This is a genomic window from Bradyrhizobium sp. in8p8 (assembly GCF_000426845.1).
In the GTDB taxonomy this organism is placed as follows: domain Bacteria; phylum Pseudomonadota; class Alphaproteobacteria; order Rhizobiales; family Xanthobacteraceae; genus Bradyrhizobium; species Bradyrhizobium japonicum_C.
This window is the reverse complement of sequence record NZ_AUGD01000031.1, coordinates 1-45,819: the sequence shown is the minus strand read 5'-3', so window position 1 is coordinate 45,819 and position 45,819 is coordinate 1. Positions and strand designations below refer to the sequence as shown.

Genomic DNA, 45,819 nt, shown 5'->3' with positions numbered 1-45,819 from the left:
CCGTCGTTGCTACGGTCAAGCGTTGGCGAATGCGGCAGTCGCGTCAACCGGCGCGGCGCCGGTGAATTTCGCTGGGGCGAGGGAGGCCAGAAGGAACTCGGCTCCCGGGAGAGCGCGGCATAAGCCGTCCGACCATTGCGCAGGGAAGGCCGTGTGTTGGGCTTCACCTGTATGCTGCTGTGCGGTTTCCTGCGTGCACCTTTTTGCGCAGCAGACCGCGGGTGCCGCCGGCACCCGGCCTTCCCTGCGCCCTCTTGGACGAGAGGGCGGAGAGATCAAGCAAAGCTCGGGCGAAACACGCCGCGAGATCGGGCAGGCGTGTCTTGCCATCTCACGTTCGCTGTCATCGCCCGCGAAGACGGGCGATCCAGTATTCCGGAGGTCCGAGTGATTGGCCGAGCAGCCGCGGCGTACTGCATTCTCCGCCTTCGCGGGGAATGATGGCGACGATTGGAGCATTGGGAAAACGGGAGCGCCCGTGGACTTGCCACTCGCAATCCGGTTCAATGGGTCATCGAGCTTTCCGGCGAGCGGGCATGCCGGATCGCAAGCCGGCCGATGCCCAGGACATGCGAGACGCTGCCGCGCCACTTGCGCGAAACTGTCGGGAATGCTTTTTGCTTGGAAGTGAGCCGTGGGGCCGCTGGCCCTGATCCAGAGAGATGAGATGAGCAAACTCGTTATCCGTGCCGGCGACTTCACCTTCGATGCCCGCTTCGAGGAGGAGCTGGCGCCCAAAACCGTCGCCGCTTTCCGCAACGCGCTGCCGTTCGAAAGCCACATCATCCATGTGCGCTGGAGCGGCGAGGGCGTATGGATGCCGCTCGGCGACCTGGATTTCGGGGTCGGCTATGAGAACCACACCAGCTACCCCGCGCCCGGTCAGATCATCCTCTACCCCGGCGGTATCAGCGAGACCGAGATCCTGCTCGCCTATGGCGGCGTTCATTTCGCGAGCAAGATGGGCCAGCTCGCGGGTAACCACTTCATCACCCTGACCTCCGGGCTCGAGAATCTGGCGACGCTGGGCAAGAGCGTGCTGTGGAAGGGCGCGCAGCCGATTCGCTTCGAGGAAGTCTGAGTGACTGAGCCCCGCTACCCGCGCGATCTCCGCGGTTATGGCCGCAACCCGCCGCATCCGCAGTGGCCCGGCAACGCGCGGGTCGCAGTGCAGTTCGTCGTCAATTTCGAGGAGGGCGGCGAGAACAACATTTTGCATGGGGACCGAGCCTCGGAAGCCTTTTTGTCCGACGTCCTCGGCGCGCAGCCCTGGCCGGGCCAGCGCCACGCCAATATCGAATCGATGTTCGAATATGGCTCGCGCGCCGGCTTCTGGCGGTTGTGGCGGATGTTCAACGAGCGGAAGTGGCCGACGACCGTGTTCGGCGTCGCCACCGCGCTCAAGCGCAATCCCGAGATCGTCGCAGCGATGAAGGAATCGGGCTGGGACATCGCGAGCCACAGCCTGAAATGGATCGAGCACAAGGACATGACCGAGGCGCAGGAGCGCGCCGAGATTACGGAGGCGATCCGCGTCCACACCGAGGCAACAGGATCGCGGCCGCTCGGCTGGTACACGGGGCGCTCCTCGATCAACACCAACCGGCTGCTGATGGAGGAAGGCGGCTTCCTCTATCTCTGCGACTCCTATGCCGATGATCTGCCCTATTGGGTAAGGGGACCGGGCGGCAAGCAGCTCTTCATTCCCTACACGTTAGATGCCAACGACATGCGCTTCATCAACCCGCAAGGGTTTGCCGAAGGCGAACAGTTCTTCACCTACCTGAAGGACGCATTCGACGTGCTTTATGCGGAAGGGCAGACCGCACCGAAGATGATGTCGGTCGGCCTGCACTGCCGCCTCGCCGGCCGGCCCGGCCGCGCGGCGGGCCTGATCCGCTTCCTGGACTATATCGGCAAGCACGAGCGCGTCTGGGTGCCGACCCGATTGCAGATCGCGCAGCACTGGCACGACAAGCACGCCCATCTGGCCGCCGACGCATTCGAGATCGGGTGAGATGTCACAGATCTCGCTCGCCGATCTCAATGGCGCCAGCAGGGACGACTTCGTTGCGGCGCTTGCCGGCGTCGTCGAATGTTCGCCGTGGCTCGCCGGGCAGCTTGCGGCAAAGCGGCCCTTCACAGGCATCAATCAACTCCACGCCGCGCTGATTGCGGCGATCCAGAGCGCCGAGCCCGACGTTCAGCTGTCGTTGATCCGCGCCCATCCCGATCTCGCGAGCAAGACGCAACCTGCCGCCGGCCTTACGGCGGAAACGGCCGACGAGCAGAACAGAGCCGGGCTCGACCGGCTGTCGGAGCCCGAATACGCGGCGTTCGGGCGCGCCAACAACGCTTACCGCGTGAAGTTCGGCTTTCCCTATATCGTCTGCTTGCGCCGTCACACCAGGGATTCGGTGCTGCGCGACTGCGAGACGCGGCTGCTCAATATCGCGAAGACCGAGACGCGACGTGCCATCGAGGAAATCGGCCGCATCGCGGCGCTGCGCCTGGATCAGCTCGTCATTGCGGACGACAAGCTGAAGGTGCACGGCCGGCTCTCGACGCTTGTGCTGGACAATCAGATTGGCAAGCCGGCACCGGGCATCCCGGTTGAGCTCGTCGAGCTCGCGACCCTCGGCGAGAACCGCGTCATCGCGCGCGCGGTGACAAATGCCGACGGCCGCACCGACCAGCCGCTGATCGGCGGCCGTCCGCTGCCGATCGGCCGTTACGAACTCCGCTTCAGCGTCGCCAGATATTACGCCGAGCGAAACGTGCCACAGTCCGATCCGCCGTTCCTCGATGAGATCCCGCTGCGCTTTGCCGTCAGCGAGCCGGAAGGCCAGTATCACGTGCCGCTGCTGGTCACGCCGTGGAGCTATTCGACCTATCGCGGCAGCTAGAAAAATAGGCTCGTCGGCACGACGCCGTCGGTGGGATCGAGCGCAGCTTCAGTTCCGCCGCGCGCCATGCGGGCGGGGTAAGCCAGGCAAAAGTGGAAAGAGGGGGCAGCCACAAGTGCCGGGTGCTTCTGGCCACCCCCTCCGAACCTCCTCCGGGAGGAGCAGGTGATCCGGGAAATGCAAGAAGCGTGCTAGTTGCCCCGGAAGCCTGTCTTCGATGTCTTTCACATGGAAATTCATCCCGAGTATCTGGCCGTCATGAGGTGATCGCCGCCCCCGCAATCAATCGGCTGCGGTTCTGCCTAGGGATCGGGCACTTCCCGGCGGCTCCCGGGCGCATCCGCGCGAGGTCGCATGGCGTGTGGTCACATTCATGCTAATCACGCCTTGGTTGGGGCAAGCGCCGGGCGTGATTTGCTGCAGGGAACCCGGTCCGATTGTCGCCAGGACAGCGGCGGCGGTCAGAGAAGAGAAGGCTTGTTGAGATGGGGGCCGTCAGTGCCGTTCAAAGTGCATCGCTCGGCGAGGTGATCGTTCGCCGGATCAACGATCTGGCCGCAATCTCGGAGGAGGGCGGCAGCCTCACCCGCATCTACCTCACCACGGAGCTGCGCGAGGCAGCGGACCTCATCCTGAGCTGGATGCGCGAAGCAGGCATGAGCGCGCGCCTCGATGCGATCGGCAACGTCTGTGGCCGCTACGAAGGCGACCAGCCGGGTGCGCCATGCCTGATGCTCGGCTCGCACTACGATACCGTGCGCGATGCGGGCAAATGGGATGGGCCGCTGGGTGTGATCACGGCGATCTCTTGCGTCGCCGACCTCAACCGCCGCGGCAAGCGCCTGCCGTTTGCGATCGAGGTGGTCGGGTTTGCCGACGAGGAGGGGGTGCGTTTCGCCTCGACCTTGCTCGGAAGCCGTGCGGTGGCCGGGACCTTCGACGAGAATGTGCTGAACACGCGCGACCGCGATGGCGTTTCAATGCGCGATGCGCTCGTGCAGTTCGGGCTCGATCCCGACCGTATCGGCGCAGCGGCACGGACGCGGGGCGAGCTGCTGGCCTATATCGAGTTGCACATCGAGCAGGGGCCGGTGCTGGAAGCACAGAACCTGCCCGTTGGCGTGGTTACAGCGATTGCCGGCGCCACGCGCCTTGCCGCGCGGCTGACCGGGATGGCCGGTCACGCCGGCACCGTCCCAATGCCGCTGCGCCGAGACGCGCTCGCCGGTGCGGCCGAATGCATCGGCGCGATCGAGCAGTTTTGCCGCACCGACGAGGGCGGCCTTGTCGGCACCGTCGGCCACATCCAGGCGAAGCCCGGTGCGACCAACGTCATTCCGGGCCAGGTGTCGTTCACCATAGACATGCGGGCGCCGACCGACGGGCATCGTAAGCGCGCGGTCACCGAAATCGTCCGCCAGATCGAGGCTATCGCCAAGCGCCGGCGGCTGGCGCTTCAGCTCGATGTCACTCACGAGAACCGCACTGCACCGTGCGCGCCTTGGCTCCAGCAGCAGATCGCGCAGGCGATCGAGGCCGAAGGCTTTTCCGTCTTCGAGCTGCCGAGCGGAGCAGGGCACGACGGCATGGCGATGATCGACATTGCCGATGTCGGCATGATCTTCGTCCGCTGCCGCGGCGGCATCAGCCATCACCCGGATGAACATGTCGAACTCGCCGATGCCGACGCGGGCGCGCGGGTGCTGTTGCGGGTGATCGAGAATTTCAGGCCGCGGGAAGGGTCGACGGCAGGCTGAAGAAGCCCCAGCCGAAGCAGCCAGGTCATCGTGAAGAAATACGAATCAGGCAGGCTTTGGATGGTGCCCGCACCATCGGAGTTGACCCGGCCAGGATATGAATAGCGATACCCCGTTGCCCTCAAACCGCAGAAGCCGATTCTACCAGGGTGCGGCTGCGACCGTTCTCGCCAACGCCCTCCAGGCGGTCAATTTTCTCGGTGATCGGTTCCTGAGAAGATCGGATCATTCGTTCACTGCCATCGCGGACCTCTATCGGCACTCGATGGAGAGCGCCTTTTCGCTGACCGAGGCTTTCCTCGTTACGGGCGCACCACACGCCTCCGCCTATTATCCCCGCGACTTCGCGTGGTTCTATCCTGATGTCCTCGATCCCGAAACCATTTTGGATGCGCAGGATGCCGTCCGGCGCGCTCGGCTGCTCGACAAGAGCGTCCGCTTGTTGCTGGACGCGGTTCGTGCCGGCGTCGTCACGACGACCATCGTCCCCGCAGGACGCGGCCGGTATCTCGGGGTGAATTATTTCTCGCGCCCGTCCGACACGCTGCTCGGCATTCTCGCCGGCCTCCAGCAGATGATCTCTGCCGAGGAGAGGAAGCCGTCCTATCTCGCGATGTCGCAATGCGCGCATGCCGGCCGCTTGTTGCTGGCGGAGTATGGCGCCGACCTGAAGCGAGCAATTCTGCAGCTCGCAAGCGAGCTCGAACCGTTCGATGATGGCGGAACCAGGTCCTTGCTTTGCGATGTCAACGCACCCCGTTCCGCTGCGACAGACACCCGCGCCGAGCGCAAGCGCTTCGTAACCAATGCTTCTGTCTACACGACCTTCGTGTGGGGCGTGCAGCTCGGGATCGTCGGTGAGAACGAGCTAAAGCGGCTGCTCGGGCGAGACCTTGTGCAGTACAAGAGGGACCTGCTCCGCCTGTTTGGCAAGGACGGCTACATCAGGCATTCCCTGGAAGACCGGACGACCTCGCCGGCGTCATCAGTCGCACTGGATTTCGTCGGTGTGCATCGCGGATTCTGGACCATGAGCGATGCGAGCGAGCGGGCGCTGTTCGCGGCCACGGCGGATCTGATCATCGCGGAACCGCGGTTTCGTATCCCCAGCACGTTTCATTTCCTGGTGTCGGCCGACAATCCCAGGAACAAGATGATCCACAAGATTGCCGCACCTGCCTATCAGGGGCGCTCCTCCTGGCCGACGTTCAACGTCGAGTTCGCAGATCGCATGCTGGATTATGACGAGTTCACGGGGCGCGATACCTACCGCGCCTGCGCACAAGGAATATTGAAGGACATTCGGACTGCGACCGAGGTCCACGGGGGCTATCAGGAGCTGATTTCCGAACAGGGGCTGAAGTACCGCACCTGGGCCTATAAGGGCGCCGTGGCCCATTCCTGGTTCCCGCGCTTTCTGTCGGTCTGGAGGCGGGCGTACGGGACGCCGCTCCTCCGGTGGGATTGAGCGATCCGGTCCTGTTGCGCGCCGCTATGCCGCGAGATCCAGCAGCCGGCATGACCCGCGCACGAGCACCTTGCGTCCCGTCGGCGTCATCGACGGTACGCCGTCATTGACGTCCACGAGACCAAGCTTCACGAGGCTTTCGATCAGGTAGGCCTTCGAGAGGCGACCACTCGAGGTGGCGTTGCGGAGCGTGCGCAGAGCGTCCCATTGGTCCGGGGTAAGATCGAAATCGACGTCGTTGCTCATTGTGCCTCAAACGATAGCCCAGTCGCGCGCCCCTGTTAGCGGAGCTGCATGAAGACCATGCGACGACAATGAGTCCGGAATTCGGTGAACTGTTTAGAACGTCTCTTCACTAATTGCGGCAGTCCGTTGCTGTCCAAGCGTTGCATGAGCAGATCGTCGAAAGCGCCAATCAAAATATCGATGATCGAAGCTTGATGTTGCGGTGCGAATTGCCGCAGTGCACGGGAAGCATCGCTGTCCCTTCGCCGCGATATGCATAGAAATGACGCGGCGAGCCGTGCAGGACTCTGTTACACTCATTTGGAGGCGATTGGCTTCACAGGAGGAGTGGAGTGCATGAACAAGCTGGTTGAAATTCGCAGTCAGGAATTTCTATGCCGTGAGCGCGCGGCGCTCGACTCCGAACGTCGTGTATTCTGGCTCGCACAGGCCCAGGAATGGGAGCAGCGCGCGCTCGATGAAATCGCCTATCACTTCCGGGAGTGCAATCTCGCGCAGGCCGAGCGGAACGCGGCCTGACACCGCTGGTTATTTTGCTTACTGATACGTCGCTACGATATCGGACACGGCGCGCTCGAGCTGCTGTGCGGTGGCGCATTGGCGCACGACGCTGCAAAAGGTCGCGTAGCGCGGCATCTCGGAATCGCCAAAGCCCCAGGCGAGCCGCCCCTCGGGATTGAGCCAGACCAGCCGCTTGGAGCGCTCGGAGATGCGGCGCAAAATGTCGGCGCGCGGGTCGAGATTGTTGCTGCGGGCGTCGCCGAGCACGATCACGGTGGTCCGAGGCGTCAGCGTGCTCATGAACTCCTTCTCGAAATCGACCAGCGAAGAGCCGTAATCTGACGAGCCAAAACCGACCTTGGACATGATCTCGGACATCGCCTCCTCCGGCGACTTCGATTCCAGGATTTCACTGACCTCGATCAGATGGGAGGAGAAGGCGAAGGAGCGGACGTCGTCGACCACCTCGTGCAATGAGTGGATCAGCAGCAGGAAGAAGTCTGAGACTTGAGCGACCGACCCGGAGACGTCGCATAGCGCGACGATCTTCGGTCGGTCACGATGCTTGCGCTTCCATGCCGTGAGGAAGGGAATGCCGCCCCAGGCCGCATTGCGGCGGAGCGTGCGGCGCACGTCGAGATGACCGCGGCGCTGGCGCTTGCGTGGCTTCGAGTAGCGCTCTCGCAGCCGGCGCGCGATCTGGCGAATGAGTGCGCGCATCTCGGCGACCTGGCGCCGCTCGATGCGAGCAAGCGGCGCGTTGCGCAGGATCTCATTGCGGAGGTTCTCGGCCTCCTCGCGGGCGTAGAGTGCAAGCCCCTGGGAGACCGTATCGCGCACGGCTTCGCGCAAGCCGTCGAGCGCGGCGCGCAGGCGCTCGGCCAGGGCCGGATTGGTCGCGGTCAGCTCGTCGAGGTCGTCGCGCAGGCGCTGAAGGCCCATCGCGTCGAGTATGCGGCTTGAGAAGATGCCGCGCTGAGTGGAATAGCGGATGTCGGACAGGGAGGCCGCACCGGAGGCGCTGGCAATGGCGGCTGCGATCGCATTGCGGTCCTGCGAAAGCAGCATCTGGGCGAGCGGGCCCAAACCCTGGGAAGGCTGACCTTCGCCAGCATCGCCGGGAGCGCCGGAGGGGGGCGACTGATCCGCATCGGGCGAAGTGTCGTCGTTGTCCGCCTCGGGCTGGTCTTGCCTCGGCTCCGGCTGACTGAAGAAGAGATCAAAGCAATCGCCGAGAGCGAGCTTCTCGTCCTGTGACTTGGCGAGTGTCAGGAGCAGCGCGTCGCGCAGGATTGCGCGGTCGGAGAGGCCGACCTGCGCGACTGCTCGCATCGCATCGATGCTTTCCGCAGGCGAGACGTGAACGCCGGCGCCCCGTGCCGCCCGAAAGAAACGATGGAGGTTCTCGCGCATCGGCGTCAACCGAAGACGTTGGACCGTGCCGCCTTGGCAATGAAGGTCGTCACTTGCGGCGTTGCAGCCTCGATGTCGGCTTCGTATTTCAGCAGCACGTTGAGCGTGTCCTTGACGATCTCGGAATCGAGTTCGGAAGCCTGGAGCAGCACCAGCACGCGCGCCCAGTCGATGGTCTCGCTGACCGAGGGCAGCTTCTTCAGATCGAGCGAGCGGATCTCGTGGATGAAGCCGACCATCTGCCGTCGCAGCGCCTGCGAGATGCCGGGCACGCGGCTTTCGACGATCCGCTCCTCCAGCCGCTGCTCGGGAAAGCCTATATGCAGATGCAGGCAGCGGCGCTTCAACGCGTCCCCGAGGTCGCGCTCGCTGTTGGAGGTGAGGATCACGGTTGGCGGCGTGATGGCCGAAACGGTTCCAAGCTCGGGAATGGTGACCTGGAAGTCGGACAGGATCTCCAGCAGCAGCGATTCGAACTCAGCGTCTGACTTGTCGATCTCGTCGATCAGCAGCACGCAGCCGCCCGGCTGCTCCAGCGCCTGGAGCAGGGGACGTGGCTCGACAAACTCCTTGGAGAAGAACACGTCGCCGAAATCGTGCAACTGGTCGAGCGCGGCGTGCAACGTCTGCGCGCCGCCGAGAACCTCACCGAGCTTGTCCTTCAGGATCTGCGTATAGAGAAGCTGCTTGGCGTACTTCCACTCATAGAGCGCCTTGGCCTCGTCGAGGCCCTCGTAGCATTGCAGGCGGATCATCTTCATGCCGCGCCAGGCAGCGATCGCCTTGGCGAGTTCGGTCTTGCCGACGCCGGCAGGCCCCTCGACCAGGATCGGCTTCTCGATCTGCTGCGACAAATAGACGGCCGTCGCGATCTGCCGGCTCGCGATGTAACCTTGCGCGGCGAGGCCGCTCTCCACTGCCTCGATCGATGTCGAGGCCTTCTGATCAGCCACGAATGGGCGCTCCCAAGGGTCCAAGTGAGGCTTGTTCTGCCTGCGTTCCCGGCAAAGAACAAGCCTCGTTTGGGAGACATCAGATGCGCGTGAGCGGCATTTTTTCCGTTCCGCGCAAATAGTTAGGCAGCTCGCCGTTCGCGAAATTAGTGCCGCAGCTGCTCCGGTTTGCGGATTGTCTGCCTGACCTCGGCGCCGCAATCGGCGCATTCATAGACGAAGTCGATTCTGGCGAGACCCCAATGCGGCTCGACCTCGCGCACATACATCGGCAGGAACCCCATGCAGGCGGGGCAATTCACGGGCGGGACCTCGACATCCTGATGATGCTGAACGTAAGCTGGCATCTCCGCTCTCCTTCGCAGGCGACCCACCAAACCCCACGCGAAGCTACTGCCGGCTAGCCCGGAGCCCTCATCAACTCTTTCGAACACAGGTGGAACGGCTAATGTTTGCCGTTCGCTGTGACATTCTGGTTACGGCTCTGTACTGTCCAGGGTGGGCCAAATGCCTGTTTCGCTGGCCAATTCCGTGTTCGGACCTTCACCTCAACGATAAGGGAGCAACGCCCATGACGCATGCCATTCGATTTCACAAGACCGGTGGGCCGGAAGTTCTGGTCTGGGAGGAGGTCAGCGTCGGCAAGCCTGGACCCGGCGAAGCCCGCATCCGCCACACCGCTGTCGGTCTCAATTTCGTCGATATCTATAACCGTTCCGGCTTGTATCCGGCGCAACTGCCGAGCGGGCTCGGTAGCGAGGCAGCCGGTATCGTGGAGGAGGTCGGCCCGGATGTTACCGATCTGAAGCCGGGCGACCGTGTCGCTTATGGCGCCTCGCCGCTCGGAGCTTACTCCGAGGCGCGGCTGATCCCCGCCGACCGGCTGTTGAAATTGCCTGACGGCGTCGACGACAAGACCGCGGCGGCGATGATGCTCAAGGGGCTGACGACGCAATATCTGATCCGGCAGACCTATAGGGTGAAGGCGGGCGATACCATTCTGCTTCATGCCGCGGCCGGCGGTGTTGGTCTGATCCTGAGCCAATGGGCCAAGCATCTCGGCGCGACCGTGATCGGCACGGTCAGCAGCGATGAGAAGGCCAAGCTAGCCAAGGCGCATGGTTGCGACCATGTGATCATCTATACACGAGAGGATTTCGTTAAGCGGGTTGACGAAATCACCGGCGGCAAGAAGGTGCCGGTGGTTTACGATTCCGTGGGCAAGGACACGTTCCTGAAATCGCTGGATTGCCTCGCGCCCCTCGGCGTCGCGGCGCTGTTCGGTCAATCGTCCGGCGTGGTCGAGCCGCTCAATCTCGGCCTGCTGGCGCAGAAGGGCTCGCTTTACGTCACGCGTCCGACGCTGTTCACCTACGCCGCCAAACGCGAAAGCCTGGTCGCGATGGCGAACGAACTGTTCGATGTCGTCAAGTCCGGTGCGGTCAAGATCGAGGTGCACCAGACCTATCCGTTGAAGGAGGCCGCAAAGGCGCACGCCGACCTGGCGGCACGCAAAACCACGGGATCGACCGTTCTGTTGGTGTAATCCCCGACCGGGCGGTGACGCAGGTTACCTGGCCTGCGTCACGACCGTTCGTGCTTGCGCAGATCGCGGGTGTGATCAAGGTCGATTGCCTGGAGGTCTATATCCTCAGGCGGGATCTGGGGCAGGGCGGCCGCAGTTAGCATTGCCTCGGTCACGTCCTCGACCGCATTCTCCAGGATCTCGTGGATGAACGAGATGTTCTGATATTCGCCCGAGGCGATGCGCGAGATGACTTCGCGCCTCGTGATCTCCGGATCGACAACCGCCTCGCGGCCCCGCCGCCCATAGTCGATCATCACGACGAAATACTGCATGAAACGATCCTGCCGCGCCCCGTGGTCGTAGCGCGGCAGAGTATTGTCGAAAACCGGAATTTTGTCAACGATCATTTCTGGAAATGCGAAATGGCCGGCTGCAGCTCCATCACTTGCCCTTCTTGCGGGGCCGCGCCGATTTCGCGCGCAGTCGTTCGAGTTGCCCCTTGGGCATGGACAGGCAGATCTCCCCGACCCAGTCGAGCTTGACCCCGACGATCGGCTTGGCATTGAAGCTCGTGAGGTTGACGACAGAGGGTGATTTTCCCCGCTCGATGGTTTTCAGATAGCGCTCGCCGGTCTTGAGCCGAACCACCGCCTCTTCACCGTAGAAGCTCGACAACGGATGGCGCTGATCCTTGTAGACCACGATCACGTCGCCGCTTTCGTATTTTGGCAGCATCGAATCGCCCACGATCTCGAATGCGATCGTCTCTTCCATGATCGGGAAGGGCAACGTGACGTCGCCGAGACCTTCCGGGGGGACCTGTTCATAGTCCGGCTCGATCACCGCGCCGGCTCCGACCCGGCCCATGATCGGCGCAAGATTGAGCTCGAGATATTCCATGATCGGAATGATCTCCGAGGCTTTTACCAAGCGCTCGCCGCCGAGAATCTCCGAGACCGCCCCGGGGCGCACGCCCATGGCCGCCGCCAGGCCGCCCTTGCTCTTGCCCGTTTTCTCCAGGCCCCGCTCGATCATAGCAACGTCCAACATGGTGATTCCCTCGATTGCGCACCTGGCCTCTTGTAATCCGAAATTCGGAATTGATGCAATTATGAATATCAGAATTGTCGCTTGACTCTCTATTCGGAATACCGGAATGTATGCTCCGCCTTCCGTCGTTCGATCGGAGGCGGCGCATCACAGGACAGCAGCATGGAACCGGGCCATTGGCCGTCGGAGCACTCCGACGCGCTTCGCGACTATTTTCTCAAAGGCATGTCTTATGCGGAGATCGGGAGACAGCTAAACGCACGATTCGGAACGGCTTACACGCGCAGCGCGGTGGTCGGCCGCGCCAAGCGGCTCGGGCTCGTCCTGCCGGAATGGATGACAAGCCCGTCGATCGCGCCATCGTGGCCGGGCGAGGCCAGCCCGCTTGCGCCACGGCGCGTAGCCTTGCCGAACCTGAATCTGCCGCCGAAATCGGCAATGAAGCCCGCCCAACGGGTGAAGCTGCGCTGTGTCGGCGTCCAGCCGCGCCTGATACCGCTCGTCGAACTCGAGCCGGCCGACTGCCACTACCCCTATGGCGGCGACAAGGACGGCGAGGAGATTGCCTTCTGTGGCCACCCCCGCCAGCCGGCGTCCAGCTATTGCGCACCGCATGCTCGCTTGACGCGTCGCTCTGGCACGCCGTCCGCCCGTGTCGCCGGGCGGGTCGTGCTGAGGCTGGTCGGCGTCCCTTGAGAGTGCCGCCTTCGTTCGATCGTCAATTTTGCAAGGAGTAGCCCAGTGGCACGTGCCCGACGCAACAAGTCTTACAAACTGGCGCAGATCTACGACCGGCGGTCGAGGGAGGTGCCGTTCAATGCCGAGCTGGCGGAGGTGGAGGTCGACAATCCGCTCGCGCTCGATTCAGGCGAGAAGATCCTGGCTATGCGGTCGATCCGCAGCGATCCGCTCGGCCGGCTGCATGCGCACCACCAGATCGACGAAGCGCAATACCGCGGCGGGCGCGCCTTTCAGAACGATTGGGAGCGGGCTGAGCGGGGGCCTCAGGCGGTGGACACGACCCGCGAATATGTCGATGGCACCAGCACGCGCGAGCCGGTCACCGAGAGCCAGCGAAAGGCGGTGCTGCGGCTGAACCGGGTCGAGCGCGAGCTCGGGACTGACGGCGCCGCGCTGGTGCACGATGTGCTGGTGCTGGGTCTGACCATGGATCAGATCGGGCAGCGTCGTGCCGTCCGTACGCAGCGCTGGAACGACTATTTTGGGCGCCGCTTTCGCGAATGCCTGGATCGGCTGGCGCTGATCTACGGCTTTGCGACGGAAGCTGGGACGCTGCGTCCGGACCGGCGGAGATGATTGCGGCACGCCGGCGGTCTCGGCCGCCGACGTGACCGACCCTGCTTACGGATGAGGCAGTATCCTGTACGGCGTGGTGTAGGGCTCGACGCGAAGCGACGCGTTGGCCAAAAGACCGATCTTGGCGGTCGGCGCCTGCTGCAGTTCGCCGTTCGGGCCTCGACGCACATTGTATTGCCAAACCGTGAGGTCGCCTTTCTGTGCCAGCGCGCGTGCAACGGCGCTCGCATCGTTGCCGCCAAGCGCCTGAAGCTCCTCCGCCGACAATCCGACGACAATTTCGTCCTTGACGGTAACGATCTTGAAGAGGTTCATCTTTGTCTCCTGGGCCCATGCGCCTTGTACCGAGAGGGTGAGAAGCGCGACTGCAGCGCCCTTGATGAGATCGCAGCGAGAAAGCATGCCTTTGTCCTTTGATGGTGTACGCTCCAGATTTCTCCAGCGGGGGCGCCGTGATCTGCGTGTCCGTTCTGCAATCGCTTTGTCGTTTGTTTCTGAACGGCGGTTCACGGATGGAAAGCAAATCGGGCCCGATGAGGCTCGCTGAGGGTATCGCGGCCACTCACCGGAGGCCGATGGGCGTGAAGATCACGCGGTCCTGCCATCGACGATACAACCTCCGCACGTCACTCAACAGCTACGTGTATACGCTGCCAAGCGTCTGTTGGTGTCCGCAAATGTCCATTCACATAGGAAACAAAAGCGAAGCGCAGCGCCAACGGCGCTCAAGACTGTATACGTGTTCGATGCAGCTTCTTGACGCAGGTGGGTGACGGCCGTCGATATTCCTGTTATCCGGAATCGCCGTGGTTCGGTGCAGAAGAAGCATCGTACCCGAGCCGGGCTTGCTGGAGGAGTTGTTCCTTGGCATAATTACAACCAATTCTGTCGCTTGGGTGCAGTTCAGCGTGCCAGCCTGGCGGGCGCCCCCGGCCGAGAGTTCGTCGCGACAGGTTCTGTTGCGACGTTCGGTTCTTGAGTGGATCGCGAGGGCCGATGCTTGTCATAGGTGCGAGATGAAAGACCTCAATTTCGCCGCCGAGCTGCATCTCAAGCTCGGCGTGCCTGCAAGCGGCACCGTCGAGAGCCTGCGCCTGCTCCGCGCGTTTCTGAAGCTCGCGCCTCGACAGCGTTTCGAAGTGATCAAGCTGGTCGAAGATCTGGCCACCGAGGAAGCTCTTCCTGAGCACCCCTTGTCCTAAAGTCTGGCCGCGCGCCGGACCCAGGCTGCATCCATCCATTTTCCTCATACACCCGTCAGCGGGTGTCATCCCCCTCGGCTGGCCGCTGGAAGGTGGTCCGGCAAATGTGGTATCCAGTTCGAAAAAGGGAGAGTGCGACCATGATCGAACCGAAACTCGAAGTTCCGGCCGAGCTGCGCGACTTGGCAGAGAAGACGATCGACCAGGCGGAAAAGGCCTTCGGCATGTTTTTTGAAGCCGCCAGCAAATCAATGTCATCCGTTCCGGGCGCGGGGACGGAGGTATCGAAGCAGGCGCTCGCTTTTACCGAGCAGAACATGAAGTCGGCCTTTGAGCATGCGCGCAAGCTTGTACATGCCACCGATTTGCAGGAAGCGATGCGTATCCAGTCCGATTTCCTGCGCAGTCAGTTCACGAGCGCGGGAGATCACATGCGCCAAATGACGGGCAGTCTCATGCAACCAGGCAAGGACAAGTCTTGACTCTCGCTGTGTGTACGGCGTGCCCACAACTTGATCTTGTGCGATGTTAAGATCCGCGCTTCGATACTCACGCAGGTCCATGATGGGCCACCGAACGACTCCATTCGCCGTCCGTCATCCCTTCTGCTGATCCCTGCCGGTCCTCCGGCAGGGATTTGCACTTGTAGCGGATCGCTTTCGTCCGGTGACCGCTAGACCGCAAGGAGATCGGTGGGAGTCGTCTGCGGCTTTGAGCACGGTCTCTTCCGAAAAGCGCTCCACGCTTCGTGCCAACGTGAGCTTCGGATCCGGATCACGCTCTATCGCAGCGATGCGATGTAGGCCGCAATATCCGCGGCTTCGGCTCGGCTCAAGGGAAAGTTCGGCATCTTCGGGTGCGGATCGAGCAGGAAGAAGGCGAGCCTTTCCGGACTGAAGTCCTGCCTGCGCGCAACGGACGGAAAGGAGGGAACATCGGCGCTCGCCTGGGTCTGCCCGTTCGCCACGACATGACAGCTCGCGCACCAGCGCCTGGCAAGGTCGGCGCCGTGATCGGCGTCAGCGGCCAGGGCGGACGTACCGACGCCAGAGACTACGCCAATCAGGAGGCAAATCCTTCTTACGTGCCGGGACATGGGCAATCTTTCTACGTTCGCTCGCGTCTGCCGCGCTCAACCGCAGCATGATCCTGGAAACTGCGAGAGGTCAATGCGGGCGATGACCGACCGGAACAGCTTGCGGGTCGAACGATAGAGATGCCGTACGAATGCGGGCACTCTTGCCGCGGCCAGGCCAAGGCTCTTCGTATCAAGGCTTGCGGTATAGTGCGACACTTGTCTCTCCGAGGCCATGTTGTTCTTCTAGCGTGCCGCTTGGGAGCCGCCTTGATCTGCCGCAAAGCTTCTCCGCTAACATTCGCCGGTTCATGATCATTCAAATCGGTGACTTGCTCACGATCTTCGACCGGCAGTTACGCAAGTTCTGAGCAGGGCCGCGAAAGCGGTCGCCCTGCCATGGCGCCGTTCTGCGACAGGGCGGCTAAAGGCAGCCGGCCTTGCCGCGTTCGGGGCAGAGCCGGAATGCGCTCGACAGCGTGAAAAGGAAGCGTGGGCTGCGACGCTCGTTGTCAGGTGCCCGGTAGCTCAAGGGGACAGCCACGCCTAAGTCGGCATGGAGATCGTCAGGGAGGAAGAAGCGCACACCGGCTCCGGCAGATGTGAGCGACAGGCCATCGCTCAGGCGGTAGCCGTGGTTCCAGACGGCGCCCGCGTCGCCGAAGGCATAGAGCTGATAGCCGGTCCAGTAGCGGAAATTGAGCTTCTGATCGAAGCGCAGCTCGATCGTGCCGGCAAGACCGTTGTCGCCGCTGATCTCGGCTGCGCCATAGCCTCGGCCGAAAGCCGCGCCGCCAAGATAGAACTGCTGCGAAGTGAATAATGGCCGTGACGCGGTTTGGCTCGCAGCCGAGACCTTGATCGACCAGGCATCGTTGAGTGTCTGGTGGCGCGTGAACCACAAGCTCAGCACCGAGAAGTTCGACGAGGCGCCAGCGCGCGATAGCAGATCGTCGTCGAAATGTGATGCGCCAAAGATGTCCAGGCCTTGCCGGAAGCTCGCCGTCGCGAAATTGGTGCCGCCGAAGCCGTCTTGAAGCCTATAGTCGGCGGTCAGGCTCGCCGTCCTGATGTGGTCGTTGTACCACGGCCCGTAAAGGTCATGCTCGGACACATTGCTGAAGGTCATCGCGGCTGTCAGCGTGAGCGTGGACGATTGCGACTGCAGCGGAACGGTGCTGGCACGCAGCTCGAATGCTTCGGTCGTGGTGATGTCGCTGTCGAGGCGTCGGGCGTCGCCGGGCCTCACCGCGCTGTACAGCACCGATGCGCCGAGGCGCAAACCATCGACACCGACCGGCGCGTCGTAGGACATCCGCGCGAAGCCGAGCTCGCGCGGATCGTTGGCAATGGTCGACAGGTTGACCGAAAGGGTGTCGCCGGGCGTGAGGTAGGAATTGAACGCGCCGGTCGCGTAGGTTTGCCAGGGGCCGACCGACGATGATCCGAGATTGTCGAGGCCAAAGGAGGAGAAGACGTGCCAGGTCTTCAAATAGACGATCAGGCGGAAGCGGCCCGTCGTGCCGCCGATCTCCTCCAGCGCGGTATCGGTGATCCGGACGCCCGGTCTGCCGTTGATCAGGAACAGTTGGCGTTCGAGCGTTGCAAGGCGCGAGGGTTGTTCGGCCAGAATCGGCCCGAGCATCGGCCTGACGCCGAACTGTTCGGCGCCATCGCCTTTCAGCTCGGCTTGCACAATGGCGCCTTCGATAATTTGGATCCGGACCCGGCCGTCGGCGATATCCTGCGGCGGCACGATTGCGCGACTTAAGTGGAATCCGGCCTCGCGGTACAGTTCGCTGATCGCGCCGGCAATCGCAGCGAGATTGGCCTGAGAGACCTTCTTGGCAAGGTAGGTCTGATAGACCGCGGCGATGCGATCGCGGGAGATGGCGTGAGCGCCAATGACGTCGATGCCGCGCAGCACAAATTGCGGCTTGGCATCCCCGCCCGGAGTGGGCTGTCCGACGCTCGGCAACCGGACCGGTGGCCGGCCGAGGGATTCCTGCTCGGTCTGGTTATCAAAGTACTTCTCAGGCTGGCGCGGATCGAAGCCCGGCTGGTTCGCCTGTTGTGCGGATGCTTGCAGGGCCCCTGCGAAAATTGGTGCTAACAGCCCGAGAACGCTAAGCAGGTGCCATGTCACACCCCGCACCGCGATCCAGACTCCGTAGTTTAACGGAGATTTCCCGAAAGCTCGGTAAGGGTTCGTTAGCCGCATGATTTTTAATAGTTTTTTATGGTCAATGATTGGTTAAGGCGCCCGCGCGGCTGGCCGACACCTGCTAATTCTCTCTTGAGTGATTTCCGATACTCCTCAGGCTTGGCTGTACTGCGGACTGAGGGATCGCGATGTTGGGCAGAGTTGGAATGCGGTGCGCCTTCGCGGCGGCGCTGATCCTCGCGACGGTTTCCGGTGCGTCCGCCGCGGACGGCGGAGCTTGGTCGGTGAGCAAGGCCTCGGGCGAGGTCTGGGTCGCCACCAGCGGCGCGCAGCAGGTGTCGCTGAAGCAGGAGGAGGCGCTGAAGCCTGGCGATACCATTCGCACCGGGCGTAACGGGCGCGTGCTGCTGGTCCGCGGCGAGGAAACGATGCTGATTTCTCCCAACTCGGTGGTTGGCCTTCCAGCCGAGCAGAAGGAGGGTCTTTCCACCACTATCATCCAGCAGGCAGGTTCGATCCTGCTCGAGGTCCAAAAGCGCAACGTCAAGCATTTCGAGGTCGAGACGCCCTACCTCGCAGCCGTGGTCAAGGGCACGAGGTTCAGCGTCACCGTGGCGGCGGGCAGCACCAAGGTCGGCGTGCTCCGCGGCCAAGTCCAAGTCTCCGACTTCAGGACGGGACAGATTGCCCAGGTCATGCCGGGGCAGGCTGCCACCGTCTTCGAGCACGGCAAGCCTGGTCTCAGTCTGAGCGGCGCAGGCACGTTCAGTCCGATCGAGCAAGGCAAGCCGCGCGCCCCGACCATCGAGCGGGTGCCCGTGCCGAAATCGGGCCTGTCGGCACCGCGCAATGCCGCGAACGGCCATGCAATCCACGCTCTCGGTCCAGTCGACAAGAGCACGAAGGCGGCTGGTGCACCCAAGGCGTCGGGACAGGCGTCCGAGGGGCATGCCCCCAAGCCGGGCGTGGTGCGTATTTCGAACTCGCTCGGCGAGGTCAAGCTGAACGTCCACAAGGTCACGCGCGGCCTCGCTCATGGCGGCGGTGTGCCCGGACAGGTGCGCAACGCGAATGCCAGCACCGACAATCCGACGGTGTGGAGCGACGGCAAGACCAATCCGGCCGCATCCAACAGCGCGGCAGCCAGCGGTGTCGGCAACACAAATGCGACGATCGCCGCGACGACAGCCGGTGCATCGAGCGATGCTCCGCGGGCCAACAACGGAAACGGCGGTGGCAACGGCAACAACGGCAACAACGGCAACAACGGCAACAACGGCAACAACGGTAACGGCGGGAATAACGGCAACAGCGGCAACGGCGGCAACAGCGGCCATGGCAACAATGGGGCCACGGGCAACGGCAGGGGCAATAGCGGCAACGGCGGCAATAGCGGCCATGGCAACGCCTATGGTCACAACCGACGCTGAGGCGATTGTCAGGGGATGACGGGGGCGCACCCGTAGGAAGCGGGTGCGCGGGAGGGTCGAGTGAAACGCTATCGGCCGCATATTCTGGTTGTGATCGCGCTCGCGATCGTGCTGTCCACGGGATGGCATGGTTCGCTTCGCAATGCGCTCACCGACCTTCGGTTCGCCTGGCAATCGCGTGATGCCAGCGGCAAGATCGTGGTCGTGGCCATCGACGCGCCGTCGATCGATCAGATCGGGGTCTGGCCCTGGCCGCGCCGGCTGCACGCGGAGCTGCTGCGCAGACTCGAGGCGGCGGGAGCGCAGGACATTGCCTTCGATGTCGATTTCAGCACGCCGTCCGATTCGGCCTCCGACGAGGCTTTCGCACGCGCGCTTCGGGAGGTTGGGGGCTCGACGATTCTTCCGTCCTTCAAGCAGCCGACGCAGAATGGTGGCCCGGCTCACGTCAACCGCCCGCTGAAGTCGTTCAGCAACCAGTCGTGGCCGGCCGTCGTCAATGTCGCCGTGGAAACCGATGGGCTCGTGCGCCGCTATCCGTTCGACGAGAAGATCGGCGGCGCTTTCATGCCCTCGATGGCGGTCGTGCTGGCGGGCCAGGACGCCAATCGCCGGCGGCCCTTCCTGATCGACTTCAGCATTCGCGCGGCCTCCATTCCCGCCGTCTCCTATGTTGACGTGCTGCGCGGCGATGCCGCCACTCTCGGCAAGCTGAAAGACAAGAAGGTCGTCATCGGTGCCACTGCGCTCGAGCTTGGCGACCGATTCAGTGTTCCCAACGGCAGGATCATCTCCGGACCGGTCCTCCAGGCGCTGGCCGCTGAATCGATCCTTCAGAACCGGATGCTGCGTTGGACATCAAATATCGGCATGATACTCGGCCTGGGCGCAGTCTGCCTGCTGATGGTCTATTCGTGGCGCCGCTTCGCACCCAGCAGTCGGGTGGCAATCCTGATCGGAGCCGGCGTAACCGTCGAGCTGGCCGCTGCCTTCGTGCAGGCGAGATGGCCGCTCGTCATCGACACATCGCTGTTCCACATCGCTGTCATCGCCTACCTGACGGCAATTGCGCTGGACGAAATCGACTTCCGTAGTCTGCTTGGACGCATCGCCGAGAGCCGATTTCACCGCATCGCGATGTCGCTCGGCGACGGGCTCGTCTGCACCGATGGGGAACACCGGATCACGGTCTGGAATCCCGGCGCGAGCGCGATCTTCGGCTACATGCCGGCCGAGATCATCGGCCGCCGGTTCGACACGCTGTGCGCCGTGCCAACGGACGGCGACGCAAGACCTTCAATGCTCGATGATGCGCGCCAGGCGCTTCTGGTGCCGGGCGGGGCGGTCGTCGTCGAGTTCGAGGGCCGACGTAAGAACGGTGAAACCTTTCCCGTCGAAGCGAGCTTCTCGGGGTGGCAGGGAACGGACGGCTTTCAATACGGAGCGATCCTACGCGACATTTCAGTTCGCAAACGCGAAGCTGAACGTATCAGATACCTGGCCGAACACGACGCGCTGACCGGTCTTGCCAACCGGCCCATGCTGCATGTGGCCCTCACCGATCTGATCAGTGCGGCGGAGCGGCGGTCCTGCGGTGTCGCACTGCTCGTGCTCGGCCTGGATGGCTTCCAAGAGATCAATAACATGCTCGGGCACTCGGCCGGAGACCTCGTGCTGCGCGCGGTCGCTGAGCGTCTGCGGAGCGAAGTCGACGGCAAAGCGATCGTCGCCCGGCTCAGCGGCGACGAATTCGCCATAGCCATCGATTGCCTGGAAGCCGGCGAACCGATCGCAGAGTTTGCTGAGCGGATCGCGCAGGCGTTTCAAGCCCCGCTTTCAGCAGGCAAGCGGCAGCACCGGGTCGGGATCAGCGTCGGCGTTGCCGTCTATCCGGAAGGCGGGCAGAATGCCGACGATCTTCTGAGCAACGGCCATCTGGCGCTGAGCCGCGCGAAGGCAACGCGGCGCGGCAGCCATGTCATCTTCGAGACTGCGATCAGGCAGGAGCTCGAGAATCGGCTGACGCTGGAGAGCGAGCTGGCGCTTGCCGCGGATCGCGGCGAGTTCGAGCTGTTCTACCAGCCGCAGGTTCGCCTGATCGACGGCAGCCTAGTCGGGGCCGAAGCGCTCATCCGCTGGCGACATCCGGTGCGCGGCTATGTTTCGCCCGCGGAGTTCATGCCGGTGGTTAACACCTCTGCGCTGTCGGAGCGGATCGCGAACTGGGTGATGGAGACCGCCTGCCGTCAAGCGCGCGCCTGGGAATTGTCCGGCAACAACGTGCGCGTCGCGATCAACCTCTCGCCCTCGCAGCTTCAATCGGGCGATCTCGCGCACTCAGTTGCAGCACTGCTCGAAACGACCGGGCTGACGCCGTCGCTTCTCGAAATCGAAGTTACCGAGGATATCCTGCTTCATGACGAGCGCCGTGTGCTCGACTTGTTCAAGAGAATTCAAAACCTCGGCGTCCGCGTCCTGTTCGATGATTTCGGCACCGGTTATGCGAGCCTGAGCTATCTCAAGAAGTTCCCTCTCGACGGACTCAAGATCGACCGGTCGTTCGTGTTCGGTCTTCTTGCCAACTCCGACGATGCCGCCATCGTCGGCTCGACCATCGGCCTCAGCAAGCAACTCGGTCTCACGGTGGTGGCCGAAGGTATCGAGAACAAGGCAACGGCCGACTTCCTGGTCAGCATGGGATGCGAAGAAGGGCAGGGATATTTCTTCGGCCGTCCGATGCCGGCCGAGGCATTTGAAAAGCAATTCCTGGCGGTCCGGATCGAGGCCATCAGCGCAGCCTGAGCAGGTTGGCCTCGCTGCTAAAGCGCGATGAGATCTGGAAGAATCGTCATCGCGCTTTAGGTTATTGATTCAGCATGATGCTTTGGAAAAGCCGCTGCACACTCAGGATCAGCTCTAGCGCCGGCGCGCGACTGCGACGCCGAAGAGGAACGCGACGAACAGACTGGCAAGCGGCGCCTCGCGGGTGATCGCTGCGACTGTCGCAAGCGCCCCGCCAGGTTTCCGCGATTCCTCGACGGCGGAGGTAACACGACCTACGGCGGCGTGCAGACCTCCGGCGACTTCACCGATCGTGCGGGAAACGTCCGCCGCCGTGTCGATGGCACGTTCGGCCATGCCGGGTTGGGATGTGGATTGCGGTATCTCCGTGCTCAAGGGCGTGACCTCCAGGCCTGACGATGGAGGCCGACACCGTTGGCTATCCGCGCGAGCGCTTTTTTGAACAGCGGGTCTGATGACCTTTGGTTATCTGCAACAGGCGCCGTGGTCGACGGCGGGTGCCGGCCTGGATGGGCAATTCAGCAGGGATGGTTTTGTTCCGATGACACGTCGGCCAACGCGCGGGCTTCCCGGGAAACGACGGGTGCGAATCTCTGTTAGGCTGGGTCAACCTTGCTGATGTAGGAGACAGCCGTGACCGATCGGACCATGACGGATCGAGCCCGGCGCATCGCTTTGCTCGGCGCTCCCATCGACATGGGGGCTTCTCAGCGTGGCACCTTGATGGGGCCCGCGGCGCTGCGCACCGCCGGCCTTGCGACGCTGCTCGAAAGCCTGGATTTCGATGTCGTCGATTGTGGCGATCTGTCCGTGGCTGAACTTCGGGACCTTGCCGACAAGCCGCCCCAAAACGCCAATCATTACCGCGAAATCCAACGCTGGACGCGCGCCCTGAGCCGCAGGGGCTATGAGATCGCGACAACCGGCGCGCTGCCGATCTTCCTCGGTGGCGATCACACGCTGTCGATGGGGTCGGTCAATGCGATGGCGCGCCATTGGCAGGAGCGCGGACGCGAACTCTTCGTGCTCTGGCTCGATGCCCACGCCGATTACAACACGCCGGAGACGACGATCACCGCAAACATGCACGGCATGTCGGCCGCCTTCCTCTGCGGCGAGCCCGGCCTCGAGGGCCTGCTCGGCGACGAACCGCGCGCCTCGATTGGTCCGGACAAGCTGGACCTATTCGGCGCGCGTTCGATCGACAAGCTCGAAAAGGAGTTGATGCGCTCGCGTCGGATCCGGATCGTGGACATGCGGCAGATCGACGAGTTTGGCGTCGCCGTCTTGATCCGCCGCGTCATCGAGCGGGTCAAGGCGAGCAACGGTGTGCTGCATGTCAGCTTCGATGTCGATTTTCTCGATCCATGCGTAGCGCCGGGCGTCGGCACGACAGTGCCGGGCGGAGCCACCTATCGCGAGGCGCACCTCATCATGGAGCTGCTGCACGATTCCGGCGTCGTCGGGTCGGTCGACATTGTCGAGCTGAATCCCTTCCTGGATGAGCGTGGTCGGACGGCGCGTACGGCTGTCGAGCTGATCGGTAGCCTGTTCGGCCAACAGATTACCGATCGGCCGACCCCGAGCAACGCGATCGCGCCGGGCGAGTGACCCGATCGACAAGGCATGGATGAGGGAACTCGCCGCGCCCCGCGCCGAAGATTCTAGCGACTTGTCGAGGAACGCTTACGGTAAAGCTCTCCCTGGGATCGCTCAAGGTCATTGAAATCGCAGGCGGGATCGCCTAGTTCATTGCTGTGCAGCACGGCTTCGCTCAACGCTTCCGTCGACTCGCCAGAGCAGCCATGTTCGTGGCGATATGGGCGTTCGTGCTTCAGGTGAGCCTGATTTCGGTTTCGCAGGTACAGGCGGCCATTGGCACCATGCCGGCGCCTTCTGTCGCATTGAGCGGGTCGCTGCATTTCCATGATCAGCTGGCGGGCCACGTGCATTCCCATGGAGATGACGACTCCGAGGGCCACGTTCATGACGGGCCGGATCACGGCGAGGGTGGTGCCCCGGGCGTGGCCTGGGACATGTTCGGCACCTCGATCGCCTCGCCGCACTTCATTCACCTGCCCAGCTCGTTCGAAGTGCTCGGTGCCATCGAGCTGCCGCTTGCACGCGCGCTTGTCGGAATGAGCCCAGAGGCGCTCGTTCGGCCGCCAAGTACCTTCAGCATCGCGTAGTTCCGGCGGCCCGCTCGGCCGCCGCCTTTTCGCATGTCTGAAGGACTTTTTCATGTTGATCAATCGGCGCTGCCCGAAAGGGCGGCTTGGTATCCTTGGGCTGGCCGGCCTTGGCTTGGTCGCGAGCCTGTTCTTTGGTTTCTCGAGCGCCCTTGGCCATGAGGGACACGATCACGGCGAAGCCGACAAACCGGCGGTTGTTTCGTCGGCCTACCCACGCGTGGCCGCGCGGTCCGAGCTGTACGAGGTCGTCGGTATCCTGAAAGACGGCAAGCTTTCCGTCTTCATTGACGATGCGACCACGAACGAGCCGGTTTCAGATGCGGCCTTGCAGATCACGGTCGGCGAGTCCGAGCCGGTCAATGCCGAGAACGTGGGGAAGGGGGTCTACTCCGCCGGAATTCCCAGTGGCACGCCGTCCGGATCAGTTGAAGTCATCTTCTCGATCACCGCGAGCAAGGGAAACGATCTGCTGGTGGACTCGCTCGTGCCGGTGCGTGCCGCCGTTGCCCGGCCCACGGAACAAAAGCACGAGCACGGTCCGCTCTTTTCCAGCCGAACCGCGATCGCCGCCTCTGCCCTTGCGGCTGTGGGATTCGGTCTGCTCTTTGCTTATTGGCGACAACGTGGCCGCAGCATGGCTGCCTCCATCTGCGCCGTGATGGCAGGAGCCTTCGTCATTCTCGCGGCCATCGTGTTCGGCGAGGGCCCGACGAACGCAACGCGACCAAATCCGCCGGAAGCTCCCGCACTGAGCGATGCCCCGCGGCGCCTGCAAGACGGCACCGTCTTTGCAGCCAAGCCGACGCAGCGGCTGCTTGATGTGCGGACCGCCGCGGCCGAGCCGCGGACAATTCGACCCGCGGTTACGCTGATCGGCCGCGTCATGGCCGCTCCCGACCGCAGCAGCATCGTGCAGAGCATCTACGGGGGGCGCGTTGTTCCCGGCAGTGACGGCATACCTCGCATCGGACAATCTGTCCGCAAGGGCGATCTGCTCATTCAGATCGAACCGAGTCTGCCAATCGCGGATCGGACGACGATCCTCGAGAAAGTCGGCGAGATCGAGCAGCTGATGGCGGTGACGGAAAACAAGCTGGGGCGTCTGAGGCCGCTGGCCGACCGCGGCGCGGTGCCCCAAGGGCAGGTCAACGACCTCGAGAGCGAGTTGGAGGGCCTGCGGGCGCGCCGCGAAACCGTCCGAAATTCCCGCACCGATTTTGAAGAGCTGCGGGCGCCGACCGGCGGCATCATCACGTCCGCCAAAGTCGTGCCGGGGCAAGTCATCCAACCGCAAGACGTCCTGTTTCAGATCGCGGACCCTCGCAGCCTCTGGGTCGAGGCATTGGCCTATGACGATATAGGCTCGAAGCAGCCGGAAGCCGCAACCGCAATGTCCCCGAGCGGGCAGCAGATCGCACTGACCTTCGTTGGAACAAGCCGAACACTGCGCCAGCATGCAGCCGTCGTTCAGTTTGCGATACCGGAGCCGCCGACGGGCCTCAATATCGGCCAACCGCTCAACGTGATGGTCCAGACCGGCACTCCCGTGGCGGGTCTGATCTTCCCGCGCGAAGCCGTCGTTCGGAGCGGCAATGGCGAGACCATCGTCTGGCTGCACTCCGGGCCCGAGCGCTTCGAGCCGAAGCCGGTCCGCGTGCTGCCGGTCGACGCGGCCCGCGTGATCGTGGCGGCCGGCCTCAACGAGGGTGAACGCATCGTCGTTCGCGGTACCGACCTCATCAACCAGATCCGGTAGATCGCTCATGTTCAAGCGCATCGTCGAGACAAGCTTGCGTCATCGCTTGTTCGTGCTGGCTGTAGCCGCCGTGCTGGTTGGCTACGGCCTGTTTGTCCTGCCGAGCGTTTCTGTCGACGTCTTGCCGGACATCAATCGCCCGACCGTCAACATCCTGACTGAGGCCGAGGGACTGGCGCCCCAGGAGGTGGAACAGCTGGTGACGTTTCCGATTGAAACGTCGATGAACGGCATGCCTGGCGTGATCCGGCTACGCTCGGTTTCAGGCGTCGGTCTGTCGGTCGTCTACGTCGAATTCGACTGGGGTGTCGACGTCTACCGGGCCCGGCAATTCGTCTCGGAGCGGCTGGCGCTGATCCGCGAACAATTGCCTGCTTCGGTCAATCCCCAGATGGGGCCGGTGACGTCGATCATGGGCGAGATCATGCTGATCGCGCTGACCAGCGATGGCACGGCGTCGCCCATGGACGTGCGCGAGATCGCCGACTTCGTCGTCAGACCGCAGCTCCTTGCCATTCCCGGCGTCGCCCAGGTCATACCCATCGGCGGCGAGGTCCGCCAGTACCGCGTGACGCCAAACGTCGCGACAATGCAGGCGCTCGGCATCGACCATGACCAGATCGAGCGGGCGGTCGCAAAGTTCGGCACCAACAGCGGCGGTGGCTTTGTTGACCAGCACGGCCGCGAATACCTGATCCGCAACGTTGGAATCACCAGGAGGATCGAAGATCTCGCTAACACTGTCGTTGCCAACCGCGACCAGCAGCCGATCCTGCTGAAGCAGGTCGCGTCGGTCGATTTTGCAGCGCGCACCAAGCGGGGCGACGCCGGGTACAACGGCAAGCCTGCCGTCATCATCAGCGTGATGAAGCAGCCGGCTGCGGATACCGTGGCGCTGACGGGCAATATTGAAGCCACGCTCAGGGAGCTGCAACGCAGCATGCGCGATGGGATCAACGTTACCAACGTGCAATTCCGGCAGGCCACCTTCATCGAAACATCGATAACCAATGTCGAGCGCGTTCTCGTCGAGGCCGCAGTCGTCGTCGCCGTCATCCTGTTCGTGTTCCTGATGAACGGACGCGCCGCGCTCGTTTCCCTGACCGCCATTCCAATATCGGTCCTCGTGACAATCCTGGTGTTCCGCGCCTTTGGTCTCACGATCAACACCATGACGCTTGGCGGCCTTGCCATCGCCATCGGCGAACTGGTCGACGATGCCGTGGTGGACGTTGAAAACATTCTGCGGCGCTTGCGGGAAAACGCCGCGCTGAGCATGCCACGTCCTGCTCTGGAAGTGATTTCCGCGGCCAGCCAGGAGGTCCGCTCCAGCATCGTCTATGCAACGATGATCATCGTTCTCGTCTTCGTGCCGCTGTTCGCCCTTCCGGGTATCGAGGGGCGGCTGTTCACGCCGCTTGGCGTGGCCTATGTGGTCTCGATCCTTGCTTCGCTGCTGACGTCGATCACCGTAACGCCGGTCCTAGCCTACTATCTGCTTTCGGGACGAACTCGTTCAGGTGACCGCGAGAGCCCGATCGTCACCAAGCTGAAGCAGGCCAACCGGCGGGTCCTCGGATGGGCTTTCGAGCGGCGTGGCCTGGTGCTGGGCTCCGTCGCGGCGGCGGTCGTCGTGGCAGGTTACTCCGCGAGCCAGATGCCCCGCAGTTTTCTTCCCCCCTTCAACGAAGGAACGCTGGTGCTGTCGCTGCAATACAATCCTGGCATTTCGCTCGCGGAATCGAACCGCCTAGGACTGTTGGCGGAGCAGTTGCTCGCAAGGATACCCGAAGTGAGATCGGTCGGACGCCGTACTGGCCGCGCCGAGCTCGATGAGCACGCCGAAGGCGTGCACTTCAGCGAGATCGATGTCGATCTGGTTCCGTCGAAGCGCCAGAAGGCGGATATTTATGCGAGCGTTCGGGAATCCCTTTCCGCACTGCCGGCGTCGGTTGCCATCGGACAGCCGATCAGCCATCGCCTGGATCATCTTCAGTCCGGCATCCGTGCGCAGATCGTGCTCAAGATCTTCGGGCAGGACATGGAGATATTGCGGCGCCTGTCGGAGACCGTGCGCCAGCGTCTCTCAGCCGTTCCCGGTCTGGTCGATCTACAGGTCGAGAAGCAGGTACTGATTCCGCAAGTGCGGGTTCAGGTCGATCATGCTCGCGCCGCACTTCATGGCCTGACGCCGGCCGCGATTACGCAGGCGCTCGATACCTTGTCCAATGGCCGAAAGGTCTCCCAGATCGTCGACGGCAATCGCCGTTTTGACGTCGTGATGCGCCTGGCGGAGCAAGACCGTTCCACAACGGGACTGCAAAATCTGCTCATTCCGACCGGCCCGGAGTTCGTTCCGCTGAGCGCACTGGCCGACGTGGTCGAGACAGATGGGCCGAACCAGATTCAACGGGAGGGGACTCAGCGCAGGATCGTTGTCTATGGCAACGGAGACGGGCGCCGCGACACCGCCGACATCGCTGCCGACATTCAGAATGCGCTTCGAGAACTCGACTTGCCGCAAGGCTACACGACCAAGCTCGAAGGCGCCTTTCAGGCGCAGCAGGAAGCCTCCTGGCGCATCGGCATTCTATCCCTGGGGTCCCTGACGCTGATCTTCCTCGTCCTTTACAGCCGATACCGATCAACCGCGCTGTCGCTGATCATCATGGGTGGCATACCACTCGCCCTCATCGGCAGCGTTGCGGCGCTGAAGGTCTCCGGCCAGCCTCTGTCGGTGGCGTCGATGATCGGCTTCATCACGCTTGCCGGCATCTCGGCGCGCAACGGCATTTTGAAGATCTCCCACTACATCAATCTCGCCGTTCATGAAGGTGAACGTTTTGGAACCGGGTTGGTTACTCGAGGCAGCATGGAGCGCCTCAGTCCCGTTCTCATGACGGCACTCTGCGCAGGGCTGGCCCTGACGCCGCTCTTGATCGGGGCTGACGAGCCCGGCCGGGAAATCCTTCATCCCGTAGCCGTGACAATCTTCGGCGGTCTGCTCAGCGCCACAATTCTCGACACTGTCGTGACCCCGATCCTGTTTCTCATCTTCGGCAAGCAGCCGCTGGAGCAGCTGGTAGCCGGCCATACCGCAACCTTCCCAACCGCGGAAACCTACTGAAATCCGCACAAGCTCGAGGACCCACCCATGAGAACGTGTATTCCAGCAGCCATGATGGTCGTGATCGCCGCAATGCCCAACCTTGCAACGGCCCAGACGAAGGGCAGCAACGGCGGCCCCGTCGTCAAATCGCAGGGCCACCCGATCGAGTTTGTCCGCAAGGGCACAGACATCGTCTTTTATGTCGGTGACGATGATGGTTCTCCGCTCTCGACCAAGGACATGCGGGGACGGGCAACGGTTCAGGATGGCGGTAAGACCATCACCGTTCCGCTTGCTCCCGCCAGCCCCAACCTGATGAAGGGGACGCTGCAGACCGAGTTGTCGCCGAAGGCCATCGTGGTGTTTTCTGCGAGCTTGCACGGTCATTCGCTCACCGCCAGATACACAGTGGACTAGCTGCCACTCTCTGCGCGCCAAATTCGGCCAACCTTCTTCGGCGAGGGAGCGCTCAAGCCGCGCCCACGTTCGGCGCGACGGCCGACCCGACGAGAGCCTCCCGGAACCGGGTGGCAAACCAGGAGATCGTGAAGTGAGGCCGCGCTCATTCGGAGTGCGGCCCCTTCGTGAGATGAGCGAAACGCTTACCAGTGGTGATGATTCCAACGGTGCCGCACGACGGGATAGGATCCGCGGTAATAGGCGTGAGCGGGACGCACGACGCGGCGATAGCGGTAGCCGTAGGAAACCGGCTGCGTATAATACGTGGTCGTGGTGTATCCGCCGCCCCAGCGGTACGGTGCATCATATCCGTAGTCGTAAGCGTATGGACCGCCATAGTAGCCAGCGCGGTAGTAGCCTGGAGCGTAGCCATAGCCAGGCCCCCAACCATACGCGGAGGAGGCGAGCCCGCCGATAACGGCCCCTGCAACAAGGCCGCCCGCGATGCCGGGTCCCCAGCCTCGCCAATGAGCTTCCGCGGGAGACGTCGCCGCGACCGAGCTGAGACCGATAGTGCCGGCTACCAGTGTCGACATTGCAATCTTCTTCATCGCGATACCCTTTCACATGACATTGCTTCCGCCCCGGCAATAACGGGAAAAATAGGCAATGGTTGCTAGTGTGCGGTTGGCAGCTACGTCGGCAGCTCCTCCGACGCACGCGGACGCCCTGGAGCGGAATGGCTTCAGGTTGAACCGAATGCCGCGGGTGGTTCACCTCTCGCGCCTGCGGGAGAGGTCGGCGCGAAGCTCCGGGTGAGGGCTGTCTCCTCTTGGGGAGCGGTCCCATCGGAAGCACCCTCTCTCCAACCCTCTCCCGCAAGCGGCAGGGCAATCGCATATGCGGAAACGCGGCGGGAAGCTCGCGTGCAACCCTCCTTCGAGACGCCCGCCTCCGGCGGCCCTCAGGATGAGGACCACGTGCGCGGCAGCAGCTTCAGTGAGCGCGGTGCCACTTAGCCTCATCCCGAGGAGACCGCGACGCGGTCGTCTCGGCGGACGAGGCGCTTGCTCAGGCAGTTCCGAAAGGTCATGTGCGATAGCTCTGCGCAAGCGGGAGAGGGAGCGCACCTCCGTCGTTCCAGCGAGCAAGCGTTGGCCCATCATGCTTGGTCTCGTCGGCGCGTTCCGTCACCGGAATCGGGAAAAATAGGAAACCTTCTGGAGCGCCTTAGAGTTGGCACGGATGGATCCGGCCTTCGGAGAGCAAGCGTGGTCGACGATGCCGTCTTGAAGAACGCCGCGGAGACCGCCTGGACAGTGTACCGGGCGCAGCATCCTGATGTCGACGCGTTCGACAGCCGGCGATGCCTGCTGGAACGCCACCTGCACAGGAGAGGGGAAGAGCGCGAAAGCGATGCCGAGGAACTCGCCAGCTTCGGGATAGCCTACTTGCATCGACTTCCCAGCGATGAATGTTGATGAACATGAAAATGCTCGTTGCACGCGTGGCTCGCGGAAGCACAAGGCCGAGTTGGACGCTGCTCGCGATTTCGTTTCTCATCTCGGCGGTCATCGTGATCGCCTTGCGCATCATGTTCGGGAGCTAGTGGCGGCCACACCGGGGAGCCCAAGCTTGCGGCTCAAACCCCGAGAGTCTCCACCCCCCGCAATCAGCTTCAAAACGCACCGACGGCTGCGGACGAGATGTTCGCTCAATGAACAATGGGCAATGCCAGCCTTGCACCGCAACGCCGGCGCGCTCCTCCTGCAGACTCGGATGGCACCGCCTTATTGCAAGGGACTGCAGTCCAGCAGCTTGATCCTGCCGACGGCATCAAACGCCAAAAGCGCGCTCATGACGCCCGTGCTGGTGACATAGGAGATAACCGTCCCGTTGTCGGAGGGATTGAGGTCGTCCAAGGTACCCGCCGGAAAGTTCTGGAGACGATCGATCCAATAGGCACGAAGTGCCTCCCGGCCGGTGATGGTTTGGGCGCCGGAGCAGCCGCAGTGCACCACGGCATCGTCGGCATGAAGTTCCATGATGGTCTCGAGATCACCCGCGCGGTAGGCGTCAAGCCAATCGACCGCAACGGCCATCGGGTCAAACGACATATTTGTCACTTTGTACCGTCCAAACTGAGTCAGGTGGGAACCAAATCGATTGATTTTATTTTAGTATCCCACCCGGCCACGGCCATATGCCGAAGGACATAGAGGACCGGGTCGAGGCAAAGTCGATGTTGGACGCGTCCGCCAGGCAAGGGATACCCAACCCCATCCGGCTTGTGATCGTCGATCGGCAACCGATGGTCCTGCAGGGTTTGAAGTCGGTACTCGGGACACAGCAGGATTTTGACGTTGTCGCATCGTCCAGCGATGGCGCGAGCTGTCTCGAAGCCATTCGAAAATTGGCACCCGACGTCGCGTTGATTGGCGATGCCCTGCCGGATCTGACCGCAAATGAAATCCTGGCGATTGCAGGAGCCGAGAAGCTCTCCACGCGGCTGGTGTTCTTTACGGAGTCCGATGCCGGTCTGACCGCGGCGATTGCTGCCGGCACCTGTAGCGCAATTTCCAAGTATGCCGCCCCGGTCACCATGCTGCGCTCCCTGAGGCTGATGGCAAAGAGCGGTGTGTCGCTGCAGCACCGGGATCTCTCGCCGGTCGAGAATGCCGCCGAGGACGGCAAAATCGAAAAGATGCTGACGCTGTTGACGGATCGAGAACGTCAAATTGCGCGGCTCGTGTCGGAGGGAATGTCGAACAAGGAGATTGCGCGCGAGCTGAACGTTTCACAAGGGACGGTCAAGGTCCACCTCTACAACATTTTCCAGAAGCTCGAGATCACCAACCGAACCGTGCTCGCGACCATCGCATTGCTGCAACGCACGTCGGGCCTCGGCGCGCTCGCATTGGCCTTCCTGGCGTTCACAATTGCGGATGAGCTCAAGGCCTCGGAAGCGAACGGCATCTCCCAGGCCGATAGCCACGTTGGCCACGCGGGCGAGCACGCCTTGTATGAGGTTTGGAAGAAGGCCATTCTCCAGCGTCTCATCCTCTCGCAATCCGACGCGACGTCGGCGTTCAGCGAGAAGGACTTTTTTGCGAGGGCGAACCAGGTCCCCAACCCGGCGGCGGCGATGGAAGCACTACGCGCAGCCGAGCAATTTATCGTCTCGAAACCGTGGAAGGATGTCGATCCTGTCGGATCGATCTCGCCCAATCTTCCTGGACTCTTGCTGCGAGGAATCAACGATACGCCGGCTGGCGATGAGCCGGCTCCGAAACACCAATTCCCGCCATTCGCCTCCAGTCCGATGTCGCCGCAAGGCGGATATGGCGCCTTCGCCGCTGTCGCCGGCGCGCTGATCTTCGCGCTGCAGGATCCCGATCAGGCCAAGGCGCATGAGCTGGATCAAGGATCCGTAGACACCCTTCTGGCCATCGGCGGAGAGAATGCGACCACAGGCTTGGCCGCGATCACCCATGTCGAGGGCAATCACGGGGGCAACTCCGCGTCGGATGTGCTTCCCCATGATGCCGGTCGGCATTCCGGTTCCGTGACCATTGCAAGCGACATCGCGCAGGACAGCGTTCAGAGCCAAGCGGGCCCGGATGTCCCTGGTCACAATGTTCAAAAACCTGTCGGCTTGTTGGACTCCGATCACGATGCAGGCCCGGCCGGATTTGGCCGCGATCAACCGATGGGAGGCAACGTTGAACACGTTGTCAATCATTCCCCGATCGAGTCCAAGTCCAACGCCGCCGAGCTGGTGCTGGATTCCACGTCCGGCCCCGGCAGGCTCAATCTCGCAGCATTCGGAGCGCTGGCCTGGCTGCATCTGACGGCGGCGCCGAAATCCATTCCGCCACATACCCTCGCCTGGGTCTACGATTCCGAACGCAACGAGACGATCGTCTATGTGAATCCGACCGATCGTGTGCTCGATGTCGGGGATCGCAGCCTCGTGGAGGTCCATCTGCAGGGAATCGTGGCCGTTGCCGAGGCGGACTTCGCTCAGCAAACAGAGGGCGGCGTCCATGCAGCCACCTTGGAGCAACTCGAACAAGCGCTGATGCCGGCCTCAACCGATGAGACCGCTGTGAGTGCGAGCAGCGGCCACGCGAGCGAGGATTCGCTCGCGACGGCCGACGTTTGGAGCGCTTTGGCCGATGACGGCTTCAGCTTCCAATTCGCAGCCGTTCGGATCGGCTCGGGGACAGCGGCAAAGTCCGGCGCCGCAACGAGCGGCTCGGCGGATGCAACGGAGGAGAGCACCGGTCCTTCCGGTGTGTCGGCATACGGATCATCAACCCCGCCTGGTCATAGCGCGGCGACCCCGGCCGCGGAGAATTTCTCCGCGAAGAATGAGCCGATGAATTCGAACGCCGGCGTTCCGTCGACGAAGCAGAACGACACGGCCCAACCAGGCTTCGGCACGGGCGCCGGCATCGGCGGCGGCAACCCTGAGCATACTGCAGCGCCAGGTTCGACAAAGGCAGAGATGGCGCAGGCGGATTCAAAACCCGGCAACGGTGTCGGTCATGGCAATGAGCAGCATTCGCAGGCCCCAGACGATCCGCCAAAGGCAGCGAAGACAAAAGGACCAGGCGCCGAGCACGGCAATTCAGGCCATGCAAATTCTGCAAAAGGGTCGAAAGCGGCTGAGGCCGCCGAACCGAGCGTCGCACCGGATGACAAGGCGGGCCGCGGCCACTCACAGCACGGTGCGGAGCCGTCGTCTGCAAAGGCGGCGGACGCAGGCATCACCGAAGCCAAGTCCAAACCCGGCAAAGGTGTCGGCAACGACCATGAACACTATTCCCAGGCTCTAGACAGTCCCCGAGGAGCAGAGAAGACGGCAGAGTCCGGCGGCATCGAGCACGGTCATTCGGGCCACTCGGCTTCCGCCAAAGGAGCGGAAGCAAGCAAGAGCGGGACAGGTGGTGGTGACACGGAGCACGGGCACTCACAGCATCCTGCGGAGCCGGGGTCTGCAAAGGCGGGGGCTGCGGAGATGGCCGAGGTCAAGTTGAAACCCGGCAACGGCACCGGGAATGACCATGAGCACCAATCCCAGGCTCCGGACAGTCCGCCAGGAGCAGCGAAGACGGCAGAGTCCGGCGAGGCCGAGCACGGTCATTCGGGCCGCTCGGCTTCTGCAAAAGGATCGGAAGCGGGCAAGGGCGACGCAAATGCTGGCGACATGGAGCACGGCCATTCACAGCACGCGGCAGAGCCGGAGTCTGCAAAGGCGGGGGCGTTGGAGATCGCCGAAGCCAAGCCCAAATCCGGCGGCGGCATTGGGAACGACAATGGGCATCCTCAAGACGGTTCGCCGGGAGCCGTGAAGACGGCAGAACCCAGCGGCGCCGAACACGGCAATCCGAGCCATTCAAGCTCGGCCAAAGGAGCGGATGCAGGCGCGAGCATCGCAACCAACAGCGCGGACCAGAGCAATTCGCAGCGCGATGCACATTCCGGTGTAGCGGCATCAGAATCCGCGCCCGCGCTCGGCGGCATCGATCAGGTGTTCCGCTTCGACGACGGGGCAGCTTCTTCCACGCTCATCACCCTCGCAGAGCCTGACGAGGTTCATAAACCGCACGCTGCGCTCAGTCAGGAAGATGAAGTGATGCCGCATGCGCTGGACGAGCACGGGGCCCGCGACGGTCATCATGGTTCGCATCCCGGCATTCCATCTGCGCCCCATGATCTGCTGATTTGACATCTTGCAGCCTCATTGGCTGACGCTGAGCAGTGCGCGAGCGCGACCGGCGGTCGCGCGCTGCCAGGGAACCAGCCGAGAGTGCGGAACCCGCCGGCCGCTATTGAATTAATCTGGGATAGGAAATAGCGGACTCTTCGATGACCAATCGCTTCGCCAGCTCCATCTCTGCCGCCCTCCGCCATCCCGGCGTGATCGCGCTGATCGTGGCGGGCGTGACGATTGCGGCAATGCTGATCGTCGACCACGGGCCGTGGAGCCGCGCCAAGACGCAGCCGGCCCATGTGGCAATGTATGCGACCACGGGCGAAGCGGCCCGGGCCGCGGGCGCGAAGGTGCTTCCGACCAATCCGAAGTCGTCGGTCGAACCGGCGCGGCCGGGGCCCAAGACGTCCCCGACCGTCAATCCCGTGACGCCGTAGCGTCTCAGCTCTTGCGGCCGTAATTCAGCAGCCCGCCGCTCGTCTTCGGCGGATGCGCGCGCAAGGCTTCCTCGTTGGGCTCGGTGCCCCAGCCGGGCCGGTCCGGGACGATCAGATGGCCGTCCCTGATATCAGGCTCGTGCGTGAACAACTCGCGATCCCAGGACAGACGATCGATGTCGATCTCCATGATGCGCAGGTTCGGCACTGCCGCACAGAAATGCGCGTTCATCATCGAGCAGAGATGGCCGTAGAAATTATGCGGGGCGACGTTGACCTCGAACGCCTCGGCGGCGGCAGCGATCTTCATGGATTGCCAGACGCCGTTCCACGGTGTGTCGATGATCGCGACGTCCATGGCCTGCGCGTGAAAATAGGGCAGGAATTCGCGCAAGGAGAGCAGCGTCTCGCACGACGAGATCGGATGCGGGCTCTGCCTGCGGATATAGCCGAGCGCCTCCGGATTGAAGCTGTCGATCTCGACCCAGAACATGTCGATATCGGCAATGGTGCGCAGGATCTTCAGATAGCCTTCGGTCTTGGCGTTGAAGTTGCAGTCCAGCAGGATGTCGACATCGGGGCCGGCACCGTCGCGGATCGCCTCCAGATGCATGTGCAGGTCGCGCAGGATCTTGCGGTCGACGTTGATCTCGGGCGCGAACGGTGAGCCGAAGCCGGGACGCCAGCCGGTCGGCCTGCCCTCGTCATAGGAGAAGATGTTGGTCTTGAGCGCGGTGAACTTCTTCTCGCGCACCTCGCGCCCCATGGCCTTGACGCCGTCGAGACTTTCGATCGGCGGCTTGTACCAGGAGGGGTGATTGATCCGCCAAGTGGCGCAATGCGACCAGTAGACCCTGACACGGTCGCGGATCTTGCCGCCGAGCAGCTCGTAGCAGGGGACGCCGAGCGATTTCGCCTTGGCGTCCAGCAACGCATTCTCGATCGCACCGAGCGCCTGCGCCACCACGCCGCCCGCGGCGGGACGCGTCGCCGCGAACAGTTCGGCAAAGATGCGCTCGTGCTGGAAGACGTTCTGACCGATCACCCGGGCAGAGAGGCGCTGGATCGCGGCGCCGACGCCGGGCGAGCCGAAGCCCTCGTCGAACTCGCTCCAGCCGACGATGCCGTCTTCGGTCGTCAGCTTGACGAAGTGATAGTTTCTCCAGCCGGCGTCGCAGGCCAGAATCTCGATGTTCGTTGCTTTTGATGATCCGGTCATGTCGCTCCCTGTCGCCCGGCGGCTTCTTGTGGCCCGATCTCATGCCGGGCCCTGGCCGCATTGTTTAGGGCAAGCGAGGACTGCCGGGAAGGGTGTAGCGAAGGAGAGCTGGGCAGCGCGTTTCCGCGCTCGCCGGGCTCGTCAGCCAATCAGGGACGAGCCGAGCAGGGCGAGGACTGCCAGCCCCATCAGCGCGGTGCCAAGCCAGCCGAGCCCGATCAACCATGAGCGGGCCCTGAATCGGCCCATGATGTTGCTGCTCGAGACGATCAGCATCATCATGGCCATGATGGGGACGGCGACGATGCCGTTGAGCACCGCGCTCCACACCAGCATGTGGATCGAGTCGATCCCCGTGAAGCCGAGGCCGAACCCGATCAGGGTTGCCGCGGCGATGATGGTGTAGAAGCCGGCCGCTTCGTCCGGCTTCGCTTCCAGCGTGGCCCGCCAGCCGAAGATCTCCGCAACGCCGTAGGCGGCCGAGCCCGCCAGCACCGGGATGGCAAGCAGGCCGGTGCCGATGATGCCGAGCGCGAACAGGGCGAAGGTGAAATCGCCGGCGAGCGGCCGCAGCGCTTCGGCCGCTTCCGTCGCCGAATTGATCCTGGTGACGCCGGCGGCGTGGAGGACCGATGCCGTCGTCAGGATGATGAAGAAGGCAATGCCGTTGGACAGCAGCATGCCGCAGACGGTGTCCATCTTGATACGGTCGAGCTCGCGCAGGCCGCCGCGCTTGAGGTCGCGGAGCGGCTTGTCGCGCTTGCCCTGGTTCATCTCCTCGACCTCCTGCGAGGCCTGCCAGAAAAACAGATAGGGGCTGATGGTGGTGCCGAGCACGGCGACCACCATCATCAAATAGTCGGCGCTGACATTCGCCTTCGGCCACACCGCGGCCAGCAGCGCCGTGCTCCAGGGTATTTCGACGGTGAAGGCGGTCGCGACGTAGGCGAACAGCGCCAAAGTGAGAAATTTCAGCACCGGCGAATAGCGGCGGTAGGGCAAAAACACCTGGAGCAGGGTCGAGCCGGCGGCGAAAATCAGCGCGTGCTCGTGGTTGAGGCCGCCGATGACGAGCGAGAGCGCCTCGGCCATCGCGGCAATGTCGGCGGCGATGTTGAACGTGTTTGCGGTCACGAGCATGGCGATCAGTGCCAGGACGGCCCAGCGCGGCGCGAGCTGCATGACGTTGGCGGCGAGCCCCTTGCCGGTGACCCGGCCGATCCGCGCGCTGACGAGCTGGATTGCGATCATGAACGGCGTGGTCAGGAACACGGTCCACAGCAGACCGTAGCCGAATTGCGCGCCCGCCTGCGAATAGGTGGCGATGCCCGACGGATCGTCGTCGGCGGCGCCGGTGACAAGGCCCGGACCCAGCCTTTGCAGCAGCGTCGGCGCGGATTTCGTCGGGGTGAGGGCGCCGTCGCGCATGAAAGAACCTCGAAGGGCAGATGCTTTCATAGCAAATGTCAGCGAAGGAACAAACGTTCCCTGCCGCCGGCCCAAGAATTCTGATTATTCTAAATTCGTTTGTGCCGTCGGGCAAAACAGGGGTAGATTGCCATCATCGCAACAATCATCCCGCGTCCTTCGGAGGCTTGTCGCAAGCGGCAAATTGCGTGCGGGATGAGGCGGCGCGGCCGGTCTACTTCACGCTGACGAACATGCCCCAGGCGGCGGCGAGCGCGGCGCCCGCGAAGACGAGCACCGGGTTGTCGCAGAACGTGCTGCCATAGCGGCAGACGTCTGCGCCGAACTGGCCGAGCTCGTGACGGCCCGCGGAGTAGAACAGTCCCGACAGTCCCAGCAATGCAGCGGCGACGTAGTACATCGACGATCTCTCCGGCTAGTCCCTCGTTAGTCCGACATGTCCCAGCATGGAGCGAAGAGATTTCGTTTCGCCGAATCCGCTGTGTTGCATTCGAGATAAAGTTGACGCGTCGGGCAAAACACCGGCAGGATGGGAGCATGGGCAAGCCGGCACCGGGATCACCGGCGCTGGACAATCGAAAGGCCCCGCTCACGCGGGGCCTTTGTCTTGTCGGCTGTGATGGCTTATCGCCGCGAGCCCGCGCCGTACAGCTCGCGCTCGCGGCCGATATCTTCCGGCGACAGCGGCGGGCTTGCGGCGTCGAAGTCGGTCCAGCCGGCCTTCTGCCACGTCGCGCTGCGCTCCCCGAGGTTCACGGACTTTTCGTGCAGAAGCGCATCAAGACGTGCGCGGTCCTGGTCGGGCACTCTTGCAGAGACCAGCGTCCCGCCGCGGCGGACGCCCTCGGCATATCGCGATGCATCTTCCTTGGAGACGCCGGCTTCCGTCAGCGCGCCGATGATGCCGCCGGTGGCCGCGCCGGCAGCAGCGCCCGCAGCGGTCGCGGCGAGCCAGCCTGCCGCGACGACCGGGCCGAGGCCCGGGATCGCCAGGAGGCCGAGCCCGGCGAGCAGACCTGCCGTGCCGCCGAGGCCGGCACCGATGCCGGCACCTGTCCCGGCGCCTTCGACGCGATCGTCGGTGCCGTCGCGATCACGGTCGACCTTGCCGGACGACGAGCCGTACCAATTGTCCGAATTGTTGGCGACGAGGCTGATGTCGGAGTGCGGCACGCCGGCGCTCTCGAGCCGGGCTACGGCCCGCTCGGCATCGGAATAATTGTCGTAGAGGCGAGAGATGGTGGTCGTCATATCTGGATTTCCTTTACTTGGCGGGGTTCACGTTGCCCTGGAAGTCGACGCTGACGTCGGCCTTGGTGCCGGCCTTGTCGGCCTTGCCGCGCCAGACGCCCTCGTTGTCCTTCTGCAGGCCGGAGACGTTGGAATAGCCCGCCGCCTCGATGCGCGACTTCGCCTGGCCTTCGGTGAAGCTGTTGCGGCCGGCGACCGGTGCGTTGGAGTTATTCTGGTCGGCGCTGTTGACGGCGTTGTTTCCAGGGCCGCTTTGCGCCGGCTGCGACTGCGCGCCCGCGGGCGCCACGGCGAGCAGCAGCAAGGTTGCAGCCAGTACAGCTGAACGTGACATGTTTTTTTCTCCTGCAAGTGATTGTGCCGGCGTCAACATGCGAGATTCGAATTGGTTGCGTGGGCTCCGGACGAGTCTGCTGCGGCGCTTTGGCCGCGACAGCGTCGAGCGAGCGCAGCCGCCGCTCGTCGTACACGCGAGGACCAGCCCACAGTCATTCTACTTCGCAGACTGCACTGCTTCGCGCTGGCCCGTTGCAGGCTCCCAGGGCGCCGGCAGGATCACGCGAATGGGGCGCGCTTCGGCCGGGCCTTGAGCGACAGGTGCCGCCTTGTCCTTGACAGGCTCAGCCACAGCCACGGTCATCAGCGCAGCCAGCATCGCCAGAGAAGTTGTCACAAGCCGTACGTCCAGCATCGAAGTCTCCTGTTCTGCGCACCAACGCCGCCCGCCGGAATTGGTTCGGACCAATTCGGGAACAAGTGGCAATTTGTGATGTTTGTACGAGACAAGCCTGGATGACGGGCTGCTGGAGGAGGACACGATGAACATCAAAGCGATCATTGCTGCCGCCGTGCTGACGTCGGTTGCAGCTCCCGCGTTCGCGCAATCGTTCTACGTGGTGCAGGACGTCAAGACCAAGAAGTGCACCATCACCGAGTCGAAGCCCACGACCACGGAAACCACGGTCGTGAGCGGCGACACCGTTTACAAGACCAGGTCCGAGGCCGAGGCCGGCATGAAGACCGTCAAGGTCTGCACCTCGAACTAAGGAGAAGAAGCGCGAAGGCCTCATCGCGCCGGCGCGTCGACGGCAGCCCGCGCGGACCGGTCCGCGCGGGCTTTGCCGTTGGAAGCCCACTCGCTCATGCGGGGGCCATGTCCGTTCGCCGCCTCGGCCGGAGCCGGGAACTTCCTCTGTCGGGGGCGATTGTGCTATCCGTTTTGAACGGCGTTTGAGGCAGCTCCCACCATGCAATCGCGCTATCCCTTGTTGAAGAAGTGGACGGCGGACGAACACGAGCGGTTGAAGGCCATGGCGGAAGCCGGACGGCGGCCCGACGAGATTGCCGCTGAGCTCAATCGGAGCGAGGCGGCCGTGCGGGTGCGAGCCTGGCAGCACGGCATTGCGCTGCGCCTCGTTACGCAGAAGCGCGGCAAGTGAGCGAGCCTAGTGCGAGGGACCGCAGACGTGCGCGGCGATCTGCCCGCACGGATCGAACGTCAGGCTTGCGCTGACGATGCCGCCACGCGCGACGTACGAGATCACCACCGCGTCTTCCAACGGCTGGAGGTTGTCGAGGCCGGTCGCAGGATAATTCCGCAGACGATGAACCCAATAGGCGCGCCGTCCATCCGGGTCCGAGCTCATCTTCGAGCCGCCGCAGGCGCAGTGGATCGCCGCGTGGTCCGCATACATTCCAAGGATGCTCTCGATGTCGCCGGCGCGGTAGGCATCAAGCCAATCGACCGCTGCGGCCATCGGGTCAAAGGACATCGTCCGACCTGCCTGCCGTTTCTCCGGCCGGCGGTTTAGGACCGGGATCATGAATGCGGCGTGAAGGTCGGCGCGGACCCCCGTTCATCAGTCTGTCGGAAGGGTGAACGAATGCTTGCCGTCCTTCTCAACCAGCGACCGACACCTCGAGCGGCTGAAAACCCGCGACGCGCGGCAGCGACATGAAGCCGGGCCTGGCGAAATAGTACCCCTGGAAGAGCCGGATGCCGGCCGCCCGCAGGGCTGTGAGCTCGGCCTCGGTCTCCACGCCCTCGGCGAGGAGGGTGATGTCCAGCTCGCGGGCGATCGCGGCCAGCGCGGACACGATCACCTGCCTCGGACGGCTGGCATCGATGCCGCGCAGCAGCTCCATGTCGATCTTGATCAGGTCCGGCTGCAGCCGCGCCAGCAGGCAGAGCCCGGCATAGCCGGCGCCGAAATCGTCGAGCGCGGTCCAGAACCCCAGCGCCTTGTAGGCGCCGATGATGTTCTCGACATGCCTGGGATCGCTCATCCGCTCGTTCTCGGTGAACTCGAACATCAGGTTGGTCGCGGGAAAGTTCGCGCGCCGCGCCGCCGCGAGCGATTGCTGAATGCACGCGCGCGGCTCGTACACGGCATTCGGCATGAAGTTGATGGAGAGGCGCGCCTGCGGATCGTCGAACAGGCGTCCGGCGGTTTCGATCGCCATGACGCGGGCGGCCTGGTCGAAACGGTAGAGCTGATCGTCGGTGAGCTGGCTCAGAACGCTGTGCGCGCTCTCGCCGTTCGGCCCGCGCACCAGGGCCTCATAGCCCCAGACCCGGTGTTCGGCGACGTCGACGATCGGCTGGAACGCCATCCTGAATTGGAACGGCAACTCCGTCCCGTCCCCGCATCCCGCGCACTTCACGTCCGTCTCCAGCCCAGCGTCCCCGATGCGGCGAGGGTACGGCACAGCTCGTTAAGGAACAAAGAAGCCTTCCGCCCAGGCTGCCCGGCGGCCTCGCCCGATGTTCATTTGTGCACACAAGCCGGCGGTGCCCCGGGGGTGGACGCCCGATGAAACACGTCTGAAACAGGGACGAAACCATATCGTCCTGAACTCGGCCGGGCCGGAGCCCGACCAACGGATCGAAAGGAGAGACGATCATGATCCAGATCGGTTCGAAGGAAGAAGTCGCGTTCCTGCTGGCGCTGTTCGGCACCCACACCCAGCCGGTCAAGCGGCCGAAGCCGAAATCCCAGCAGAGGTGAGAGACGCCATGCCCGGCTTGGCCGAATGCCAGAGCCTGCTCAGGCTCCTGATCGCCAGGGGCGATCCCAAGGCCATCCCGCTCGCTGAGGGCGCCATCGACCAGTTCCTGAACACGGCGCCGGCCAGCATGCGCGGACGCGGCCTGCGCGTGCTCCAGCGCGATGCGCTCGACCAGCACGATGTGGCTGTCGGCGTGCAGCGCTCGTTCGCCGAGACGGTGGACGCCTATATCGAGCGCAAGCTCGCGGAGGAATGAGAGGCGCTGCGCAAGCCGGCCGCCGTGCCGTCGGAGCGGAGCGGCCTCGCGGCGTTCCCGGAACTCCTGATCACCGGCAGAAATCTTTGGTCGCGCCAGAAACCTTTGCTCGTTCCTCGACCTATTTACGGCAAAGGATGCGGCCATGCCCCGGTACTACTTCGATCTTCGCGACGACAACGGAATTGCGCTGGACGAGGAGGGGCTGGAATTATCCGGGCCGCGCGCGGTTCAGGCCGAAGCTGCCAAGTCCGCCGCCGACGTGGCGCGTGATGAGATGCTGTCGGCGCAGCTCACCGGCGCCCGGCACGAGATGGCGATCGAGGTGCGCGATGCCTGCGGTCCCGTCATGCAGGTGAAGTTCTGCTTCCAGATCGAGGATCTCAAGTCGCGGCCGTCCTCACGCGGTCATTGACGCGCCGGGGCCGATCGGGACGGCTGCCGCAACGGCGGCAGGGACTGCTCGGGCTCCAGCACGGCAACCTTGCGGCCGAGCTGCCAGACTTCCACCTTGCCGTGCCGCGTGAACCGCCGCGCGAAGGTGAGGGCGGAGGAATCGGACGGGGCCTCGAACGCTTCGGCCGAGCGGAAGACGCCGTCCTCGCCGACGAGATAAGCGCGATATTGCCGGGTCATGTCGGGGCCCTCAGGCCGGGCGAGCGCAGCCAGGCCTCGATCTGCATGGCGGTCTCGTCCTGCCGCGCCTGGCGCAGCAGCATCTCGCGCCGGTGGCCCGGCGCAAGCGCGCGCGCTTCGTCGCGGCAGCGCGCGGCTTCATCCGCGAGGCGTTCGGTCAGGGTCTTTGTTTGTTTGAAACGTCGCCGTGTCAGCATGGCGCATCTCCCTTGTTCGAAAGGGCGGGAGCGAAACTCGCGTTCTCATCACCGATCGATGCCAGGGAGCCTTTGCGGTGATGGTTAACCCTACGCCGCCGAGCGAGAGGAGTCACATCATTTGATAAGGCGCGCGAATTAAATCTCCTCGACGCGATTGCAGCGCTTTGAGCCACCTACTCATCTTGAGTGCGAGCGAATCTTGAGTTCACAATTGAACAAAGGCGACCTCAGGTCGTTTGCGAGACATCACCGGCCAAGGCATTCGTCCGTGGGCGTCGGTGCTGAGAGACCGAGCGCGCTCCCGCCTGCAAGAAGCGAGCCGCCATGAAGCGGATCTATCGTGCTGTCGCCTGCCGAGCAGGAGCAAACCGATTACATGCGCCGGATCGCGCGCGAATGCCGCGAGTTGTTGAAGCAGCCGCTCCCGGAGACGTTTTTGGGGCGGAAGACGCAGGAGGTGCCTCCGGAGGAGGATGATGACCAGTGAAGCGCGATCGAAATTGTGGTGCGTCGCATCATTCCGGCGATGACGTTTCCTTCTTGTCGGTGCCCCGTGCAACAATCTTAAGGCTTTGATCGGCAAGCGGCCGGTGCAGCGCTTTTGCTTCGTCCCAAGGTGCCCGCAACCATACGTCCCATTCCTCCGTTGTTGTCAGGACTACCGGCATTGCTTTCGGATGGATCGGCTCGACAACCGCATTCGGTGCTGTCGTCAGAAATCCGTAAACCTGATGCGGTCCAGGAATAGGCTTCGACTTCGTGCCACGATCGCCATTGAAGGTGGTCCAGATGCCGGCGAATGCGAACCATGGGCGTGCCTCCGCGAGCGCAAACCAAACGATGTCTTTCTTCTTCGTCTCCGGATTCGGCTCGGGCGCGTACTCGGCGAAGCTATTGGCTGGCACGAGGCAGCGGTTCTCGGACTTGAGCCAGGCTCGCAATGCGGCGACGAGGTGTTGCGGATGTTCGTGACGGGTGGTCCGCCGGTGCGGGGGCGGAGGTGGCATGTCCCCAGCGCATCGTCACCAGCTCGCGCTCACCGCCGACTGCGTCGCGTATAACCAGGGCGGGATAATCCGGAAAACACACCGGGCATCCGCGGCAAGTTGCCTTCGTAGCGGCGGACGATGCGGAAGAGGTCGGCGATGGCCGCCTGGTTGGTCGTGATCGAATAGATGAGGTGATTGCGGCCGCTGCTCCGTTTGGCAAAGTCGATCGGAGCGGCTGTAGGAGCCGCGCTTCCTCGGAGGGATCACTATGATGCACTATGCTGGCCTGGACGTATCTTTGAAAGACACCGCGATCTGCGTCGTCGATGAGAAAGGCTCTATTCTGAAGGAGGGCAAGACGGCATCGGAGCCGGATGCAATTGCCCAGGGGCTCGCAAGCGTTGAGGTCAATCTTAACAAGTTTGGCCTTGAAATCGGTGGTCTTGCCCGTTGGCATTATGCGGAATTGCGTGCCCGAGGCGTGCGGGCTGTGTGTATTGATCCTCGCCAGCTTCGCGGTGTCACCAAGACAATGCCGATTAAAACCGACCGAAATGATGCTCGGGCTATCGCTCAAGCGATGCGTGTCGGTTGGTTTAGTCCGGTGCACGTCAAAAGCGAGGCCAGCCAGGAACTTCGAATGCTTCTTACAAACCGAAAGATGCTCCAGACGAATCAGATTGATATCGATAACGAAATCCGAGGTACATTTACGCTGGACCAGCGGCAGGCTGCGGAGGTCGCGGCCGTTCAGGTAGAGAAGGTCGAAGGCCACGAGTACGAGCTTGGAGGAATTGCCCTTCAATTCGTTTTGAAGCACGGAGAAATCGGTCGTACCGTCGGCGGCCGGAATGACAACTTCCCCATCGATGATCGCGGAGCCTGCCTCGACGTGCCATGCGTCGTCGGCGATCTTCCTGAAGCGCCTCGTCCAATCGTGGCCGCGACGGGTGTAGATGGTCACGGCCTCATTCGCCAAGTGCACCTGAACGCGATAACCGTCGAACTTGATCTCGTGAATCCACCGCTCGCCAGAGGGGACCCTCTCGACCGAGGAGGCCAACGCCGGTTCGATAAAGCCGGGAAAGGGCGCCTTGATGCCGATCGCCGGGGACTTCCGGCCGCTTCAAGGATCGAAGCCGGCTTCCTTTGGGCCTTGTAGAGCTGGTTATATCCATCAAAGGCATCGGCCCGCATCAGGCCCACATAGCCGGCAATATGGCTTTGCGGATGCTCTCCAGCCCGGTTGCGTGAGTAGTAGAACAGGGCCGCCGGCGGATCCGTGCCGCCAAACGGTCGGTCATCGCGAACATAATGAGATGGACGGTCCCCGCCCTGATAAGCTGCGAAAGGGCACCCCAAGAAGGAGGACAAGCTATGGTGACAATCGGGCTTGATATCTCGAAG

General features: G+C 63.1%; 48 protein-coding genes and 4 pseudogenes. 27 read left to right on the top strand and 25 right to left on the bottom strand.

Annotation, left to right across the window (positions count from 1 at the left end; translation table 11 throughout):
- Nucleotides 1-667 precede the first annotated feature (667 nt).
- The 5 genes from K408_RS0135545 to K408_RS0135525 all read left to right on the top strand — a co-directional run bounded on the left by K408_RS0135545 (nt 668) and on the right by K408_RS0135525 (nt 6,131).
- Entirely contained in the window at nt 668-1,081 is a 414-nt protein-coding gene (locus tag K408_RS0135545) for a DUF3830 family protein (RefSeq protein WP_024343299.1), read from the top strand.
- A complete protein-coding gene (gene puuE / locus K408_RS0135540; protein WP_024343298.1) occupies nt 1,082-2,017 on the top strand; it encodes an allantoinase PuuE in 936 nt (311 codons plus the stop codon).
- A 1-nt stretch (nt 2,018) separates the two neighbouring features.
- Nucleotides 2,019-2,906 (top strand): 2-oxo-4-hydroxy-4-carboxy-5-ureidoimidazoline decarboxylase, encoded by an 888-nt coding sequence (uraD, locus tag K408_RS0135535; RefSeq protein WP_024343297.1) that lies wholly within the window; start codon nt 2,019-2,021, stop codon nt 2,904-2,906.
- Between the two features lie 485 nt (nt 2,907-3,391).
- Complete coding sequence (locus K408_RS0135530) at nt 3,392-4,663, top strand: allantoate amidohydrolase (protein WP_024343296.1); 1,272 nt, start codon at nt 3,392-3,394, stop codon at nt 4,661-4,663.
- Between the two features lie 97 nt (nt 4,664-4,760).
- On the top strand, nt 4,761-6,131 hold the full coding sequence (locus K408_RS0135525; protein WP_024343295.1) for a hypothetical protein: 1,371 nt from the start codon (nt 4,761-4,763) through the stop codon (nt 6,129-6,131).
- A gap of 24 nt (nt 6,132-6,155) precedes the next feature.
- On the opposite strand, the gene K408_RS0135520 is transcribed toward K408_RS0135525, so the two are convergent.
- Nucleotides 6,156-6,377: a hypothetical protein gene (locus K408_RS0135520; RefSeq protein ID WP_024343294.1), complete on the bottom strand. Its 222-nt coding sequence runs from the start codon at nt 6,375-6,377 to the stop codon at nt 6,156-6,158.
- Nucleotides 6,378-6,713: 336 nt separating this feature from the next.
- On the opposite strand from K408_RS0135520, the gene K408_RS0135515 reads away from it, so the two are divergent.
- Nucleotides 6,714-6,896 carry a hypothetical protein gene (locus tag K408_RS0135515; RefSeq protein ID WP_024343293.1) on the top strand — a complete coding sequence of 61 codons (183 nt, stop codon included), beginning with the start codon at nt 6,714-6,716 and terminating at the stop codon, nt 6,894-6,896.
- 18 nt (nt 6,897-6,914) lie between these two features.
- Here the strand turns inward: K408_RS0135515 and K408_RS0135510 are convergent, their stop codons facing one another.
- The 3 genes from K408_RS0135510 to K408_RS0135500 all read right to left on the bottom strand — a co-directional run bounded on the left by K408_RS0135510 (nt 6,915) and on the right by K408_RS0135500 (nt 9,591).
- Entirely contained in the window at nt 6,915-8,291 is a 1,377-nt protein-coding gene (locus tag K408_RS0135510; RefSeq protein ID WP_024343292.1) for a vWA domain-containing protein, read from the bottom strand.
- A gap of 5 nt (nt 8,292-8,296) precedes the next feature.
- Nucleotides 8,297-9,244: an AAA family ATPase gene (locus K408_RS0135505; RefSeq protein WP_024343291.1), complete on the bottom strand. Its 948-nt coding sequence runs from the start codon at nt 9,242-9,244 to the stop codon at nt 8,297-8,299.
- 146 nt (nt 9,245-9,390) lie between these two features.
- Nucleotides 9,391-9,591 (bottom strand): hypothetical protein, encoded by a 201-nt coding sequence (locus K408_RS0135500; RefSeq protein ID WP_024343290.1) that lies wholly within the window; start codon nt 9,589-9,591, stop codon nt 9,391-9,393.
- Between the two features lie 224 nt (nt 9,592-9,815).
- Between K408_RS0135500 and K408_RS0135495 the strand changes: the two genes are divergently transcribed.
- Complete coding sequence (locus K408_RS0135495; RefSeq protein WP_024343289.1) at nt 9,816-10,790, top strand: quinone oxidoreductase family protein; 975 nt, start codon at nt 9,816-9,818, stop codon at nt 10,788-10,790.
- 38 nt (nt 10,791-10,828) lie between these two features.
- Here K408_RS0135495 and K408_RS0135490 read toward each other — a convergent pair whose 3' ends face one another.
- Nucleotides 10,829-11,104 carry a hypothetical protein gene (locus tag K408_RS0135490; protein WP_024343288.1) on the bottom strand — a complete coding sequence of 92 codons (276 nt, stop codon included), beginning with the start codon at nt 11,102-11,104 and terminating at the stop codon, nt 10,829-10,831.
- Nucleotides 11,105-11,213: 109 nt separating this feature from the next.
- Entirely contained in the window at nt 11,214-11,822 is a 609-nt protein-coding gene (locus tag K408_RS0135485) for a S24 family peptidase (protein ID WP_024343287.1), read from the bottom strand.
- Nucleotides 11,823-11,984: 162 nt separating this feature from the next.
- Between K408_RS0135485 and K408_RS0135480 the strand changes: the two genes are divergently transcribed.
- A complete protein-coding gene (locus K408_RS0135480) occupies nt 11,985-12,518 on the top strand; it encodes a GcrA family cell cycle regulator (protein ID WP_024343286.1) in 534 nt (177 codons plus the stop codon).
- Between the two features lie 45 nt (nt 12,519-12,563).
- Entirely contained in the window at nt 12,564-13,139 is a 576-nt protein-coding gene (locus tag K408_RS0135475) for a hypothetical protein (RefSeq protein ID WP_024343285.1), read from the top strand.
- 45 nt (nt 13,140-13,184) lie between these two features.
- On the opposite strand, the gene K408_RS0135470 is transcribed toward K408_RS0135475, so the two are convergent.
- Nucleotides 13,185-13,541, bottom strand: a complete 357-nt coding sequence (locus tag K408_RS0135470; RefSeq protein WP_024343284.1) for a hypothetical protein — start codon at nt 13,539-13,541, stop codon at nt 13,185-13,187.
- A gap of 614 nt (nt 13,542-14,155) precedes the next feature.
- Between K408_RS0135470 and K408_RS0135465 the strand changes: the two genes are divergently transcribed.
- Nucleotides 14,156-14,341: a hypothetical protein gene (locus K408_RS0135465; RefSeq protein ID WP_024343283.1), complete on the top strand. Its 186-nt coding sequence runs from the start codon at nt 14,156-14,158 to the stop codon at nt 14,339-14,341.
- A 140-nt stretch (nt 14,342-14,481) separates the two neighbouring features.
- Entirely contained in the window at nt 14,482-14,823 is a 342-nt protein-coding gene (locus K408_RS0135460; RefSeq protein WP_024343282.1) for a phasin, read from the top strand.
- A 299-nt stretch (nt 14,824-15,122) separates the two neighbouring features.
- On the opposite strand, the gene K408_RS0135455 is transcribed toward K408_RS0135460, so the two are convergent.
- Together K408_RS0135455 and K408_RS0135445 are read right to left on the bottom strand one after the other, a co-directional pair.
- Nucleotides 15,123-15,437: a c-type cytochrome gene (locus K408_RS0135455; RefSeq protein ID WP_024343281.1), complete on the bottom strand. Its 315-nt coding sequence runs from the start codon at nt 15,435-15,437 to the stop codon at nt 15,123-15,125.
- 403 nt (nt 15,438-15,840) lie between these two features.
- A complete protein-coding gene (locus tag K408_RS0135445; protein WP_024343280.1) occupies nt 15,841-17,637 on the bottom strand; it encodes a ShlB/FhaC/HecB family hemolysin secretion/activation protein in 1,797 nt (598 codons plus the stop codon).
- 131 nt (nt 17,638-17,768) lie between these two features.
- On the opposite strand from K408_RS0135445, the gene K408_RS0135440 reads away from it, so the two are divergent.
- Both K408_RS0135440 and K408_RS0135435 read left to right on the top strand, forming a co-directional pair.
- Nucleotides 17,769-19,010 (top strand): FecR family protein, encoded by a 1,242-nt coding sequence (locus tag K408_RS0135440; RefSeq protein WP_024343279.1) that lies wholly within the window; start codon nt 17,769-17,771, stop codon nt 19,008-19,010.
- Between the two features lie 60 nt (nt 19,011-19,070).
- Nucleotides 19,071-21,812 (top strand): EAL domain-containing protein, encoded by a 2,742-nt coding sequence (locus tag K408_RS0135435; RefSeq protein ID WP_024343278.1) that lies wholly within the window; start codon nt 19,071-19,073, stop codon nt 21,810-21,812.
- 114 nt (nt 21,813-21,926) lie between these two features.
- On the opposite strand, the gene K408_RS0135430 is transcribed toward K408_RS0135435, so the two are convergent.
- Nucleotides 21,927-22,187 carry a hypothetical protein gene (locus tag K408_RS0135430; RefSeq protein WP_024343277.1) on the bottom strand — a complete coding sequence of 87 codons (261 nt, stop codon included), beginning with the start codon at nt 22,185-22,187 and terminating at the stop codon, nt 21,927-21,929.
- A gap of 258 nt (nt 22,188-22,445) precedes the next feature.
- Here K408_RS0135430 and rocF point away from each other — a divergent pair, with 258 nt between their 5' ends.
- The 5 genes from rocF to K408_RS0135405 all read left to right on the top strand — a co-directional run bounded on the left by rocF (nt 22,446) and on the right by K408_RS0135405 (nt 29,286).
- Entirely contained in the window at nt 22,446-23,423 is a 978-nt protein-coding gene (gene rocF / locus K408_RS0135425; protein ID WP_024343276.1) for an arginase, read from the top strand.
- Between the two features lie 194 nt (nt 23,424-23,617).
- A complete protein-coding gene (locus K408_RS0135420) occupies nt 23,618-24,001 on the top strand; it encodes a hypothetical protein (RefSeq protein ID WP_024343275.1) in 384 nt (127 codons plus the stop codon).
- Nucleotides 24,002-24,053: 52 nt separating this feature from the next.
- A complete protein-coding gene (locus tag K408_RS0135415; RefSeq protein ID WP_024343274.1) occupies nt 24,054-25,760 on the top strand; it encodes an efflux RND transporter periplasmic adaptor subunit in 1,707 nt (568 codons plus the stop codon).
- 7 nt (nt 25,761-25,767) lie between these two features.
- The gene (locus tag K408_RS0135410; protein ID WP_024343273.1) at nt 25,768-28,887 is read left to right on the top strand and encodes an efflux RND transporter permease subunit; all 3,120 of its coding nucleotides are present in this window, start codon (nt 25,768-25,770) and stop codon (nt 28,885-28,887) included.
- Between the two features lie 51 nt (nt 28,888-28,938).
- Nucleotides 28,939-29,286: a hypothetical protein gene (locus tag K408_RS0135405; protein ID WP_051160787.1), complete on the top strand. Its 348-nt coding sequence runs from the start codon at nt 28,939-28,941 to the stop codon at nt 29,284-29,286.
- Between the two features lie 185 nt (nt 29,287-29,471).
- Here K408_RS0135405 and K408_RS44045 read toward each other — a convergent pair whose 3' ends face one another.
- Nucleotides 29,472-29,879 (bottom strand): hypothetical protein, encoded by a 408-nt coding sequence (locus K408_RS44045; RefSeq protein ID WP_024343271.1) that lies wholly within the window; start codon nt 29,877-29,879, stop codon nt 29,472-29,474.
- Nucleotides 29,880-30,539: 660 nt separating this feature from the next.
- Between K408_RS44045 and K408_RS41650 the strand changes: the two genes are divergently transcribed.
- Complete coding sequence (locus K408_RS41650) at nt 30,540-30,749, top strand: hypothetical protein (RefSeq protein ID WP_080655016.1); 210 nt, start codon at nt 30,540-30,542, stop codon at nt 30,747-30,749.
- A 309-nt stretch (nt 30,750-31,058) separates the two neighbouring features.
- Here the strand turns inward: K408_RS41650 and K408_RS0135385 are convergent, their stop codons facing one another.
- Nucleotides 31,059-31,385 (bottom strand): nuclear transport factor 2 family protein, encoded by a 327-nt coding sequence (locus tag K408_RS0135385; protein ID WP_024343269.1) that lies wholly within the window; start codon nt 31,383-31,385, stop codon nt 31,059-31,061.
- Nucleotides 31,386-31,471: 86 nt separating this feature from the next.
- Here K408_RS0135385 and K408_RS0135380 point away from each other — a divergent pair, with 86 nt between their 5' ends.
- Nucleotides 31,472-35,002 (top strand): LuxR C-terminal-related transcriptional regulator, encoded by a 3,531-nt coding sequence (locus K408_RS0135380; protein ID WP_245265988.1) that lies wholly within the window; start codon nt 31,472-31,474, stop codon nt 35,000-35,002.
- Between the two features lie 140 nt (nt 35,003-35,142).
- Nucleotides 35,143-35,424 carry a hypothetical protein gene (locus K408_RS0135375; protein ID WP_024343267.1) on the top strand — a complete coding sequence of 94 codons (282 nt, stop codon included), beginning with the start codon at nt 35,143-35,145 and terminating at the stop codon, nt 35,422-35,424.
- A gap of 4 nt (nt 35,425-35,428) precedes the next feature.
- On the opposite strand, the gene K408_RS0135370 is transcribed toward K408_RS0135375, so the two are convergent.
- From K408_RS0135370 to K408_RS42495, 6 genes are all read right to left on the bottom strand, one after another.
- A complete protein-coding gene (locus K408_RS0135370; protein ID WP_024343266.1) occupies nt 35,429-36,643 on the bottom strand; it encodes a mandelate racemase/muconate lactonizing enzyme family protein in 1,215 nt (404 codons plus the stop codon).
- Nucleotides 36,644-36,784: 141 nt separating this feature from the next.
- Nucleotides 36,785-38,071 (bottom strand): NRAMP family divalent metal transporter, encoded by a 1,287-nt coding sequence (locus tag K408_RS0135365; protein WP_024343265.1) that lies wholly within the window; start codon nt 38,069-38,071, stop codon nt 36,785-36,787.
- A 214-nt stretch (nt 38,072-38,285) separates the two neighbouring features.
- Entirely contained in the window at nt 38,286-38,471 is a 186-nt protein-coding gene (locus K408_RS0135360; RefSeq protein ID WP_024343264.1) for a hypothetical protein, read from the bottom strand.
- 224 nt (nt 38,472-38,695) lie between these two features.
- Nucleotides 38,696-39,322: a hypothetical protein gene (locus K408_RS0135355; RefSeq protein WP_024343263.1), complete on the bottom strand. Its 627-nt coding sequence runs from the start codon at nt 39,320-39,322 to the stop codon at nt 38,696-38,698.
- A 13-nt stretch (nt 39,323-39,335) separates the two neighbouring features.
- A complete protein-coding gene (locus tag K408_RS0135350; protein WP_024343262.1) occupies nt 39,336-39,656 on the bottom strand; it encodes a hypothetical protein in 321 nt (106 codons plus the stop codon).
- Between the two features lie 159 nt (nt 39,657-39,815).
- Nucleotides 39,816-40,013 (bottom strand): hypothetical protein, encoded by a 198-nt coding sequence (locus tag K408_RS42495; RefSeq protein WP_024343261.1) that lies wholly within the window; start codon nt 40,011-40,013, stop codon nt 39,816-39,818.
- Nucleotides 40,014-40,140: 127 nt separating this feature from the next.
- Between K408_RS42495 and K408_RS0135340 the strand changes: the two genes are divergently transcribed.
- Nucleotides 40,141-40,368: a hypothetical protein gene (locus tag K408_RS0135340; protein ID WP_024343260.1), complete on the top strand. Its 228-nt coding sequence runs from the start codon at nt 40,141-40,143 to the stop codon at nt 40,366-40,368.
- A gap of 201 nt (nt 40,369-40,569) precedes the next feature.
- On the top strand, nt 40,570-40,761 hold the full coding sequence (locus K408_RS0135335; RefSeq protein WP_024343259.1) for a Myb-like DNA-binding domain-containing protein: 192 nt from the start codon (nt 40,570-40,572) through the stop codon (nt 40,759-40,761).
- Nucleotides 40,762-40,767: 6 nt separating this feature from the next.
- Here the strand turns inward: K408_RS0135335 and K408_RS0135330 are convergent, their stop codons facing one another.
- Both K408_RS0135330 and K408_RS0135325 read right to left on the bottom strand, forming a co-directional pair.
- Nucleotides 40,768-41,094, bottom strand: a complete 327-nt coding sequence (locus K408_RS0135330) for a hypothetical protein (RefSeq protein WP_024343258.1) — start codon at nt 41,092-41,094, stop codon at nt 40,768-40,770.
- Between the two features lie 127 nt (nt 41,095-41,221).
- On the bottom strand, nt 41,222-41,935 hold the full coding sequence (locus K408_RS0135325; RefSeq protein ID WP_051160786.1) for an EAL domain-containing protein: 714 nt from the start codon (nt 41,933-41,935) through the stop codon (nt 41,222-41,224).
- Nucleotides 41,936-42,338: 403 nt separating this feature from the next.
- On the opposite strand from K408_RS0135325, the gene K408_RS0135315 reads away from it, so the two are divergent.
- Together K408_RS0135315 and K408_RS0135310 are read left to right on the top strand one after the other, a co-directional pair.
- A complete protein-coding gene (locus K408_RS0135315; protein ID WP_024343256.1) occupies nt 42,339-42,587 on the top strand; it encodes a hypothetical protein in 249 nt (82 codons plus the stop codon).
- Between the two features lie 145 nt (nt 42,588-42,732).
- Nucleotides 42,733-43,002, top strand: coding sequence for a DUF6894 family protein (locus K408_RS0135310; protein ID WP_024343255.1), 270 nt, complete (start codon nt 42,733-42,735; stop codon nt 43,000-43,002).
- Here the strand turns inward: K408_RS0135310 and K408_RS0135305 are convergent.
- A complete protein-coding gene (locus tag K408_RS0135305; protein ID WP_024343254.1) occupies nt 42,996-43,223 on the bottom strand; it encodes a hypothetical protein in 228 nt (75 codons plus the stop codon). The two genes, K408_RS0135310 and K408_RS0135305, sit on opposite strands and share 7 nt — an antisense overlap.
- A complete protein-coding gene (locus K408_RS0135300; RefSeq protein WP_024343253.1) occupies nt 43,220-43,420 on the bottom strand; it encodes a hypothetical protein in 201 nt (66 codons plus the stop codon). Before K408_RS0135300 ends, K408_RS0135305 begins: the two co-directional genes overlap by 4 nt.
- Nucleotides 43,421-43,763: 343 nt before the next feature.
- Here K408_RS0135300 and K408_RS42490 point away from each other — a divergent pair, with 343 nt between their 5' ends.
- Nucleotides 43,764-43,910 (top strand): hypothetical protein, encoded by a 147-nt coding sequence (locus tag K408_RS42490; RefSeq protein ID WP_155248797.1) that lies wholly within the window; start codon nt 43,764-43,766, stop codon nt 43,908-43,910.
- Nucleotides 43,911-43,938: 28 nt separating this feature from the next.
- On the opposite strand, the pseudogene K408_RS39760 reads toward K408_RS42490, so the two are convergent.
- Nucleotides 43,939-44,600, bottom strand: a pseudogene (locus K408_RS39760) (SOS response-associated peptidase).
- Nucleotides 44,601-44,680: 80 nt separating this feature from the next.
- Between K408_RS39760 and K408_RS43785 the strand changes: the two are divergent.
- Nucleotides 44,681-45,061 (top strand): annotated as a pseudogene (locus K408_RS43785) (IS110 family transposase); the annotation flags it as partial.
- A 60-nt stretch (nt 45,062-45,121) separates the two neighbouring features.
- Here K408_RS43785 and K408_RS43035 read toward each other — a convergent pair.
- Together K408_RS43035 and K408_RS41645 are read right to left on the bottom strand one after the other, a co-directional pair.
- Nucleotides 45,122-45,517: pseudogene (locus K408_RS43035) on the bottom strand (ATP-dependent DNA ligase); the annotation flags it as partial.
- A pseudogene (locus K408_RS41645) lies at nt 45,481-45,726 on the bottom strand (IS66 family transposase); the annotation flags it as partial. The pseudogenes K408_RS41645 and K408_RS43035, both read right to left, overlap by 37 nt.
- Between the last annotated feature and the right edge of the window lie 93 nt (nt 45,727-45,819).

Bases quoted from the DNA above. Each gene is read 5' to 3' on its own strand.
- K408_RS0135305 (WP_024343254.1), bottom strand. From the start codon at position 43,223: ATGACCCGGCAATATCGCGCTTATCTCGTCGGCGAGGACGGCGTCTTC.
- K408_RS0135310 (WP_024343255.1), top strand. From the start codon at position 42,733: ATGCCCCGGTACTACTTCGATCTTCGCGACGACAACGGAATTGCGCTG.
- K408_RS0135325 (WP_051160786.1), bottom strand. From the start codon at position 41,935: ATGGCGTTCCAGCCGATCGTCGACGTCGCCGAACACCGGGTCTGGGGC.
- K408_RS0135480 (WP_024343286.1), top strand. From the start codon at position 11,985: ATGGAACCGGGCCATTGGCCGTCGGAGCACTCCGACGCGCTTCGCGAC.
- K408_RS0135530 (WP_024343296.1), top strand. From the start codon at position 3,392: ATGGGGGCCGTCAGTGCCGTTCAAAGTGCATCGCTCGGCGAGGTGATC.
- K408_RS0135545 (WP_024343299.1), top strand. From the start codon at position 668: ATGAGCAAACTCGTTATCCGTGCCGGCGACTTCACCTTCGATGCCCGC.
- K408_RS0135405 (WP_051160787.1), top strand. From the start codon at position 28,939: ATGATGGTCGTGATCGCCGCAATGCCCAACCTTGCAACGGCCCAGACG.
- K408_RS0135485 (WP_024343287.1), bottom strand. From the start codon at position 11,822: ATGTTGGACGTTGCTATGATCGAGCGGGGCCTGGAGAAAACGGGCAAG.
- K408_RS0135455 (WP_024343281.1), bottom strand. From the start codon at position 15,437: ATGTCCCGGCACGTAAGAAGGATTTGCCTCCTGATTGGCGTAGTCTCT.
- K408_RS0135340 (WP_024343260.1), top strand. From the start codon at position 40,141: ATGAACATCAAAGCGATCATTGCTGCCGCCGTGCTGACGTCGGTTGCA.
- K408_RS0135300 (WP_024343253.1), bottom strand. From the start codon at position 43,420: ATGCTGACACGGCGACGTTTCAAACAAACAAAGACCCTGACCGAACGC.
- K408_RS0135375 (WP_024343267.1), top strand. From the start codon at position 35,143: ATGACCAATCGCTTCGCCAGCTCCATCTCTGCCGCCCTCCGCCATCCC.
- K408_RS0135410 (WP_024343273.1), top strand. From the start codon at position 25,768: ATGTTCAAGCGCATCGTCGAGACAAGCTTGCGTCATCGCTTGTTCGTG.
- K408_RS0135445 (WP_024343280.1), bottom strand. From the start codon at position 17,637: ATGCGGCTAACGAACCCTTACCGAGCTTTCGGGAAATCTCCGTTAAAC.
- K408_RS0135515 (WP_024343293.1), top strand. From the start codon at position 6,714: ATGAACAAGCTGGTTGAAATTCGCAGTCAGGAATTTCTATGCCGTGAG.
- K408_RS0135470 (WP_024343284.1), bottom strand. From the start codon at position 13,541: ATGCTTTCTCGCTGCGATCTCATCAAGGGCGCTGCAGTCGCGCTTCTC.
- K408_RS0135335 (WP_024343259.1), top strand. From the start codon at position 40,570: ATGCAATCGCGCTATCCCTTGTTGAAGAAGTGGACGGCGGACGAACAC.
- K408_RS0135460 (WP_024343282.1), top strand. From the start codon at position 14,482: ATGATCGAACCGAAACTCGAAGTTCCGGCCGAGCTGCGCGACTTGGCA.
- K408_RS0135510 (WP_024343292.1), bottom strand. From the start codon at position 8,291: ATGCGCGAGAACCTCCATCGTTTCTTTCGGGCGGCACGGGGCGCCGGC.
- K408_RS0135315 (WP_024343256.1), top strand. From the start codon at position 42,339: ATGCCCGGCTTGGCCGAATGCCAGAGCCTGCTCAGGCTCCTGATCGCC.
- K408_RS0135415 (WP_024343274.1), top strand. From the start codon at position 24,054: ATGTTGATCAATCGGCGCTGCCCGAAAGGGCGGCTTGGTATCCTTGGG.
- K408_RS0135385 (WP_024343269.1), bottom strand. From the start codon at position 31,385: ATGTCGTTTGACCCGATGGCCGTTGCGGTCGATTGGCTTGACGCCTAC.
- K408_RS0135360 (WP_024343264.1), bottom strand. From the start codon at position 38,471: ATGTACTACGTCGCCGCTGCATTGCTGGGACTGTCGGGACTGTTCTAC.
- K408_RS0135380 (WP_245265988.1), top strand. From the start codon at position 31,472: ATGCCGAAGGACATAGAGGACCGGGTCGAGGCAAAGTCGATGTTGGAC.
- K408_RS0135365 (WP_024343265.1), bottom strand. From the start codon at position 38,071: ATGCGCGACGGCGCCCTCACCCCGACGAAATCCGCGCCGACGCTGCTG.
- K408_RS0135355 (WP_024343263.1), bottom strand. From the start codon at position 39,322: ATGACGACCACCATCTCTCGCCTCTACGACAATTATTCCGATGCCGAG.
- K408_RS0135350 (WP_024343262.1), bottom strand. From the start codon at position 39,656: ATGTCACGTTCAGCTGTACTGGCTGCAACCTTGCTGCTGCTCGCCGTG.
- K408_RS0135495 (WP_024343289.1), top strand. From the start codon at position 9,816: ATGACGCATGCCATTCGATTTCACAAGACCGGTGGGCCGGAAGTTCTG.
- K408_RS0135465 (WP_024343283.1), top strand. From the start codon at position 14,156: ATGAAAGACCTCAATTTCGCCGCCGAGCTGCATCTCAAGCTCGGCGTG.
- uraD (WP_024343297.1), top strand. From the start codon at position 2,019: ATGTCACAGATCTCGCTCGCCGATCTCAATGGCGCCAGCAGGGACGAC.
- K408_RS0135440 (WP_024343279.1), top strand. From the start codon at position 17,769: ATGTTGGGCAGAGTTGGAATGCGGTGCGCCTTCGCGGCGGCGCTGATC.
- K408_RS0135420 (WP_024343275.1), top strand. From the start codon at position 23,618: ATGTTCGTGGCGATATGGGCGTTCGTGCTTCAGGTGAGCCTGATTTCG.
- K408_RS0135520 (WP_024343294.1), bottom strand. From the start codon at position 6,377: ATGAGCAACGACGTCGATTTCGATCTTACCCCGGACCAATGGGACGCT.
- K408_RS0135370 (WP_024343266.1), bottom strand. From the start codon at position 36,643: ATGACCGGATCATCAAAAGCAACGAACATCGAGATTCTGGCCTGCGAC.
- K408_RS44045 (WP_024343271.1), bottom strand. From the start codon at position 29,879: ATGAAGAAGATTGCAATGTCGACACTGGTAGCCGGCACTATCGGTCTC.
- K408_RS0135500 (WP_024343290.1), bottom strand. From the start codon at position 9,591: ATGCCAGCTTACGTTCAGCATCATCAGGATGTCGAGGTCCCGCCCGTG.
- K408_RS42495 (WP_024343261.1), bottom strand. From the start codon at position 40,013: ATGCTGGACGTACGGCTTGTGACAACTTCTCTGGCGATGCTGGCTGCG.
- K408_RS0135330 (WP_024343258.1), bottom strand. From the start codon at position 41,094: ATGTCCTTTGACCCGATGGCCGCAGCGGTCGATTGGCTTGATGCCTAC.
- K408_RS0135525 (WP_024343295.1), top strand. From the start codon at position 4,761: ATGAATAGCGATACCCCGTTGCCCTCAAACCGCAGAAGCCGATTCTAC.
- K408_RS0135490 (WP_024343288.1), bottom strand. From the start codon at position 11,104: ATGCAGTATTTCGTCGTGATGATCGACTATGGGCGGCGGGGCCGCGAG.